At 48.8% G+C, this 57,671-nt stretch carries 47 protein-coding genes (2 of these 47 running past the window's edge); 18 read left to right on the forward strand and 29 right to left on the reverse strand.

All coding sequences use genetic code 11. From position 1 onward, the window contains the following. Positions 1-3,170 carry the 5' portion of a PAS domain S-box protein gene (locus DXT99_RS07665; RefSeq protein ID WP_115564938.1) on the reverse strand. The gene continues 2,074 nt to the left of window position 1, outside the view, so the window shows 3,170 of its 5,244 coding nt (coding positions 1-3,170); its start codon is at positions 3,168-3,170; its stop codon lies beyond the left edge, outside the window. Between the two features lie 333 nt (positions 3,171-3,503). On the opposite strand from DXT99_RS07665, the gene miaA reads away from it, so the two are divergent. Further along, positions 3,504-4,418: a tRNA (adenosine(37)-N6)-dimethylallyltransferase MiaA gene (gene miaA / locus DXT99_RS07670; protein ID WP_115565036.1), complete on the forward strand. Its 915-nt coding sequence runs from the start codon at positions 3,504-3,506 to the stop codon at positions 4,416-4,418. A 117-nt stretch (positions 4,419-4,535) separates the two neighbouring features. Here miaA and tamL read toward each other — a convergent pair whose 3' ends face one another. The 3 genes from tamL to pfkA all read right to left on the reverse strand — a co-directional run bounded on the left by tamL (position 4,536) and on the right by pfkA (position 13,208). Then, the gene (gene tamL / locus DXT99_RS07675) at positions 4,536-6,893 is read right to left on the reverse strand and encodes a translocation and assembly module lipoprotein TamL (RefSeq protein WP_246000524.1); all 2,358 of its coding nucleotides are present in this window, start codon (positions 6,891-6,893) and stop codon (positions 4,536-4,538) included. A 13-nt stretch (positions 6,894-6,906) separates the two neighbouring features. Next, complete coding sequence (locus DXT99_RS07680) at positions 6,907-12,030, reverse strand: translocation/assembly module TamB domain-containing protein (protein ID WP_317048132.1); 5,124 nt, start codon at positions 12,028-12,030, stop codon at positions 6,907-6,909. A 206-nt stretch (positions 12,031-12,236) separates the two neighbouring features. Beyond that, on the reverse strand, positions 12,237-13,208 hold the full coding sequence (pfkA, locus tag DXT99_RS07685) for a 6-phosphofructokinase (RefSeq protein ID WP_115564940.1): 972 nt from the start codon (positions 13,206-13,208) through the stop codon (positions 12,237-12,239). Positions 13,209-13,517: 309 nt separating this feature from the next. Here pfkA and DXT99_RS07690 point away from each other — a divergent pair, with 309 nt between their 5' ends. After that, a complete protein-coding gene (locus DXT99_RS07690) occupies positions 13,518-13,946 on the forward strand; it encodes a TerB family tellurite resistance protein (RefSeq protein WP_115564941.1) in 429 nt (142 codons plus the stop codon). A 156-nt stretch (positions 13,947-14,102) separates the two neighbouring features. Here DXT99_RS07690 and DXT99_RS07695 read toward each other — a convergent pair whose 3' ends face one another. The 6 genes from DXT99_RS07695 to DXT99_RS07720 all read right to left on the reverse strand — a co-directional run bounded on the left by DXT99_RS07695 (position 14,103) and on the right by DXT99_RS07720 (position 21,008). Continuing rightward, a complete protein-coding gene (locus tag DXT99_RS07695; protein WP_115564942.1) occupies positions 14,103-14,729 on the reverse strand; it encodes a hypothetical protein in 627 nt (208 codons plus the stop codon). A gap of 52 nt (positions 14,730-14,781) precedes the next feature. Then, a complete protein-coding gene (locus DXT99_RS07700) occupies positions 14,782-16,539 on the reverse strand; it encodes an SLC13 family permease (RefSeq protein WP_115564943.1) in 1,758 nt (585 codons plus the stop codon). Positions 16,540-16,758: 219 nt separating this feature from the next. Continuing rightward, positions 16,759-17,949 (reverse strand): aspartate aminotransferase family protein, encoded by a 1,191-nt coding sequence (locus DXT99_RS07705; protein ID WP_115565038.1) that lies wholly within the window; start codon positions 17,947-17,949, stop codon positions 16,759-16,761. A gap of 92 nt (positions 17,950-18,041) precedes the next feature. After that, positions 18,042-19,076 carry a tetratricopeptide repeat protein gene (locus tag DXT99_RS07710; RefSeq protein ID WP_115564944.1) on the reverse strand — a complete coding sequence of 345 codons (1,035 nt, stop codon included), beginning with the start codon at positions 19,074-19,076 and terminating at the stop codon, positions 18,042-18,044. 285 nt (positions 19,077-19,361) lie between these two features. After that, the gene (locus DXT99_RS07715; RefSeq protein ID WP_115564945.1) at positions 19,362-20,171 is read right to left on the reverse strand and encodes an SDR family NAD(P)-dependent oxidoreductase; all 810 of its coding nucleotides are present in this window, start codon (positions 20,169-20,171) and stop codon (positions 19,362-19,364) included. 108 nt (positions 20,172-20,279) lie between these two features. Continuing rightward, positions 20,280-21,008 (reverse strand): Dph6-related ATP pyrophosphatase, encoded by a 729-nt coding sequence (locus DXT99_RS07720; RefSeq protein WP_115564946.1) that lies wholly within the window; start codon positions 21,006-21,008, stop codon positions 20,280-20,282. Between the two features lie 328 nt (positions 21,009-21,336). Between DXT99_RS07720 and DXT99_RS07725 the strand changes: the two genes are divergently transcribed. Then, on the forward strand, positions 21,337-21,525 hold the full coding sequence (locus DXT99_RS07725; protein WP_115565039.1) for a hypothetical protein: 189 nt from the start codon (positions 21,337-21,339) through the stop codon (positions 21,523-21,525). A 60-nt stretch (positions 21,526-21,585) separates the two neighbouring features. Here DXT99_RS07725 and DXT99_RS07730 read toward each other — a convergent pair whose 3' ends face one another. Beyond that, a complete protein-coding gene (locus tag DXT99_RS07730) occupies positions 21,586-22,656 on the reverse strand; it encodes an MBL fold metallo-hydrolase (RefSeq protein ID WP_115565040.1) in 1,071 nt (356 codons plus the stop codon). Between the two features lie 288 nt (positions 22,657-22,944). Between DXT99_RS07730 and DXT99_RS07735 the strand changes: the two genes are divergently transcribed. The 4 genes from DXT99_RS07735 (at position 22,945) to DXT99_RS07750 (ending at position 26,427) form a co-directional block, all read left to right on the forward strand. Further along, positions 22,945-23,175, forward strand: coding sequence for a hypothetical protein (locus DXT99_RS07735; protein WP_237144756.1), 231 nt, complete (start codon positions 22,945-22,947; stop codon positions 23,173-23,175). A gap of 89 nt (positions 23,176-23,264) precedes the next feature. Beyond that, the gene (locus tag DXT99_RS07740; protein ID WP_115564948.1) at positions 23,265-23,525 is read left to right on the forward strand and encodes a hypothetical protein; all 261 of its coding nucleotides are present in this window, start codon (positions 23,265-23,267) and stop codon (positions 23,523-23,525) included. 112 nt (positions 23,526-23,637) lie between these two features. Further along, the gene (gene pepE / locus DXT99_RS07745) at positions 23,638-24,372 is read left to right on the forward strand and encodes a dipeptidase PepE (RefSeq protein ID WP_115564949.1); all 735 of its coding nucleotides are present in this window, start codon (positions 23,638-23,640) and stop codon (positions 24,370-24,372) included. Between the two features lie 243 nt (positions 24,373-24,615). Continuing rightward, positions 24,616-26,427 carry a DUF885 domain-containing protein gene (locus DXT99_RS07750; protein ID WP_115564950.1) on the forward strand — a complete coding sequence of 604 codons (1,812 nt, stop codon included), beginning with the start codon at positions 24,616-24,618 and terminating at the stop codon, positions 26,425-26,427. 71 nt (positions 26,428-26,498) lie between these two features. On the opposite strand, the gene DXT99_RS07755 is transcribed toward DXT99_RS07750, so the two are convergent. The 9 genes from DXT99_RS07755 to DXT99_RS07795 all read right to left on the reverse strand — a co-directional run bounded on the left by DXT99_RS07755 (position 26,499) and on the right by DXT99_RS07795 (position 34,705). Next, the gene (locus tag DXT99_RS07755; protein WP_115564951.1) at positions 26,499-26,951 is read right to left on the reverse strand and encodes a Spy/CpxP family protein refolding chaperone; all 453 of its coding nucleotides are present in this window, start codon (positions 26,949-26,951) and stop codon (positions 26,499-26,501) included. Positions 26,952-26,958: 7 nt separating this feature from the next. Continuing rightward, complete coding sequence (locus DXT99_RS07760; protein WP_246000525.1) at positions 26,959-27,384, reverse strand: hypothetical protein; 426 nt, start codon at positions 27,382-27,384, stop codon at positions 26,959-26,961. Between the two features lie 56 nt (positions 27,385-27,440). Continuing rightward, complete coding sequence (locus tag DXT99_RS07765) at positions 27,441-27,980, reverse strand: RNA polymerase sigma factor (protein WP_115564953.1); 540 nt, start codon at positions 27,978-27,980, stop codon at positions 27,441-27,443. A gap of 257 nt (positions 27,981-28,237) precedes the next feature. Then, the gene (locus DXT99_RS07770) at positions 28,238-29,197 is read right to left on the reverse strand and encodes a transketolase family protein (RefSeq protein WP_115564954.1); all 960 of its coding nucleotides are present in this window, start codon (positions 29,195-29,197) and stop codon (positions 28,238-28,240) included. After that, positions 29,198-30,550 carry a vWA domain-containing protein gene (locus DXT99_RS07775; protein ID WP_246000526.1) on the reverse strand — a complete coding sequence of 451 codons (1,353 nt, stop codon included), beginning with the start codon at positions 30,548-30,550 and terminating at the stop codon, positions 29,198-29,200. A gap of 108 nt (positions 30,551-30,658) precedes the next feature. After that, a complete protein-coding gene (locus DXT99_RS07780) occupies positions 30,659-31,516 on the reverse strand; it encodes a transketolase (RefSeq protein ID WP_115565041.1) in 858 nt (285 codons plus the stop codon). 228 nt (positions 31,517-31,744) lie between these two features. Beyond that, entirely contained in the window at positions 31,745-32,197 is a 453-nt protein-coding gene (bcp, locus tag DXT99_RS07785) for a thioredoxin-dependent thiol peroxidase (RefSeq protein WP_115564956.1), read from the reverse strand. A gap of 8 nt (positions 32,198-32,205) precedes the next feature. Further along, the gene (locus DXT99_RS07790) at positions 32,206-34,134 is read right to left on the reverse strand and encodes a M23 family metallopeptidase (protein ID WP_246000528.1); all 1,929 of its coding nucleotides are present in this window, start codon (positions 34,132-34,134) and stop codon (positions 32,206-32,208) included. Then, positions 34,094-34,705, reverse strand: coding sequence for a fumarylacetoacetate hydrolase family protein (locus tag DXT99_RS07795; RefSeq protein ID WP_115564957.1), 612 nt, complete (start codon positions 34,703-34,705; stop codon positions 34,094-34,096). The genes DXT99_RS07790 and DXT99_RS07795 overlap by 41 nt, the downstream gene beginning before the upstream one ends. Positions 34,706-35,074: 369 nt before the next feature. Here DXT99_RS07795 and DXT99_RS07800 point away from each other — a divergent pair, with 369 nt between their 5' ends. Both DXT99_RS07800 and DXT99_RS07805 read left to right on the forward strand, forming a co-directional pair. Beyond that, a complete protein-coding gene (locus DXT99_RS07800; protein WP_115564958.1) occupies positions 35,075-35,875 on the forward strand; it encodes a M48 family metallopeptidase in 801 nt (266 codons plus the stop codon). Positions 35,876-35,889: 14 nt separating this feature from the next. After that, positions 35,890-36,519, forward strand: a complete 630-nt coding sequence (locus tag DXT99_RS07805; RefSeq protein WP_115564959.1) for a hypothetical protein — start codon at positions 35,890-35,892, stop codon at positions 36,517-36,519. Between the two features lie 106 nt (positions 36,520-36,625). On the opposite strand, the gene DXT99_RS07810 is transcribed toward DXT99_RS07805, so the two are convergent. Together DXT99_RS07810 and DXT99_RS07815 are read right to left on the reverse strand one after the other, a co-directional pair. Then, the gene (locus DXT99_RS07810; RefSeq protein WP_115564960.1) at positions 36,626-37,432 is read right to left on the reverse strand and encodes a 3'-5' exonuclease; all 807 of its coding nucleotides are present in this window, start codon (positions 37,430-37,432) and stop codon (positions 36,626-36,628) included. Positions 37,433-37,448: 16 nt separating this feature from the next. Continuing rightward, positions 37,449-38,828: a UDP-N-acetylmuramate--L-alanine ligase gene (locus tag DXT99_RS07815; protein ID WP_115564961.1), complete on the reverse strand. Its 1,380-nt coding sequence runs from the start codon at positions 38,826-38,828 to the stop codon at positions 37,449-37,451. A 169-nt stretch (positions 38,829-38,997) separates the two neighbouring features. On the opposite strand from DXT99_RS07815, the gene dnaB reads away from it, so the two are divergent. From dnaB to DXT99_RS07840, 5 genes are all read left to right on the forward strand, one after another. Continuing rightward, a complete protein-coding gene (dnaB, locus tag DXT99_RS07820) occupies positions 38,998-40,566 on the forward strand; it encodes a replicative DNA helicase (RefSeq protein ID WP_394851322.1) in 1,569 nt (522 codons plus the stop codon). Between the two features lie 355 nt (positions 40,567-40,921). Next, positions 40,922-41,701, forward strand: a complete 780-nt coding sequence (locus DXT99_RS07825) for a hypothetical protein (protein WP_115564962.1) — start codon at positions 40,922-40,924, stop codon at positions 41,699-41,701. 182 nt (positions 41,702-41,883) lie between these two features. Further along, positions 41,884-42,684, forward strand: coding sequence for a transporter (locus tag DXT99_RS07830; RefSeq protein WP_115564963.1), 801 nt, complete (start codon positions 41,884-41,886; stop codon positions 42,682-42,684). A 53-nt stretch (positions 42,685-42,737) separates the two neighbouring features. After that, on the forward strand, positions 42,738-43,538 hold the full coding sequence (locus DXT99_RS07835) for a transporter (protein WP_115564964.1): 801 nt from the start codon (positions 42,738-42,740) through the stop codon (positions 43,536-43,538). Positions 43,539-43,759: 221 nt separating this feature from the next. Beyond that, a complete protein-coding gene (locus DXT99_RS07840) occupies positions 43,760-45,670 on the forward strand; it encodes a RecQ family ATP-dependent DNA helicase (protein WP_115564965.1) in 1,911 nt (636 codons plus the stop codon). Positions 45,671-45,701: 31 nt separating this feature from the next. Here DXT99_RS07840 and DXT99_RS07845 read toward each other — a convergent pair whose 3' ends face one another. Continuing rightward, positions 45,702-47,183, reverse strand: coding sequence for a DUF6056 family protein (locus tag DXT99_RS07845; RefSeq protein WP_115564966.1), 1,482 nt, complete (start codon positions 47,181-47,183; stop codon positions 45,702-45,704). A gap of 257 nt (positions 47,184-47,440) precedes the next feature. Here DXT99_RS07845 and DXT99_RS07850 point away from each other — a divergent pair, with 257 nt between their 5' ends. After that, positions 47,441-48,175, forward strand: a complete 735-nt coding sequence (locus DXT99_RS07850; RefSeq protein WP_115564967.1) for a head GIN domain-containing protein — start codon at positions 47,441-47,443, stop codon at positions 48,173-48,175. A gap of 190 nt (positions 48,176-48,365) precedes the next feature. Here the strand turns inward: DXT99_RS07850 and DXT99_RS07855 are convergent, their stop codons facing one another. Beyond that, entirely contained in the window at positions 48,366-49,418 is a 1,053-nt protein-coding gene (locus DXT99_RS07855; RefSeq protein ID WP_115564968.1) for a proline iminopeptidase-family hydrolase, read from the reverse strand. Between the two features lie 354 nt (positions 49,419-49,772). Here DXT99_RS07855 and DXT99_RS07860 point away from each other — a divergent pair, with 354 nt between their 5' ends. Beyond that, the gene (locus DXT99_RS07860) at positions 49,773-50,765 is read left to right on the forward strand and encodes a 2-hydroxyacid dehydrogenase (protein ID WP_115564969.1); all 993 of its coding nucleotides are present in this window, start codon (positions 49,773-49,775) and stop codon (positions 50,763-50,765) included. 64 nt (positions 50,766-50,829) lie between these two features. Continuing rightward, positions 50,830-52,284 carry an L-lactate permease gene (locus DXT99_RS07865; RefSeq protein WP_115564970.1) on the forward strand — a complete coding sequence of 485 codons (1,455 nt, stop codon included), beginning with the start codon at positions 50,830-50,832 and terminating at the stop codon, positions 52,282-52,284. Between the two features lie 7 nt (positions 52,285-52,291). Here the strand turns inward: DXT99_RS07865 and DXT99_RS07870 are convergent, their stop codons facing one another. The 5 genes from DXT99_RS07870 to DXT99_RS07895 form a co-directional block, all read right to left on the reverse strand. Further along, positions 52,292-53,245 (reverse strand): DUF2279 domain-containing protein, encoded by a 954-nt coding sequence (locus tag DXT99_RS07870; protein WP_246000530.1) that lies wholly within the window; start codon positions 53,243-53,245, stop codon positions 52,292-52,294. A gap of 174 nt (positions 53,246-53,419) precedes the next feature. Beyond that, positions 53,420-54,847, reverse strand: coding sequence for an amidohydrolase family protein (locus DXT99_RS07875; protein WP_115564971.1), 1,428 nt, complete (start codon positions 54,845-54,847; stop codon positions 53,420-53,422). 40 nt (positions 54,848-54,887) lie between these two features. Then, on the reverse strand, positions 54,888-55,370 hold the full coding sequence (locus DXT99_RS07880; RefSeq protein WP_181885065.1) for a GNAT family N-acetyltransferase: 483 nt from the start codon (positions 55,368-55,370) through the stop codon (positions 54,888-54,890). A 423-nt stretch (positions 55,371-55,793) separates the two neighbouring features. Continuing rightward, entirely contained in the window at positions 55,794-56,366 is a 573-nt protein-coding gene (locus DXT99_RS07890; RefSeq protein WP_115564974.1) for a pentapeptide repeat-containing protein, read from the reverse strand. A gap of 9 nt (positions 56,367-56,375) precedes the next feature. Then, positions 56,376-56,804 carry a nuclear transport factor 2 family protein gene (locus DXT99_RS07895; RefSeq protein ID WP_115564975.1) on the reverse strand — a complete coding sequence of 143 codons (429 nt, stop codon included), beginning with the start codon at positions 56,802-56,804 and terminating at the stop codon, positions 56,376-56,378. 232 nt (positions 56,805-57,036) lie between these two features. Between DXT99_RS07895 and DXT99_RS07900 the strand changes: the two genes are divergently transcribed. Beyond that, a protein-coding gene (locus DXT99_RS07900) for a DUF2975 domain-containing protein (protein ID WP_115564976.1) crosses the window boundary here: on the forward strand, positions 57,037-57,671 show its 5' portion. It continues 1 nt past the right edge of the window; the window shows 635 of its 636 coding nt (coding positions 1-635); its start codon is at positions 57,037-57,039; its stop codon straddles the right edge of the window (only 2 of its three bases are visible, at positions 57,670-57,671).

The following is a 57,671-nucleotide window of genomic DNA, read 5'->3' on the forward strand; positions in this document are numbered from 1 at the left end:
ACTTCGAAGTGCTGGGGATGCCCATTGAAGACCTGCTTATACTTTTCTTCCCAGAATTCATAGGTGCTCTCATGCACAGCTACAATAGAGTTATCGTCTATGCGCGTGTAAGGCTGCAGTACCTGGCCACTGCGGCTTTCGAAGCTATCCGCGAAGTTGCGGTTAAAGGATGTCAGCTCATAATGGCGGTTCATCGACCACATGTGGTGCGTGCCGCTTTCGAAGATGGCGTTTAACCTGGCATTCTGGTTGTTAATCTGCTCCTCGTTTCGTTTACGTTCGATTGCCAGGGCCACCTGGTTCGATATGAAGTGCAGAATCTCTATATCTGTCGGCACATACGCATCCGCATTCTGGTAATCCTGGAGCATAATTACCCCGATAATGCGGTCGCCGATGGCCAGCGGCGAGCAGAGAATTACTTCAGGGGTAGCACCGAACAGCGTCAGGTTTTCCCGCACTTCCAGATCCAGCAGCGCCTGCTTCTGCATGTAAAGCGGTTTGCCTGTCTGGATGATGTATTCTGATAAGCCGGTGGAGAAAGGCCGCCCCAGGTGTGGCCTTGCAGCTTTATCAATGTACTGGTCTACGAGGTACACAAAGTTGAGGTACTTCTGCTCGTGTTCTACCAGCGCGATGCTGATGTTGCGTGTTTCTATGATCTTACTCAGTTCCCGGTGAATGGCCGAGTAAAGCGAGTTCAGGTCTTTGCTGCTGATGGCGAGGTTGGCAATACTGTAGTACACCTTCTGCAGCCGCTCCGCTTTAATACGGTCGGTAATATCGTGCAGGATGGCGCGCGTAGCCACGGGCCGCCCGTCCTGCCAGCTGCAGGTAATACTGCCGATGAGGTGAACGGGCTTTCCGGCCTTCGTCAGAAACACGGTTTCAATTTTATTGACATTCTCGCCTTTGTACAGGTTGCGCAGCTGGTAAATGAGCTTGGCCTTGTAGTAAGGGTGTACAATGTCGTTTAGCGTGAGCGACTCAATATCTTCATCGGTATAGCCGAGGCGGTCTTTCCAGGCTTTGTTTACAAAGATGAACTTGTTGTCAACAGAGATATTCTGGATAAGGTCATGCGCATTGTCAAACAGGTCCTGCAACCGGATTTTATTGTCCTTCAGGGCCTCCATTGCAATGCGCTTATCCGTCATGTCCTTCCCGACACTGGTCACGCCCGTTACTTTGCCCTCCTGGTTGTACTCGAACATGCTGTTCCAGCGCAACGTCTTCAGCTGCCCGGATTTAGTAATGATGTCGCGTTCGTAGTAAGAGTTCAGTTGCTTTGTTTCGAGCCTGTTGAAGTGGTCCTGTAGCCGTTGTGCTCTTTCATGCTCCGGTACCAGAATATCGAAAAAGTTTTTGCCTATAAGCTCCTCGTGTGAGTACTCTACATACTTCAGGAAATAGTTATTGGTAAAGGCAATGTTGCCGTTCTTATCGAGGCTGTAGTAGATGAGGTTAACTTTATCAAGGAAATTACGGAACTGGTCCATCGATTCCCGCAGCACCTCTTCCCGCCGCTTGGCCAGCTGCGTTTGTTTGCGCTGCGTGATGTCACGCTTGAAGGCCTGAAGATAATATTCTCCGTTTAAAAGAAGTCTGCTGACACTTATTTCCGCATCCAGCAGGGTGCCATCTTTGCGACGGTTTTTCCACTCAAATGTCATAGGTCTGCCAGTCGACAGTACCTCCTGCATCAGTCTTTCTGCTTTCTGAGTAGAGTTGGTGCCATCCGGCTGCAGTTCCGGCGAGAAAGCGGAGGGACCGTGCCCGATTAAATCTTCGCGGGTACAGCGGAAAAACTCAATAGCCTTTTCGTTGCATTCCACCACTACCCCGTTTTTAAACAGCAGAATGGCATCGTAAGAGGATTCAAATAAGAGCCTGTACTTATCTTCACTAAACGTAAGTTGCTCCTCTAACTGGTGGCGGGCAATGTATTGCCCGATGGCAGTACCTATAAAATCGAGCAGGGCCACGAAAGACGGTGTCATGCGGTGATCATCGCCTGTCCATACCAGTATAAGCGACAGTACTTCCTTTTCTGTTGTGATAGGAACAAGGGTAACCTGGCGGTGCATCGTTGCTACCAGGTGCTCCTGCAGGCTTGCCAGTGCTTTAGGTTTGTCTTTAGTCAGCAACTGGCTCATGAGCGTTTGCTCTACTGGCAGTTCATCGGGTAAGGGATGGCTGCCCGGTTCTCCGGCAGAATACGAGAGTATAAATTTGCCTGCATCAGGCACGCAGGTAAATACACAGCCGCCGGACGCATCACTTTTCTCTAAAAGCTCATTCAGCGTATTGTGAAGCACTTCATACTGGCTATCGGAGGAAGAAAGGTTTGTGATCAACTGGTTCACAAATTCCAGCTGATGGTTCCGGAAACGGATATCCTGTTCCGAGTGAATCACCTCGTTCAGATTTTTTACCGCACCATATAGTACCTCCTGGTTTTGAAACACACCTTTCTGAAGTGTTATCTCTACAGGAAGCAGGTTATTGTCGGTTTCATGAAGCCACCATTCAAACTTTTGTTTTGTTCCCTGCAGGGCCAGTTGTAACTGTTTCTTCAGGGCTACGCGTTCAAACAGGTTTAATTGAAAACTATTGGATACGGACTTGCCAATCAGGGCCTCTTTTTCCAGCTGTAAAAGGTTCAGTGCATTTTGGTTGATGTCGATAAAGCAACCCGCGCTGTCGAGGAGGAAAAGGGGCTCGGTGCTGCCATCAAATACATGGTGGTAACTATCATCCGAAACAAATTCAGCAGGTTGCGTTATCAAGGCCAGTTCCACACATACAAATGCTTCCTCCTGGTAATGCATCAGGCGTGCATTATAGGTAAAGGCAGGGTATGTTTGGGTAGGTATATTTAGTGTCTTTCCTGACAAAACGCGTTGCTGCATCAGGCTTTCCAGCATCATACTGCATTCTTCCTGCGTCAGGTGTAACAGCTCCTGCAGGTTATAAGCAGTACTGCCATTTCCGTTTAAGTTGTTAGATGTGAAGTTTTTGGCCTGCGCATTAACCGCCAACATGCAGCCATCGGGCTGTGCTATGGCCAAGCCGTGAGAGGGCTCGGTCAGCTGCTCCAATACCTGAAGCAAGGCATTTGCGTTTTGAGTAAGGGTGGCGCCTGTTTTCGGGTTGGGTAAGAAGGGCATGCTGTCTTAAACTAAAGATAAAATACGTAATATGATTGTTGCACCGGCAACCGCTTATTTGTACTATTTATGAAATAAGCGATAAATTAGCAAAAATTTGCTTCTAAGGCTATTGTTGGAGCATATAAACATTACACGGAAGCTTTATATGCCGTCTGTATCCAAATTTAAGGCATTTGTCTCGATAAAGAAGTACACTTTAATGTACCACCAACCCAATTGATGACGAGCGCATGCAGTGGAAGTATAGTGCAATAATACGTAAGCAGAACTGCGTAGAAGTGGCAGCAGGAGAAATAAAGGCTTTTGCATCTCAAGAGGAAAATGGCAATCATGAACAAGCAGAAAAATTTGGTAGTGGTGGTGGGGCCAACGGCTGTAGGTAAAACTGACCTTTGCGTACAGCTGGCAAAGCATTACCAGACTGAGATTATATCGGCTGATTCCCGCCAGTTTTTTCGGGAGATGCGCATCGGTACTGCCAAACCAACAGGAGAGGAGCAACAAGGGGTGCCGCACCACTTCGTGAATTCGCACAGTATAGCCGAAGAGTATAATGCCGGAGCCTTTGAGCAGGATGTGCTGGCGCTGCTGGAGAAACTTTTCCAACAGCACGATGTCGTTATCATGACCGGCGGCTCAGGCCTTTACGTGCGGGCGGTACTGGAAGGTATGGATGATATGCCGGATGCTGACTCAGCCGTGCGCGAGGCGCTAACTAGACAATATGAGGAGGAGGGGCTGCAGCCGCTGCTTGACAAACTGCAGGAACTGGATCCTATTTACTTTGCCCAGGTTGACAAGGCCAATCCGCAGCGGGTAATCCGGGCGGTAGAAGTATGCCTGACCAGCGGTTTCCCTTATTCCTCCTTCCGTAGAAGTGAGAGGCAGGAGCGCCCTTTTAACAGCATCAAAATAGGCTTAAACCGGGACCGCAGCGAACTGTATCAACGCATAAACCAGCGCATGGACCTGATGCTGCAGCAGGGTTTGCAGGAAGAGGCAAAAGCCTTATACCCTTACCGGGCGCACAACGCCCTGCAAACCGTAGGCTATAAAGAGATATTTGATTTCCTGGAGGATAAGTATGATTGGGAGGAAGCGGTGCGCCTGCTAAAGCGCAACAGCCGCCGCTATGCCAAGCGCCAGCTCACCTGGTTTACGAAGCATCCGGAGGAGTATGCCTGGTTTGAGCCGCAGCAATGGCAGGAGATTGTCGCTTACATTGATAGTGAAATGGATAAGTAATTTTGAGTACTGAATAACTGAGTTTCTGAAGAATAGCAACGAAGAAGTTTCTCTTTCCATAAAAAGTCATTCTCCCAATTTATTCAGAATTCAGTTATTCAGTCTTTCAAAATTAATTTAGAAAGGATATCCGATGGCGATGTTCAGCACCATGCTGTTTTCGCCGCTGAAACTGCCGTTAAATTCGTTGAGCACGAAGCGTTCTCCCGAATCACGGTACGGAACACGTACGGGTATACCTAAGTCGAGGCGGATAACAAAGAACTCTACATCCACACGTAAGCCGAATCCAGTACCGACTGCCAATTCATTGATAATATCGTTTGCCTCGAACTTGCCGCCCAGGCGGTCGGGGTCTTCACGAAGCAACCAGATATTACCTGCGTCCACAAATACAGCTCCTTTAAAGAAGCCGGCAATCGGGAACCGGTACTCCAGGTTAGCCTGCAGCCTGATGTCTCCTGTCTGGTCGAAGAAAGCGAAAGCGGCAGTATCAGGTATTTCGTAAGTACCCGGACCAACACTGCGCGCCCTGAATGCTCTTACGCTGTTAGGACCACCAATTGAAAACTGTTTCACATAAGGCAGGGTGGTAGAGTTGCCGTAAGAGTAACCAGCCCCTGTCACGAGGCGGGTCACTAACTGGCTTTCAGCGCCTATATTTAAATAGTACCGGAAATCATTGTCGAGTAAAACGTACTGCGAAAACCGGCTTCCTGCAATGGAACGTGGCTCCTCATCAGTTGGCGGCGGAGACCCTGTCAGAGACTGGACAGCATTCAGGGAATTACCGGACAAATCTAACGTGATGTTGTCGAAGAACTGGTGCGTACGCTCCAGCATTTGATTACTATAAGTAGCCTGGTAGATAGAGCCTATAATAAACTGGTTCTCAAAGCTGCGTTGTAAAAAAGGTCTTGCCTGTAACAGACTGTCGAAATACTCACTGCTGTTCACGCGTACATACTGCAGGTTAATGGGGGTGGCATCAAATGTCCAGAACTGGTTCGGACGCCAATTGTAGCCGTAGGTGGCATTATAGGAGTTCATCTGAAAGAACTCTACCCTGTTCAGGAAATTGAAGCCAAGACCGATGCGTGTTTGGGGTACAAACTCTGTGCGAAGGTTTCGCAAATTAAATGGCGACACAATACGCGGGATACTCAGAGAGGCCTGTGCACTCAGCTCATAGGAGGTAAGGTTGTCGTTTCCTACCTGCTCCACACCTTCGGGTGCTTCACCCGTACCTGTGCCGCCAGTGCGCGATTCAAAACTACCGGTCACCTCCAGAGTAAACAGCTCAGAGCCTTTGAAGGCATTCCGGTTACGGAACGAGACGGTAACGCCCGGCCCTGCGAAGTTATTGGACTTATTCACCATTCGGGCCTCTGCACGCAACGATTTTTTGAGGGCAGGGGTGAGGTAGAGGAATGCATCCAATTTGTCGCTTTGGGCTGTGTCCCGCTCATACTCCAGGTTTGCAAACTTATAGGCTGGCAAGCCACTCATGCGCCTGACAGTCAGTAACTGATTCTGCCGGGTATAGAGGCTGTCCTGCTCCAGGAAAACTCCTTTCAGCAGGTGGCGTGCCTTCACATAATCTTCATTGGGTATATAATGGTAGCCTCTAAAGCTCAAAGTATCATTGGTAGACAGGCTGTCGCCTACACTATAGTTAGCCATGATGAACACATCATCGATGGTATAAGGGCGCAGTGCCCGTGACTCTGCCGCTCTTTTTATCCGGAGCAGCACATCTACCTGCCTGTCGCCTACGGTTGTGTCCACGCTGAAAATGAGTAGCTCGGGGCTGAAGAAATAATAGCCTCTGTTCCGGAGCAGGCTGTCGATGCGGACACGTTCCTGCGTCATCCGTCCCAGGTCGTATGGCTCTCCTGGCTGTAACCGGGAATTCGTCTTTGTTTGTGCAATGGCCTGATGTACAGGTAAAGAGTCGTTTAAGGTATATTCAATTTTGCGTATGCGGTAGGGTTCCCCTACAGAAGCGGTCCATTCTATCGTAGCTTTTTTTTCCTCAATAGTGGTTTCACTTCCAACAGTATTATTAAAGTAACCCCGGTTGTGCAGGCGGTTGCTCATAACGGTACTAACGGCTCCGGTGTCTACTTCCGATAGCAGAACCGGTGGGTCTCCGAACTTATCCATAATCCAGTGCTTTACGCCGCTCTCTTTCTCGGTATAAAAGGCATTGTATATGCCAAGCCCCGGGCGCCAGCCAAGTATGGAGAAGTTCGGCTCCGGGCGTACAGTGGCAGCCAGTTCTGTTTCCATGTCTGCCTGCCGGTTGCTGCTGTCCTTTTCTCCCTTTACTCGTACATTGTATCCTGCAAACAAAGCATCGCCCTCCGGTACTGTTTTCGTCATGTTACAGCCTGACATTACCAGCGCAATGAACATGAGCGGCAAGAGGTAGCAGGGTAACCGGCGGTTACCGGGTGAGGTGGTTGATATCATAAAAATTTACTTTCTATTTAGTTGAATTCTGTTCGGCTTCTTCTTCTTCTCTGATGCGGTCTTCTTCCTGCTTTATGCGTTCTGCTTCATCTTCCTGGCGGCGCTGCGCTTCCCGTGCCCGTTCCTGCTCAAAGCTTCGGAAAAGGTCAGAAAAGTTGTTATAGTCACGTTGGTAGATAAGGGAAACACCGGTTGCCCGAATGTCGCCACCTTCCAACACGCCCTCGTACTGGTTGCGCTGAAAGCCCCGGACGCGTAAACGGCCATCTTCAGTAATAGAATACTCTACAGAAATATCCCCGCCAAAACCGCTCATGGTTTGGTTGTCCTGTCTCTGGCCCTCCAGACCAATATCACTGCCTACACGGACTGTGAGGCGGTCATCGAGGAACTGCTGGCGCAGCGCTACATTCAGGTCTGTACGGCCCTGGGCTGAGCCGGAGGAGTAGTCTTCGTAGGAGTTTACACCAAGTTCAAGCCCCAGGCCACCGGCATACTGGTCTGTTAGCTGGTTTAGCTGGTCTGTCATCACACCGCTTAAGCTGCCTCTGGCAGATGCCGCCAGGCCTCCTCCTGAGCTTTCTAATGGGTCCGGGGCCAGGAATCTACCTAAAACCAGCAGCGCGAAAACCTGCTTGTTCAGCTCTGACTCGTCCTGACGCAGGCTCTCCAGGCTGCTTACTACTTCTGTACCTGCCCGGCCCCGCTGGTCTTCCGGTAGCTGAATGTCAAAACTTAATTCTGGCGTCATAATCTCTCCCTCCACATTTACAAAGACCTGGAAAGGAAGCTGGTTGCGCAGGGCAGGATCATCGGCTACTGTCTGTGAGGCTACCAGTTCCCGTGGCGCTGTGCGGACATTGTAAATAGCGGTTATCTGCATGTTGGCCTGCATAGGGTCTCCTGTCCAGGCGATGTAACTGCCTTCTGCTATATCCAGCTCCCTAGAGGCCAGGTCGTAAAAGTCCATGCTGTACTGGCCATCGGTGATGGTATAGCGCCCTGTCATGTTTATTTGCCCGCTTGGTGCGATAGCCACATACAAGGGGTCTGCGGTGCCTCTCACTGTCAGGTTATCACCTGTTGTAGGGTCTATCACAATCGTGATAGTAGATGCATCTGTCACGCTTATCTGAGTTTCAATATCCGCCCCGACAAAGCCTGTGACCGCTGCCGTATCTTCCTCGGCCCCTTCTTCTCCTACAATGGCGGTCAGGGATTCATTTAAACTGACAAACTCTACTATGCCTTCTCTTTCCGCTGCGCCGGCTTCATCAGCGGGCACTACGGCTGTGAAGTCTGATTCGTCCAGCACGTTTACATCCACCCTTAGCACCGGCTCAGCCAGGTCGCCGCCAACTGTCGCATCCGCTGCAATCCAGACGGTGCCATAGAAGAGGTCGTTGTCTGCTGCAGTAGAGTTCAGTGCCAGAAAGCGGTCTGTGTTGGCGGTAAGGTCGAACTGGTAATCCGCATAATCCTGCGTCAGCACATTGCCGTTCACCGTTAAGTCGTTGCCCAGGGAATCTGTGAGTGTAAAGTCAGGGAAGTTGATGCCTTGCTCGTTAAATACCAGCCGTTCGTCCTGCAGTTGGTAAAGCGAGCCCAGCATGGTGATAGTAAACTGCGCCTGGTCAAAATTAAGCTGGCCAATGATATCAGGATCATCCAGGGTGCCGGATATACTCAGGTTACCGTTCGCCCGGCCACCCATGTTTTCCACCATACCCGCCGTAAAGCCCTCCAATGAGGCCATATTTAGGCTGGCGATGTTGGCATCCAGGTTGAGCAGCGTGGCGTTTGGCTGGGTTTCTACAAAGCCGTCTACTATCACCTGGTTCCCGTTGTCTGTTAGCTGCGCGTTAATATTAAAGCGGTCGTCGCCTGTGCTGCTGGCATCCAGGGCTATGTCGCCCACAGAAGTGCCCTCAAACATCAGGTCTGTTACAGTCAGGTCTGATGTAAAGCTCAGTGTGCCAGACATGATATCTTCCAAGGTGGCTTCGCCGTTAATAGTTCCGGCAATCAGGCTGTCCTGCGGGTCCTGAAAGGTGCCCATAATATAGCCGATGTCAACATTCTCAAAGCCTACATTAAGCGGTGCTCCAGGGCCGACAGGGCCTGTGCTGTTAAGGGCGATAGCCTGGTTGTTATGCTGCAGTACTATGTTATTGGCATAAAGCAGGTCAGTGCCAAACTGCAGGTAATTATCCTGTGGTACATCCCAGTCATCACCATTAATGACCAGTTGGTCCGGGTTAAAAGCGAATCGGTAGCCTTGCCCCTCGCTGTCGAGCGCGCCTCCGATAACGAAGCGTTCCTGCTCTGTTGTGTCACCGGCTATAGCCAGCCGTACAGTCAGCGCATCATCCTGAGCGGCACCTTCCAGTGTTATGTTTTCCATTTGTAGCGAAGGTGATATTAAACGCTGCAACTCGAGGTTATAACTTAGCGCATCCTGGTCTCCGCGCATTTGCAGGTCCAGGTCACGTAAGGTATAGTCGGTGTACACGATAGAATTTATATGCCCATCCACTGCCAGTTCCTGCGCCTGGGCATCATAAGCCCCTGTAATCACGGTGTCTATTTGCAGCTGCGTTAGCCCTGGAACAAAGGCGGTGATAAGGTTTGTCCGTTTGATGTCCAGTGTGAACCTGAAGTCCTCTAGATTGGTGTCTGCAGGGTAAGGAGGGTCTGGCTGCAAATCGAAGTAGTTCGAAAAGTACTTCTGCAGTGCCGTAGGCAAGGTTGCCAGTGAATTCTCGAAGTGTAATTCTGCGTCTGCTATGTCTGATTTTAGCTCCAGCTCCTCAATTTCTCCGGTCTGCTCCAGCCTGAGTTGCAGGGTGTCTATAGGGTAATCAGTCCCATCGTACTGCACCAGTAGTTCTTCTCCCTCTAAAGTACCGCTAATGGTGTTAATGTCAGCTCCTGTAAACTCGCCTTGCAGCTGGCCTTGTACAGCCAGTGGCTCTTCGTATAGGTTCAGGGCCTGCAGGTCTGCTTCACGCAAGTCAAGGTTAAAGGCATAAACCGCGTTTGCTGTGTCGCGCAGGTTAAAGTTGCCGGCCAGGTTAAAATCCAGGTTCTCATCCGTTGCCGCTGCCTGTACTTCATATACATTGCGGTTGATGTTGGCATTAATATCAACATCGTTATAGGTATAGCCATTGTAATCAAAGCGCTGTACATCGGCCTCTACTGTGGCTTGCATTGTTTCCGGATCAAGTCCGTTGCCACTGGCCCTGGCCTCCAGCGCTACCTGCCCCAGCCCCAGGCTGTCAGTCATCAGCTGGCCCAGGTCGAAGCCCCCGGAGCGGACAGTGGCGGTAAAGTTCTCATTGGCATCCATGTCTACGACGGCAGTCACGTTGCCGTATGAGGTCTGGACATCAGCATTGGCATCAAAAGCAGTCAGCGTGCCTGTGTAATTCCCCGTCATGCTAACCTGTGCCGGAATCCGGAAGTCAGGGGGTAAGGTGCCAGGCGGTGACAGTGCCTGTATGTCGGTGCGGGTGGTGGCAAAGCGGTTTATGTTCAGGTCCATGTACAGGTTATCCGGATCCATGGCGTTGCGTACCGTGCCACTAATATCCACATTGGTCCCCTGCAGGCCAACCAGTTGCAGCTCCTGTATCTGTAGGTTGTCCATCTGGCCTTCGGCCTGTGCCGTTACCTGGATAGTGGAGTTGGCTATGCTTCTGAATGAAGGGTCTGCTGTCAGGTCTGGTGCAAAGTACTGCACATCCTGCATGCCAATGTAACTGTTGTTGATGTCGAGGTCCAGCGCTACCTGCTCCGGGTTTTCCGTGATAGCATCCAGTGAGGGGTAGGTCATGGCCATGCCATTTTGCAGATGGCTGTTACCTGTGCGCAGGTCGAGGTTCTGTAAGCTGGTGGTGGTAGAATCGAAGACAATGTCAGCCTGGAAATTCTCTACCCTAAAGCCACTTTGCTCCTGGAGTGTCAGTTGGTTTAAATCTAAACGGGTGCGGTTCAGGCTGTACATGACATCCTCCGCATCTATTTTTATATCTGTAAAGTGGAGGTGGTCGTAGTCCATGCCGCGTGGCTGCTCGGGCGCGTTAAAATTGTCGAACTTAACATTAAGGTCTTCAATGTCGAGTTCACCCAGCGTCATAACCCAGCTCATAGGCTCTGCATTTGCCTCATCCACCGATCTGTCCAGTTCCCGCGCCGTCCTGGCCGGGTTCACTGCCAGCGAGTCGGTAGACTTATACTTTTCCTGGGCATACACCACCGAGGTATTATGCAGCATAAAGCTCTCCAGTTCAACCCGGGCGTCTTTCAGGTTAATGTTATCTGACACTACCTCCGACTCTCCCAGCCTGAGTTCAATGCGTTGTTCGGCCACCCTGCTCAGGTATGTTAAGGCGATATTCTCCAGCTCGACCCTGTTCAGGCCAAAGTCCATTTCCAGTGGACCTGTTTCTGTGGTGTCTTCGGGTATTTTTGTCTGTTCGTAGGTAAAGGCGGTGTTTCGCAGCTCCACTTCATCCACCAGATATCTTTCGGCATCGAGGTCGAGTTCTTCCATCGTTGTTTCCAATTCCCCGATGCGGCCCTGAATAAAATTACCGCCTGCCTCGTCTCTGAACACCAGGTACACATTGTCGAGGATAACGGTGCCGAGATCAATCTGCATGGCAGCCGCAGTGGTGTCTTCAGGTTGTGCTGCTGCCTGCGCTGCAGTAGTATCGGTGGCGAAAGCCTCCGTGATAAAATCGAAATTGGTAGTGCTGTCTTCGCGGATATGTATTTTAGCTGTGGCATTCTGTAGGTTCACCTCGCCGATATTCAGCTCGCCTGATAGCAGCGAGAAAATACGCATGTCCACGCCCAGCCTTTCGCTGTACCACAGTGTGTCCTGTTGCTGGTCCTCTACATACACCTCCGTCAGCACCAGCGTATTACGCCAGTCGGTGGTGAAGCCACCAATTTCCACGCGGGTGTCGAGGGTGTCAGCGAGATAGTTGGCACCTTTGTCAGCAACCCAGTTCTGTACCTGCGGAAACTGCAGCGCAATAACAATAAGAATGAGAAGTCCTACAACAAAGGCGAGAGGCCAGAGTATGATCTTCAGGATGATACGTCCGATATGTTTGGCAGAAGCGATAGCAGTGTCATGTTGGTTAGTGCTCTGCTTTTACGGAATTATATCAATATGGATAGATTTAAAGGAGTATTTGAAAATAAATCCTTTATGAACAAGGATTTATGTTATTATTCAGAACTCACAAAAGGAGGGGAATTATTTTATACTCCTGGGCGCGCTGGCCACAGAAGTATAAAACAGTAAGATGCAGTGAGCTTTGGGAAAAGCTATACAGAAAGGATGTTCACCATGTTGATAAACTCCGGATTGATGGGCTTATCTTTTGTAATGGTGTCGATGAATGGGGTATAAGTCAGCTTGCCGTCAATGATGCCGGCCATCTCGTTCTGGCGTCCGGATATCAGGCCTTCCACACAGGCAATGCCCAGCTGGCTAGCCAGCATGCGGTCGGCGGCGGTAGGGGATCCCCCACGCTGCACGTGGCCCAATATAGTTACGCGGGCATCCATATGCGGCAGTGCCTCCTGTACCTTGTTGGCCACTTCAGTGGCGCTGCCTTCTGCGTCTCCCTCGGCTACTATTACAATGAAGGATGTTTTAGAGCGGCTCCAGCCGGTACGCAGGGTGTCCACCACATAATCTATGCTGGTGTCTGTCTCCGGGATCATCACAATCTCGGCACCGCCACCTATGGCACATGGTATGGCAATGTAGCCTGAGTCGCGGCCCATCACTTCTATAAAGAACACGCGGTCGTGGCTGTCAGCGGTATCCCTGATTTTGTCAATGGCATCTAAGGCTGTGTTCACAGCGGTATCGTAGCCTATGGTATAGTCTGTGCCGTACAGGTCGTTGTCTATGGTGCCGGGGGCACCTATGGTTGGCAAGCCGTATTCCTCAAAAAAGATGTTGGCTCCCGTAAAGGTACCGTCTCCGCCAATTGCTACGAGCCCTTCGATGCCTAATTTCTGGAGCTGCTCATATGCTGTTTTACGACCTTCTTTGGTCATGAAATCCTTACTGCGGGCAGATCGTAGGATCGTGCCTCCCTTTTGAATAATATTACTCACAGAGTAAGACTCTAATTTAGAGATCTCGCCCTTGATCATGCCATTATATCCGCGACGAATTCCGTATACTTCTATACCATGATATACAGCAGTTCTTACGATTGCTCTAATGCAGGCATTCATGCCAGGAGCATCACCGCCTGAAGTAAATACGCCAATTTTTTTCATGGAAGAGTGATGTGTTTAGTTTAAATATTTATCCTTGATTATCAAGTGAGTAATGTCTAAATTACGCTAAGTGAGGGGAGGCAATTTTCGTGTCGTTAGCTGTTTTCGCCTGTATTTTAAAAAAAGGCACAAAAGCACGACTAAAAATATAGAAAATCGTATGCATTATCGAAATACCTGGTCCTGAAACCTGAGGTGTTTTCTGCATGACATCCTTACACGGTGCGCGTAAGACTGCAAATTTAGCAGAAAGTAAAGTTTTAGCACAATAACAAAGCAATTAAATAATTATTAATTTAAAGGCAGTATATGTTCGGTTTTTTTGAGAGCGAAGAAACAAAGAGAGTAAAGAGCCATATCACTAACCTGAGTGCGTTGGCTAAGATTGATGGGCACCTGGATCCGACAGAAATGAACTTTATCGTTTCTATCGGTAAAAAGCATGGTATGAAAGCCGAAGAGGTACGCAACCTTGTTTCGAACGCTGCCAGTGTGGAGGCACAGTTCCCTGAAAATGACTCTGAACGTTTCGACCAGATTTACGACCTGGTGGAGATGATGCTGGCTGACGGCATTGTGGATGAAAGTGAAATGGACTTCTGCATTAACATGGCTGGCAGACTGGGGTTCAAGAAAACGATTGTGGGGGTGCTGGTACGTAAGATATCAATGGGAGTGAAGGATGGCCTGGGGCGTGATAACATCAAACGTGATGCACAGTCTTTTCTCAACTACTAAACATGCTTATTTGAAATTTGCCTGTTAGGTGCAGGTCTAATTAAAGTGCCCGCTGCTTTCCGGCATCAGGCGCGTTCCGCCATAATTCCGCCATAATAAAGAGAGGCTGAGTATATACTCAGCCTCTCTTTATTATAAGGACGGTACAGGCTGCAGTTACTCTTCGATTGTATATTCCTCAAATTCTCCATCCTGAAACAGGTAAACGCTAGTGTCTCCTGTAACGCCTACCGCTATAGCGTCGTAGGGAGCTTCTATGTCTTCGTTTGTTGCATCGTTATGCAGTTCTTCGCCCTGGTCAATATTATACAGGTAGTAGAGGCTCTTGAATGTGCCCCGATCATTAAATAAGATATCCCGTTTCAGTTCGTAAAGTTCATAATTCTCTTCATCTTCCTGTATGGCCGCTACAATCACAACATTGTTCCCCTGCCTTAGCTGTAAGGCTAAGTCCTGGTAAGTATCGCCATTAAAGTCGCCGCGCACAATCATCGGGCCCTGCGTATAATTCTCTGCCTGTGCAGAAGCTTCTTCTGCCAGGGTAGGCTTCTCCCAACCTTCATACTGTTCTGTGAGTAGCTGCATCACGGGCTGGGGCATGGGCAAAGTAGGGTCCGTTTCGTTTTCGTCTGTTTGCACAGCGTCTTTTCTTGTGCTGGTGATAGTGTCGAGCGCCTCCGGAATGGGAGCTACCTTCACATGCTCTTCCTGCACTTCTTCATTTTCTGGTGAGCAGGCAAGAGCAGCCAGCGATAAAGCCAATAGGTACAGCGTCTTTTTCATAGTCCAATGTTAATCACATGTATGTATGCTTACTGTTGCAGGCCCAATGCTGTTACATTGGCCAGAAAACCGGGACCAGCAAAAGGATAACGACCACCAGCAGCAGCGTAAGCGGCGAACCAATGCGAATAAAGTCCCAGAACCGGTATTTACCGGGGCTGTAGACTAAGATACAGGCCGGTTCGAAAGGCGTAACCAGCGACACGGAAGCTGCCAGCATAATGGCGATGGCAAAGGCCCTGGGATCTGCTCCCATCTCTACAGCAGCCCGCAAGGCAACCGGCACAACCACCAGCGCCGCCGCCGCATTCGACATGGGTTGCGTGAGCAGCACGGTCAGTAGGACGAACCCTGACAGCACGGCCATTTTGCCCAGCGGCCCCAACAACCCTACGATGCCCTCTGCCAGGAAATCGGCTGCGCCCGAATTCTCCATGGCTGTACCAAAGGCTGTCATACCGCCAATCAGGATAAGCAAGCGAAAGTCAATGGCGGCGTAGGCTTTTTCTGTACTGATACAGCGGAAGAGAATGCTGCAGATGGCTGCCAGCAGAAAGGCGATAGAAAGCGGAAGGATCTGAAGAGTGCCCAGTAGTATAGCTACGGCGAAGCAGGAAATAGCGATAATGCCTTTTCGTTTCCTGAACAGAACAGCCTCGAACTCACCGAGCAAGGCCACATTGTTGGAGGTGCGCAGTTGCTTCAGTCGTTCGGAGGAGCCTTGTACCAGCAACAGGTCGCCGAGCTGCAGCTGAATACTGCCGATCTTGGTGCGCAGCGTTTCGCCGTGGCGTGAGACAGCTATCACTACCAGGCCATAGCGCTGCAGGAAATTAACTTCTTTTACGGTATTCCCGATGAGGTTCGACTGGCGGACCACCAGCAGCTCCGCCAGCCGGATGGCTTCTGTCTGCAGGTCTTCCGCCAGAATAACATCCGCCATAATTTTGATCCCTTTGGTTTCCTTCACCTTTATCAGGTTATCGAGATCTCCTTCTACTAATAGTATATCGCTTTCCTGTATGCGTGTGCGGAAGTCAGGGAGAAAGTTATCTTTGCCCCGGATGATGTTCAGAATCCGGAAGTTCAGGGAGGTGAGGTCGGAGGCAAACACCAACTGGCCAACTAAGGGCGAATCGGGCAGCACCACAATTTCAGACAGGTACTTCTGGAGCTTGTACTCCTCCGTTAGTTCCTGATCGCCCCTGTCGGGCAGCATGCGTTGCCCGATTGTCATCATGTAGATCATACCCACTATAAAAATAGCAAAGCCGATCCCGGATATTTCAAAAAGCCCGATGGGAGGGAGCCCGGTCTTCGCAATGTAGCCGCTCACGGCCACATTGGTAGAGGTGCCAATGAGTGTGCAGGTGCCTCCCAGGATGGCGGCAAATGCCAGGGGCATCAGTAACTTGGACGTGCTCAGGTTAATGCGCCTCGACATGCCTACAAGAGGTGTTACAAACATGGCTGTAACAGTGGTATTGTTCATGAAGGCGGAAACGACACCGGTTACCACCATCACAATCAGCAGCATCAGGTTAGTGCTTTTGTGGGCGAGGCGTACGAGCCTCACCACGGCAAAGTCAAGAATACCTGTCTCCTGTAAGGCGGCACTGAGTATAAAGATAGAGGCAATGATGATGATGAAGTCGCTGCTTAAGCCTGCAAACGCCTCTTCCGGGGTAATGATGCGGGCACTCGCCAGAATGATGAGCATGATCAGCGTCACGATCTCAATGGAGAGTTTTTCAGTAGCAAAGAGCACTACTGCAATGGCCAGTAGTGTTAGCACAAGGGCTATTTCCATAAAATCCTGATTGAGCAAACCTTTGGCTTAAGGTGTGGCTTCGGCTTTTACGTGCAAGTGCTACCGGAGGTGGTGATTTGGGCTGAAAATTTGACGATTGACAGCTATCATACTGTCAGTGGACTATATAGCAGGTAGGGAAGCGCTGTGCCGCTTATCACCTTTGCTACTCAAAATGCTGTGAAGCCAGTTCTCGCATCAAGACGGCTGGCTTGACCACTAAGCTCCTACAGCCTCATCAATTGAACGCAGGATTACCTCACATGCTTCTCTTATCTGCTCCTCGGAGATAACGAGGGGAGGTGCAATGCGCATGGAGTTGTCGCAGAAAAGGAACCAGTCGGTGAGCACACCATTGAGGATAGCACGGTCAATCACTGCCTTTAACACTTCGAAAGACTCGAACTCTGCCGCCATCAATAAACCGCAATTACGGATTTCTTTGATGCGGGGGTGCACCAGCAATTGCCGGAACAGCTCTGCCTTTTGCTGCACGTCTGTTGTTAGTTTTTCTTCCTGTATCACCTGCAGCGTGGCCAGCGATGCTGCGCAGCTGACCGGGTGGCCCCCAAAGGTAGTGCAGTGGCCCAGAATAGGATCCGTTTTAAAGGCAGCCATGATTTCCTGAGGTGCTATGAAAGCACCAATTGGCATGCCGCCGCCCATTCCTTTGGCGCAAACCAAAATATCCGGCTCAATGCCGAATTGTTCGAAGCCCCAGAAAGTGCCGGTGCGGCCAAAGCCACACTGTATCTCATCCAGTATCAGTAAGGTGCCGGTTTGGTTACAGCGCTCCCGCAGGCGCTGCAGGTAATCGTTCTCGGGCACGCGCACACCGGCTTCGCCCTGCACCGTTTCGATGAGCACTGCGGCCGTGCGTTCTGTAATTTGCTCCAGGTCTTCGATGGCGTTATAGCGGATATGGCGTACATCGGGTAGCAGGGGCCGGAAGGCATTCTTGAAGCTTTCACTGCCATTCATGGAAAGTGCTCCCTGCGTGGAGCCGTGGTAGGCGTTGTAGCAGGATATGAGTTCGGTGCGGCCGGTATAGCGTTTCGCCAGTTTAAGGGCTCCTTCTACTGCCTCTGTTCCGGAGTTAAGGAAATAAGTGTTGTTGAGTTGCTTCGGCAGTGTGGTGTGGAGGGCGTGTGCCAGCTGTGCCTGCGGTGCCTGCACAAACTCACCGTACACCATCAGGTGCATGTATTTGTCCAGTTGGTCGTGTATGGCCTGCAGCACACGCGGGTGGCGGTGCCCCACGTTGCTCACGCCGATACCAGAAATCAGGTCGAGGTAACGCTGGCCTTCCTGGCCGTACATGTACACTCCCTCTGCCTTCTCTATCTCAATCATCAACGGGAAATCCGAAGTCTGTGCTACGTGCTGTAGAAACAATTGCCTCTGTGAAATCATACAGCAAAGGTAATAATAATGGCCGAAAGAGACAGAAACCTGTTTTGCTTCTGTTTCTCCCGGCCATGCCAGACGTTGTTTGCTCGCGCTTACCGCTTGTAGTTCCTGTACCAGGAAGTCAGTTGCTCTACTTTCTCCGGGTGCTCCTGAAGCCAGCTTAGGGACGCCGTGCTTTTGCTTTGGCTGATGTAGTAGCTGAATGCCTCTACATTTTTATCCAGTGCCATCTCATGGAAGAACTCCACATAGTAGCTCCACCAGAAGTCGTCCTTCTCTTCCCTTAGCTCCCCCAGTACCTTAAAGAAAGACGCTGTGTTTTCATAAAACAGTTCCCCGGGCGTTTTACCTTCCCGCGCTTCTATGGAGTTAGAGGCCTGCGACATCGAGACCATCAGTTCGGCTGCTGAAAACGGGTTGTCGTCCAGTTTATCTGCGCTAACGGTAATGTTGATGGCATTCCCATTGCCCGTCGAAACACCCTCCTGTTGCATTTGCTGCAGAAGCTCATATGCAGCCGGGGCTCTTTCTGAGGTTGGTTCCAGCAGCAGGAAGTTGTAAAGTGCCAGCAGGCTTTGTACCCGCTGCTTCTGCGCCTGTTTAATGTAAGCCAGCAACAAATGGCTGCTGCCGTGCCCCTGGTTCAGTCGGAGGGCCCTCGTCAGGCTTTGCTCCGCCTCCTTGTAATTCTTCTGGTTGTAATGCGTGAGGCCAAGGTTGTAATAAGCCAGGTGATGCCTGGGAGCAAGTTTAATGGCTCTGTTGTATTCTTTTATAGCTTTATCCTGCTTACCTGACACATCAAGTGCACTGCCTTTGTTCACGTGGGCCTGCGCTCTTAATTCAGGTTCTGCTACTCGGTGTTTTATAACCGCGTTGCTGTAAGCGATGGCATTGGGCATGTCCTTTAAAGCAAAATAAGTAAGCGCCAGTTCATAGTTTGCCTCCGGGTTTTTTGCATCTAATTTCAGCGCCTCTTTATACTGCGCTATGGCTGCTTCGTAATTGCCTTTTTCATACAAACGAATGCCTTCTTCAATGATGTCTACAACGTCAGTTGAGGATTGTGCCTGACTTGTGACAGCTATAGCGAAACAGAACAGGAGGGAACACAAGAGCTTTTTCATATAGGAATTTAGTTTGAGAGTTTAGTAAACCGTTCTCACTAGAAATATATTTAAACAAATATATTGATTCCTATATTTAATTTAACAGCTTTAAGTGAAATAAATTTTTGAAATAGTTATGATGTGGGGCAAAATTTGTATTTGGTCTTTAGTCGAATCTAATTTTGATAAATGGCTTATCAACTAAAACAGAGAATAGTACATTGATTCAGGTCCTGAAATTATAGACGCTTGTCTACAGGAAGAGACTAGAGGAAGCAGAAGAAACACCTTAAATAAAAGGTATTACCGTACCATTGCACTCATACCTCCATCTACAATTAAGGTATGGCCGGTAACATAACTGGAACTTTCGGAGCAAAGCCAGGCAATGGCGGCAGCGGCTTCAGAAGGTGCTGCAATGCGTTTTTGGGGTATAAAAGAAAGGTACATTTGCTTTATCTGCTCCAGTTTCTGCGGGTCGTTTCCGGCCTGGCCTTCCATTACCCCTTGCAGCATAGGCGTCTGGTGCGCTCCCGGTGCCAGCACATTTACCCGGATGTTAGCCATGGCTAACTCTTGTGCCGCAGATTTAGTCAAAGCGATAACGCCCGCTTTTGCAGCAGAATATAGCGCTCCGCCTGGCGCGCCTCCCAGGCCGTTGATGCTGGACACATTGACAATGGCGCCGCCCGATGGCTGCTGCGCCAGCATTATCCTGATTTCCTGCTGCATGCAAAGCCATACCCCCTGCAGGTTGGCACTCATCGCCATTGAAAACTCGTCGGGTTCAAATTCATGCAGCAGCTTGCCTACTCCTGTTTCGTTTGCCGCATTGTTTACAGCCATATCTAACCTGCCATATTCGGCCTTTATTTTCTGGAAAAGAGCCAGGATTGATTCTGGTTCGCTGTTGTCGGTTTGAATGAAGCGCGGCTCCTTAACGAAAGCCCCTAAAGATGAAATGGCGGCCTCGCCTTTTGCAGCATCTCTGCCTGTGATGATCACTTTCGCATTTGCTTCTGCAAAAAGCTGTGCTGTCGCTAGACCAATGCCGGAGGAGCCACCCGTAATCAGTACGGTTTTACCGCTGAAATCATACTTTACCTGTTCCATGGACTTATGCTTTGATTTAGGTGTATACTACATTTCAATCAATTTGTATGCATCAGTTTGGGTGCACGGGCTGTCAAATCTGGGAGAGACTGACAGTATACAGGCTAGCTATGCCGGGAGCAGATCCCGGAACCAGAAGGCGTTGTCAAAAACGGGATTTTCTTCCTGCTTAAAACACTCGTCGTCGGGGGCAGCAGCTGGAGCGTAGGTTTTGCGCACAGTTTCACCTAGTATGTAGGGAATAGGTTGATGGAAGATTGGCCCGTCAAAAACAAAGGTGTGAAATTCGCCGTTCTCGCCGGCAGGGTCTACATTGGCCGGTAAATCCTGCAGAAAGGTATCATCCAGAAGCCTGCCTGCAAAGGAAGCATCGAGCAGGCGCTCGTTCACACAAACCACTACGGCTTTAAAACCCAACTGTAGAAACTCCTGTACCAGTTCTTTCGTGGGTCTGTTCCATAGCGGGAAGACAGCCTGAAGATTCACCTTTTCCAGTTGCTTCTCTCTGTAAGCTCGCAGGTCTTCTAAGTTTATGTCCCCGAAAATAGCATGCGAGATGCCTTGCTGCTGTTGCTCCCGCATGCTGCTTTCCATTATATCATCGTAAGCGCTCATGCTGGCATGCTCCGGCAGAAAAATCTGCTGCAATGGCAGGCCTATGCTATGCGCCTGTTGCTGCAGTAACTCCTGCCGCACCCCGTGCATGCTCACGCGCTGGGTAGGGCCACTCAGGGTGGTAAGCAGTTTTTCTACTTTATACTTTTTGCCTTGCAGCTCATGGTGCAGGCACAGTGACGAATCTTTGCCGCCACTCCAGTTAAATATGCTTGGTATCAATTGACTATTTTGTTTGATGAACAATAACCTTTCCTATATGTAAGGCCGGTATAAAAATACAAATTTACACAAAACCGCCCTTGTTGCCTCTTATGATAAGCAGCTGCCGGGACGCAACAGCGGGTGGCGTAGTCCTTTACAGCCTTAAGTTGTTTGAAATTTGCATACGATTTTATAGTCCTAAAAAGCGAGCCAGGGCTGCAGTATATTATAAACCTTCTTGTGCAGGATTTAGCCTGCTTTTACCATCCTGTTAGGTTCTCTCGTAAAAAGAGCAGGAACCTATAGTTCCGGAATGATATGTTTCAATAAACAGAAGGAGGACAAGATGGCACAAGGAGATAAGTCTGCTTATACAGATAAGCAAAAGCGGAAAGCACAACATATAGAAGAAAGTTACGAGGAGAGAGGCGTCAGCCACGAAGAAGCTGAAAAGAGAGCCTGGGCCACCGTAAACAAGCAAGATGGCGGCGGTAATAAAAGCGGCTCCGGAAGAAAGAACAGCAAGAGCAAGTAGTTTACCAGATTAGAGTACAAAGAAACGGCCAGAAGAGATTACTTCTGGCCGTTCTGCTTTTTATGGATAATTATTAGTGTGCGCGGTCGGGTCGTCATAGTCTGGGTCCACGGTAGGAGGAAGCCCTGACGCTACGCGGTTATGGGGTAAAGGCCTGTCCTGCTTTAGATGGCTGTTTTGCTTGCTGCGCCTGTTAATGGCGGAGTAGGCAAACCCCGCCAGGGTGAGAGCACCTGCTATCGCCATTAATTTTGGCACTGAGCTGCCCACCTGTGGCGGCACTGATATCACGCCGCGCTCATCGGCTACAGCGGGCTCATGTACATAGCGCCCTTTGGTTGGCACCGCTATTACCCAAAAGTTCTTCACCAGGTTTTCTAATCCTCTGCTTAGTTCCTCGCCCCTCATAGGCATACCGTGGCCTGATGCAGCTATTTCTGGATTAAGGCTGGCCAGTGCATCCACAGAGCGATGGGCAGCGGCCCAGTCAGGGGTGAAATAAGCCGGAGGGCCATGCACTTCCCGCTTCTCCGTCATCACCGCTATCGCCGATTCAGCATCACGCGTCGTAAAAGCATCTCCTACAATCAAAACACGGTCTTCTTCCCGAAACAAGGACACATGACCCGGGGTGTGACCAGGGGTGTGAATCCAGTGCCAGCCCGTGAGGCCGGGCACAGCGCCATCCGGAGAAAGGAGCTCTACATGATTTGTGATGTTGATGGGTTTTTTTGGATAGGCAAAGGCCATGTATGCCATGCCGCCGCCGCCCACGCTGGAATCTGGTGGTGGATAGCTGGACCGCCCGGTCAGGTAAGGCAACTCCAGCGGATGGGCGTATACTGGCACATCCCATTCGTCTGCCAGCTCTTTCACGCCGCCTATGTGGTCAAAATGACCGTGGGTGAGCACGATAGCCTTTGGTCTGGCACCCTCGCCAAATAATTCTTCTGCCGCTTTTTTTATTTTGTGGGTACAGCCTGGCACACCAGCATCCACCAGCACCCAGGTGCCATCCGGTTCAGCGATAAAAAATAAATTAACGAAGATAGTTTTGAGGCCCCACACCTGGGGCGCTACCGCGAAAGTTTGCCTGTTTCCAGAAAAATAACTGCTCTTAGATGCCTCCATACGCAATGATAATTTAAGGTCGAAATATAGTATTGGCTATAACGTACGAAGCATAAGGGAAATAAGCTGTCATTAATGGAATAACACTGTCACTTTGCCTGTCTTTTTTTAGTTAATGTTTAGCATAACTCATGTTTTTTGTTTTTATTTAAACAAGGCATGTCTTTTGCCTCTATACCAATAGCCTTGAAAATTTTTAATTACGCTCGGTTTCCTGGTTAACAGGAATTTTTTATCTTAATAGAAAGTTATTCTACTATGGTTAATTTATTTGTACCCCCAAGCTATATGGCTGTTTATGCAAAATGCGTAGACGCGTCCATGCCTGCCTTTGAACCGGAAGAGTGGATAGAGGAAGGAAAGGTGTATCCTGTGAAGCATTTTACGGAGCCCCTGAACCAGGGCGAAGGGTTTGCTGTCACGATTATGGATGAGGATGGCATAGAAATTCACCCTTCGCCGTCGCATTGGAGCTTTGCCTCCGGTCGCTTTGAGATGTATACCCTTCACCTGAATTAGACCAAACCCAGAAATTTATCGTTAACTCTATAAGGCTGCCGTGCGCAGCCTTTTTTACTATATTTTGTAGCAAAAGAGTAGAATGAAGAATGATAAGTGCTGAAGAATTCAACGAACTCCCGCCACACCTGCAAGCTGAGCTCGTGCTGGACCAGGGCCACTACCTGCACCACCGCATACAGGGCTGGTGCAAAATAGATCTCTATTGGCTGCACGATTATTATGTGGAGATTTGGTTTCTCTATGACCTGAAGAGCATTGGCCTTGTCCGGGCGCTCACCAGCTATACCCATCTCGAGCCTTACCTGGAAACTATTAAGCTCAAGCTGTCTCTTATTAAGAAAGAGTAACTTATAGAAGAAATAAAATTCTTGATCTATAAATTCTGAATGAAGCTATCGGGTAAAACAGGATAGAATTATTCGCTCATCCACTCATTTATTTTTTTTTCTAACTTTGGGCATGAGCAAAAATCAAGTTTCTAAAAACCTACTTTTAATAAGCACTTCTACCACCTATGGCACCGGCTATCTGGAGCATGCCGAAGAAGAAGTGAAAGCCCTTTTAGCCGGCAAATCAAGCTTGCTTTTCATCCCTTACGCCCGCCCGGGCGGCATATCTCATAAAGACTACACAGCCAAGGCGCGGGAGGCTTTTGAGAAATGGGGCATCAGCGTAACAGGCGTGCATGAATATGACGATGCGGTAAAGGCGGTAAATGAGGCAGAGGCTGTCTTTATCGGCGGCGGTAACACCTTTGTGTTGCTTCGTAACCTGTATGCGAACCAGTTAGTGAAGCCCCTGCAGGAGCGGGTACAAAAAGGTATGCCATACATGGGTACCAGTGCGGGCACAAACGTAGCCGGTAAATCCATCGGGACTACCAACGATATGCCGATTGTGCATGTAAAGACATTTGATGCGCTGCAACTGGTGCCTTTCAACATCAACCCGCATTACCAGGACCCGGTGGAGGGTTCGCAGCATATGGGCGAAACGCGTGAAACACGTATTGCTGAATTCCACCAGCATAACCGCCAGCCTGTAGTAGGCCTGCGCGAAGGAAGCATGCTGCGCATCACCGGAGATAAAATCGCTTTAAAGGGTCTTCTTTCAGCACGTGTGTTTTTGCAGGGCGAGAAACCAATGGAGTTCGGGCCTGGTGATGATATTCAGTTTCTGCTGGAAGCTTATTAGCTTCAATTATGAATCAGAAGCTATACTTCGGTTTCTGCTTCTGGTATATACAAGGCAGAAGCAGTCTATCTAAATACTATCAGAGGAGGTGAGGCAAAAAGCTTCACCTTTTTTACTTTAGGATAAAGTATAAATGGCGCTAAGAAGATCTGCTTACCTGCAGCAGACTTATAATTCAGCAGTCAAAATTCATAATTCAAAGGCAAAGCTTTATCTTGAAATATAAACTCAAAACGCTGACTGATGATGAAACACAAACTCACTTTATGTGCGGCTTTGGCCGTGGCGACGCTAGGCACTGTAGGCTGTACCCGCACCACGGAGCAGGAGCAGCGTACGGAAGCTGTGCAGGCTGACCAAAACCTGGGCCAGCTGTTTGAAAATTACTATGAGGAACGGTTGAAGCTGTTCCCGCTGGAGGCTACTGCCATCGCCGATAACCGCTACAACGACCAACTTCCCAACGACCTAAGCCAGGAGTATGTAGCGCAGGTGCGCCAGTTATATCAAGGCTACCTTGATAAAATTAACCAGATAGACCGCAGCAAACTGGATGCACAGGAGCAGGTCAGCTATGATATCTTTAAGTATGAGATGCAGATGTCGTTGGAGGGGCTGGAGCAGCCGGCAGAATTGCTGCTGCCGGTAAACCAATTCTGGGGACTTCCGATTACTATAGCGCAGCTTGGTTCCGGCTCCAGTAACCAACCTTTTAATACGCCTGAAGATTACGAGGATTTCCTGGGCCGCATCAGAGGGTTTACTGTTTGGGGAGATACGGCTATTGCCAACATGCGCAGAGGGATGCGTGCGGGCATTGTTTTGCCGCGGGCACTGACACAAAAGGTACTGCCACAGCTGCAGGCCATGGTGGTGGACGACCCGACAAAAACTATTTTCTGGGCACCTGTAGAAAACTTACCCGATACGTTTACCGCTGCACAGAAAGATAGCATCAGGCAAGCCTATACCAGGGCTATAAGTGAAGAGGTAATTCCAACTTATAAAAGACTGTACGACTTTATACAGCAGGAGTATTTACCGGCGAGCCGTACAAGCACTGGCATTAGTGGCATAACGGGAGGCGAAGACTTATATAAGTACCTGGTGCGCTACTGGACTACCACTGAAATGACGCCTGATCAGATATTTGATATCGGGCAGCAGGAGGTGGCGCGTATCCGAAGCGAAATGGAGAAGGTAAAGGAGCAGGTAGGCTTTGAAGGTAGCCTGAATGAGTTTTTCAGGTACGTAAACGATGACCCTAAGTTCACCCCGTTTAATACACCTGAGGAGGTGCTCGGGGCTTACCGCCAGGTGGAGCAGCGCATGCAGCCACAGCTGGATAAGCTATTCGGTATGACTCCCGAGTCTGAGTTTGAGGTGCGGCAGACGGAGGCATTCAGAGCGGCATCTGCGAGTGCGGAGTATAACCCGCCGGCACCGGATGGCTCCCGCCCAGGCATTTTTTATGTGCCAATTCTGGATGCAAGCACTTATAATGTAGTAGGGATGGAGTCTTTGTTCCTGCATGAAGCTATTCCGGGGCACCACTACCAGATTTCAATACAGCAGGAGCAGGAGGGGCTACCCCGGTTCAGGCAATACGCCTGGTACGGTGCATTTGGCGAAGGCTGGGCCTTATACTCCGAGAGCCTTGGCAGAGAGCTCGGCCTGTATACGGACCCATACCAGTATTTTGGCCGCCTGAGTGATGAAATGCACCGGGCTATTCGCCTGGTGGTGGATGTGGGCATGCACGCCAAAGGCTGGACGCGTGAGCAGGCCATACAGTACTCGCTGGACAATGAACTGACGAGCCGGGAAGCAGCCGTAGCCGAAATAGAGCGTTACATGGCTATACCGGGACAGGCGTTGAGCTACAAAATTGGAGAGTTGAAAATGAAGGAATTGCGCCAGCGGGCAGAGCAGGAGCTAGGAGATAAATTCAGCATCAGAGCCTTTCACGACGAAATTCTTAAAGGTGGTGTAATGCCACTGGCGGTGCTGGAGAAAAAAATAGAGGAGTGGATTGCGGAACAGAAGAGTACCTGAAGCAAACATGAAAGGCAAAAAAGAAGGCGCAACTTGATAGTCGCGCCTTCTTTTTTTGATAAAGAGCTTTTTTACTGATTCTGATGTTTATGGTCCAGGCGTTTGAGGAGAAGCTTGGTGAACTCCCGTTCACCACGATATAGCTTTACAAGCTGCTTTGCAGAAATCACCTTCTGGTATTTACCTGCATACTCCTTGTCCAGCGCCAGCTCTTTCTCTTTCAGGTCGAAAATCTTATTTATCCGGGCCTGCACCTCCTGGTCAGGGAGTACGTCAACATCCTGCCTGAAATCGATGCGGTAACCTTTTACCAGTTCGCGTCGCTTTTTTTCATGCTCATTGTAAATAGGCCAGAATTTCTGCGACTGCTCCGCCGAAAGTCCCATCTTGTCAGTCAGGAAAGCGATTTTTGCAGCCTCTACGTTTTCTCTTCGTTCGTGCCGGCTTTTGTCCTGCGCAAAGGCAGTTGTGCCGCTAAGGGTAAAAGCACAAAACAAAAGTACTAGTACGGTATAATGCTTCATGGATGGATTAGTAGTCTAGGTCGTTGATCTTATAGTATTCCAGCTCTTCTTCAGCTGTAGTGGAGCTCACATTTAAAAATTCTACCGCAAGATCCTGGTCTGCAAGAGAATGTTCTTCAAAGTCTGCGGTTTCTACCTGCGCATAGGTGTCCAGGTAAACCATAATTTCTTCATCAGACAGCGAGGCAACTGTAGTAACCATTTCCTGCTGCTGGTTTTGCTGTATGTTAAAAAAGTAAATGCCCACAAACATAAGCAGCAGGATAAGCGGAGCCATAGCGTGCCGTACAGGGCGCCACAATGATGCATACCATGCAGTAGCAGTCACCTGCTCACGTCTAGCGGTGCGTTCCATAATTTGCATGGGCAGGCGGTCGAAATATCCTTCCGGTACCTGGTGCACATTTCGCTTCGGAATGTCATTTAATTTCATATCCTTCCTCATGTTCCTCGTCTTCTTTTGGTTAGATAGAAAACGCGGGTTATAGTTTAATCCTGTTTCAGATATTCTTCAATTTTTTTAACGGCAATGTGGTACGATGCCTTTAAGGCACCTACGGATGTTCCCAGTATCTCGGACATTTCCTCGTATTTCATATCATCAAAATACTTCATATTGAACACGAGGCGCTGTTTATCGGGCAGCTTTAGTATCGCTTTCTGCAGCTTTAACTGTACCTCGTCACCGGCAATATCGGGGGATGATTCTATCTTCTCCATCAGCTCAGCAGTGACGTCATTTATAGGCAGGAAAAACTTCCTTTTTTTGCTGGACAGGAACGAGAGGCACTCGTTGGTGGCAATGCGGTAAATCCACGTGTAGAGTTGGGCGTCTTTGCGGAAGTTCTCCAGGTTCTTCCATATCTTGACAAAAACCTCCTGCGTAAGGTCATCGGTATCGTCATGGTCGATCACCATCTTGCGGATGTGCCAGTATACTTTCTGCTGGTACTTCCGGACAAGCTGGTTAAAAGCCATGTTGCGGCTCTCGGGGTTAGCGAATTTTTCTAGTAGCTCTTTGTCTTCCACTTTACAAAATCACGGAGCAGTAGGCAGATGTAAGATCGATTAAGAGCATATTAAAGCTGCTGTTAGAGGCAAAAAATGCGCATGCCTTTTAATAAGGGACATTTTGTGGTGCTGTGGTATCAAACCATAAAATGTCAAACGCCAGAGTTCAGAAAAACTTCTTGATTGCCTAACCAATATTTTTAAAACACCCTCTAAAGATAAAGAGGCTGTACTACATCAGCACAGCCTCTTTAAAAATTTGTTTCTGATTATGCTTACGCTTGCTTTCTGCTGATGGCACGCTGCGCGGCATCCACAATATCGTTCTCTGACAATCCGTACTTCTCCATCAGTTCTTCCGGAGTTCCGGACTCACCAAAGGAGTCATTTACGGCTACATATTCCATTGGCAGCGGTGTGTTCTTCACCAGCACCTGGGCAATGCTATCACCAAGTCCTCCCAAACGATTATGCTCTTCGGCGCTTACCACGCATTTTGTTTTAGCCACTGATTTCAGGATAGCCTCTTCGTCCAGTGGCTTGATGGTGTGGATGTTGATAATTTCGGCAGAGATACCTTTTTCGGCTAATATATGACCAGCTAAAATCGCTTTCCAAACCATGTGGCCTGTAGCAAAAATGCTCACGTCAGTACCTTCGTTCACCATCCAGGCTTTACCTATTTCAAACTTCTGGTTCGGGTCTGTAAAAATAGGTATCACCGGGCGGCCGAAGCGCAGGTAAACCGGTCCTTCGTAATCAGCAATAGCGATGGTGGCCGCTTTTGTCTGGTTATAGTCGCAGGGGTTGATAACTGTCATGTGCGGCAGCATTTTCATCATGCCGATGTCCTCCAGAATCTGGTGCGTGGCACCGTCTTCACCCAGCGTTAAGCCTGCATGGGAGGCGCATATTTTTACGTTTTTGCCAGAGTAAGCGATAGACTGTCGGATCTGGTCGTACACGCGGCCAGTAGAGAAATTGGCAAACGTACCGGTAAACGGAATCTTACCGCCAATAGTCAGACCGGCGGCGATGCCCATCATGTTGGCTTCAGCTATACCAATCTGGAAGAAACGCTCCGGGTTCTCCTTGATAAAATCACCCATTTTAAGTGAGCCCACTAAGTCGGCACAAAGGGCTACAACATTGGGGTTTGTGCGGCCAAGCTCAAGCAAACCAGCTCCAAAACCGGAGCGTGTGTCTTTTTTCTCTGTATACTTGTATTCTTTCATCTATCTGTTGAAAATTTTTACGGTTGTAGTTGCGCCCGACCTGATAGTAAAATCTTTTACATCAGTGAATTTACTCGCCTGGGCTGTTTTCATGCGGTAAACCAATCTATAATTTCCCGGCTGCAAGGCCATCGTTACTTTACTGTTTTCTTCCGGCAGATTACAAAGCCAGCGCTGCACGCCATTTTCCTCCATCAGGTATACGCTGCCATAGCCTTTTATCTGGGAAGGTATGGCTAACTGCCCCGGCGGCGGTATGGTAATCAATTTTGTCTGCCCCTGCTTCAGATCTATCCCCTTCATGTAAATGCGTGGCATAGTCAGAATCTCCAGGTCATACGTTCCTGTCAGGTACTTGTGCTGCTCCCCGAACTGCTGCACGTGGAGCGTCTGCTCCTTACCATGCGGCCTTACAATGGCAGGCAATTGCCCATAAGGGGAGGGGCCATCCTGCTTCAGGTTTAGTATACCCTGCGGCGACTTTACTTTGATTACATTGTGCTTTCCGGGCCTGATGCTGATGTTGCGTTCCACAACAGCAGGTGTGGTGTTCACCACCAGATCATAAGGTAGCAGCGCATCTATGTCCAGCATATCGGCCTTTCCCTCTCCGCTCTGGTAGTGCACGTAGTTGTACTCCGGTTGCCCGGTCAGGGAGTTGAGGAACGTCATGTTCACGTTACTCTCCACTGCCTGTCCCTGCTCATTGAGTAGTTCCACGCTCACCGTTGTCTGGCTTAGCGTCTGCGTCACAATTTCGGTCAGCACCGTTTCAAAGGTCTGCACGTCAGCAGCGTTAAAGTATTGGCCAATGCAGCTGAGTTGTTTCTCATACTCCGGGTCAATGCCAATGCCTATCACAAAAGGGCGCAGGAAAATACGCTTCTTCTGCAGGGCCAGCGACATAGCGCAGGGGTCTCCGCCACAAGACTCCAGTCCATCTGTAATCAGGATGATGACGTTGCGCGCCTTATCTTCCGGGAAATCTCCAGCCGACTGCTGAAGTGAATATGTTATCGGCGTATTGCCGCGCGGTATAATTTCTGTCAACTTCTTCTGGATGGCCGCCGTGCTGTTTCCAGAAAACGGTACTTCCAGTCTCGTATCTTTGCAATCGTTGCGCTCACGGCCAAACTGATGCCCATACACCCGCAGCGCCACCTCTACATTGTCGTAGCGCTCCAGCGAGTCTACGAGGTGGGCGAGCAGGTTTTTGGCAACCGTCATGCGGTCGCTGCTTTCCCATTTAGCCAGCATACTTCCTGAAGCGTCCAGCAGGAACAGAATCCTTGTTGTAGGCTGCTCCTGCTTCTCCTGGCCTAACACGTTACCGCTTACTGAAAATATCAGCAATAAGGTGAATGCTGCGAAAATATTACGCCAAAGGGCCATGTAAGGGGTACTAAAGCAAGTCGGGTATCAGAAAGAGACAGCACAAAGTCCGGTATTGCTTTGTGTTGTTTAGTAGTCAGCGGCCTCGTTTACAGCTAATTGCTGTAAGGCAATTTCCAGCTGCTCATCGTTTGGTGCTACGCCATGCCATTTATGCGAGCCCATCATAAAGTCAACGCCATACCCCATCTCTGTGTCCATCAGGATCATCACAGGCTTTCCTTTACCTGTAGCGGCTTTTGCTTGGTCTAAAGCGGGTAGAAGTGTTTCGAAGCTGTTTCCGTTTGCCTCCATTACATGCCATCCGAAAGCCTCAAACTTAGCACGCAGGTCACCCAGCGGCATTACTTCTTTTGTGGAACCGTCTATTTGCTGGCCGTTTCTGTCTATGGTGGCAATCAGGTTATCTACTTTTTTTCCGCCGGCATACATCGTTGCCTCCCATACCTGTCCTTCCTGCAGTTCACCGTCACCCATCAATACATATACAAGGCTGTTATCCTTGTTTAGTTTCTTTGCCTGGGCGGCACCAATGGCAACCGACAGACCCTGACCTAAGGAGCCCGAAGCTACGCGGATACCTGGCAGACCTTCTTCTGTGGCAGGGTGGCCCTGTAACCGGGAGTTTAACTTGCGGAAAGTGGCCAGTTCTTTTGGATCAAAGAAGCCTGCGCGGGCCAGGGTGCTGTAAAAAACAGGCGAAATATGGCCGTTTGACAGGAAGAACAGGTCTTCGCCTTCGCCATTCATCTTAAAATCAGTGCTATAGTTCATTACCTTGAAGTACAGCGATACAAAGTAATCGGTGCAGCCCAGGGAACCGCCCGGGTGGCCGGAGTTAACGGCGTGTACCATGCGCACGATATCACGGCGCACTTGTGCTGCAACTTCCTTCAGCTCATCAATGCTCTTGTTGTGTGGATTCACTTTCAATAGAATTATTAGTTAATGATTGGGAATATTAAACAAATATGTAGTGTGATACAAGTAATACTACGATAATCACAGCTTTTCAAGGCTTTTTTTAGGAATTTCAGAGGATTCCCGTGTGGTTGCCAGATTGTAGGACCAGCCTTTTGCCAGCGTATTGCTGTAGTTTTTTATAAATACGAAAAACGCAGCTGCCCGGTCGGGCAGCTGCGTTTTTCTATCTGCTTACTTTGCCAGTATCTGGCCAGTATGTTCTTTTGTTTTTACTTTCCGGATAATGTCCTCGATTACCCCGTTCTCATCAATTACGAACGTAAAGCGCATGGTGCCCATATACTTACGCCCATACATCGACTTTTCCTGCCACACTCCGTACTGCTCCACAATCTGCTTGTCGGTGTCGGCTATCAGCGTGAACGGAAGCTCAAATTTGCTGATGAAATTCTGGTGCGATTTCTCATCGTCGGTACTTACCCCGATCACTTCGTAGCCTTCCTGCTGCAGATCGCTGTAATGGTCGCGGAGGTTGCAAGCCTGGGCTGTGCAGCCGGGGGTGTTATCCTTTGGGTAAAAATACAGGATTACTTTTTTGCCACGGTAGTCGCTAAGCTTTACGGTTTTACCGTTCTGGTCTTTGCCCTCAAATTCAGGGGCTTTGTCTCCGATGTTCAGTTCCATTAGTTTTATCAGATGGTGGTAGTATAGGTGGCTTCGTTGCCGGCATTGTCCTTCACCTTCAAGACAACTTCACCGGACAAAGGTATGTTTTTATCTAATTTTTCAGACCAGATGGTAGCAGTTTTATGCTCATACTTCATCAGCAGCCACTGTCCGTTCACGTAAGCGTTATAGGAATTAAGTCCTGACAAGTCATCTGAGATCTTGAATCGAACCTGGTTTCGGTTCTTGCTCACCAGCCTGATATAAGGCTTTTTTGTGTCTTCCAGCACCTTGAATTTACCCATGCTTTTGGTGGTAAACGTGATGGTGTTGTTCTCATTCCAGGTGCCTCCTACATAGCCTTTGCTGCGCCCGGTGCCTAAGAAGTATACGGCTGCTTTAGACTTGTCTTTCACGTCAGTTGTATCAGGCTTTATCGTCACCGTCATGGCCTGGTGCAGTGGCGTGAAGAAGTCTCCAATCGTATATACACCGCGGTCCAGCTGTGTCTGCAGGTATAAGGTATCGTACAAAGACTGCTTCTTGAAGTCTACTTTCAGGTAGTTGTTTAAGAATGCCACATCCTGCCCGGGTGGTATCAACTTCTGGAAATGGAACGGCACGGTAACGCCACAGAAACGCATCGAGTCTGGCAGGCCGGCGCGCAAGTCAAACAGACCTACGGAGTGATTATCCTTCATGTAACTTGGCACCAGCAGGAGTGACTTTCCGCCTTTCAGCAGCTCAATGTTCTGGGCAGTGCTGCTGGTGTCGCCAGCGCTAATTTTCAGCACATTACCGATGAGCTCATAGTCGAGCGAAGGCTTTTTGACTGCCTTGGATAAGGTCTTTGTAAATGACGGCTGCTGCCCCTTTACCACAAAGCTGAGGGTGGAGGCATTGTCATATGAGTCGCGGGCCACCAGTTGTACCTGGTACGTCGAGTCCGGGTGCACACTCAGTCTGCCCTGGCGCCCGTTGGCCTTGTACAGTGGCAGGTTGTTGCCATAGTCTATAAAGGCTTTCTGGAACGTGCGGCCCTGGCGCTTATACAGGTTGTAGTTAATATGCTGCGATACCTGGCGCGACAGCTCAAACGGCACCTGGTCAATGTAATGGGTGTAGATCTGCTTTCCGTTTACGTACAGCGTTACCTCCTGCGTGCCGTTCTTGTTATCGGCCCCGTCCAGCCGGTCTATTGTCTGCAGCTCCAGCCCAAGCAGCCCGTTGGCGAAAACAGTGTCGGCTATGGTAAAGTTATTGTCTTTCTCTTTCGTGCGATACTCCACACGGCTAAACTCATTGTTGATGCGGGCATGGATGTTCAGGGGCGTAATACCCAGGCTATAGATTTCGGGTGGAGTCGTATCCAGCACCTCCTGAAACCTATACTTCAGCGGGTTATACAGGCGGTCTTCTGTGTCGCGAATCTCGAAGTGCAGGTGCGGGCCTCCTGAGCCACCGGTGTTACCAGACAAGCCAATCACGTCGCCTTGCATTACCGGAAACTGGTTGGGTTCCGGGAAAAGCTCCAGGTCAAAGGCCTTCTTCTCATACTGCTTCTGCAACATAAAGGTAGCCAGTGGCTCACTGTAAGCAGAAAGGTGGGCGTAGGTCGTGACAAGGCCATTCGGGTGCGTCACGTAAATAATGTTGCCATACCCGTAGGTGGACTGCTTTACACGTGAAATATACCCATCCGCAGCAGCATGCACCGGAAGCCCGATACGCTGTTCGGTTTTAATATCAAGCCCGCCATGAAAGTGGTTAGAGCGTATCTCACCCATTGTACCTGAGAGGTAATTGCGCTCTCCTGGTTTTATCGGGAACAAAAAGTATCCTGGCTGTGGTGCTATCTGTGCCGCCGCACCGAATGTGGTAATAAAGGAAAGTAGTGCGAGCGAGAGCCGCTTCTTATTTAACTTCGAAATCAAGTAATTTTTTATCTTCAACATACCCTTCTAATCTGTCTCCTATCTGCACAGGTCCTACACCCGCAGGTGTGCCTGTAAAAATAATGTCTCCTGTTTTTAGTGTTATAAAGCGTGAAATGTAGGCGATGATGTCATCAAACGTGTGCAGCATCATTTTTGAATTTCCCTGCTGCTTTGTCTCGCCGTTTACCTCCAGCTTAAAGTTGATGTTCTGCAGGTCGGGGAACTGGTCTAAAGGCAAAAAATCCGAGATAGGAGCGGAGCCGTTAAAACCTTTCGCCAAAGCCCAGGGCAATCCCTTCGCCTTTGCTTTTGACTGCAAGTCGCGTGCCGTGAAGTCTATTCCAAGGCCGATGGAGTCATAATATTTGTATGCAAATTTTTTGTCGATGTTCTTACCTTCCCGGCTGATGCGCAGAATCAGCTCTGCCTCATAGTGCACATCGTTGGTATATTCCGGGTAGTAAAACGGTTCATTGTTACGAAGTACTGCCGTGTCAGGCTTAAAGAAGATAACAGGTTCTTCCGGCACTTCATTATTTAATTCGGCTATATGTTCTGCGTAGTTTCTGCCAATGGCTAATATTTTCATAAAGGGTGTAGGTCGATGTTCTGTTCTTCAAAAATAGGGTTTCTAATGTTGCTGGACAGTAATTTTGATAAAATAATTCACCATTTTTTCTTTGGTGCATCCCGCATATACTGTGCCTTTATATTTAGGTTTTACCCGCTGGCCTTCCCGTTATTGTTGTCATTAGCCATTAATAACATTTTATAGCGTAGCAGACGTATAAACGGTGCAATTGTGAGCGTTAGTTTTTAGGCTGATTTGAGAGTTATTTGTATGATGTGCCTGCTCGAAAATATAGCGTTCCACAAATTTTAAATGTATTATATTTGAGTCTGATTGAAAATGGTTCAAAATTTGAAATCATTCTCACATCACTAAAAATCTATGACAATGTATAAGAAAATAGTTGCTTTTGCTGTAGCTGCGGTTATGATGGTTGCCTGTACGACAGTACCCATCACAGGACGCCGACAGCTTAGTTTAGTGTCTGATGCAGAAATGCAGCAGCAAAGTTATGCCGCTTACCGGCAGTTCCTGAGTGAACACCAGCTTTCAAGAGACGCACAGGCTACCGCCATGGTGAAGCGGGTAGGCAAGCGCATACAGCAAGCTGTGGAGCAGTATATGGCAGCCAATAACATGCAGGATGAACTGGCAGGCTTTGACTGGGAGTTTAATCTGGTACAGGACGACCAGATAAATGCTTTTGCTATGGCTGGCGGTAAAACCGTGGTTTATTCTGGTCTTTTGCCAGTGGCACAAAATGAAACAGGCCTTGCTGTGGTAATGGGCCACGAAATAGCCCATGCCATTGCCAAACACGGTAACGAGCGTATGAGCCAGGCGCTGGCACAGCAGTTCGGTGGGCAGACACTCTCTGCACTTGCAGGGTCACAACCAGGGGTTACTTCTAACCTGATTATGTCTGTATACGGTGTAGGTTCACAGTTGGGCCTGCTAAAGTATGGGCGTAACCAGGAGTCTGAAGCTGATAAATTAGGCCTTGTGTTTATGGCTATGGCCGGCTATGATCCGCGGGAGGCTATTCCGTTCTGGCAGCGCATGGAACAAGCAAGTGGCGGTCAGCAGGGTCCACCCGAGTTCCTGTCGACCCACCCAAGCGCCGGAACGCGCCAAAGCACCCTGCGCGACTACATGCCCGAGGCGCTTAAATATTATAAAGGAAACTAAACCTGTTATAAAATATGGTTAAAAACAATTTTGCCCGCTTCCGTTCTGCCCTGTTAAGCCAGACTACTCTTTTGTTTATGCTACTTTTATTTGTTGTGGCAACCTCTGCCTGCTCCAGGCGTGAGGCGATACGGGAGGAAAGTGAATTAGGTGAGGAAGGAGAAGGAGAGGTGCCGGTGGCGCCTTATGATGGCAGGTTGCTGGGTCAGGTTGTTTTTGATACGGTAGAATATATTGTGTCCCGTGAGGAGTTGCTGCAGCCTTTTATCCGGGAGTTCGGGGATGGTACTGTAGTGGACCAGGTGATGATACGGAAGGTGCAGGAGACAAAAACTGACACGCCAGCTTATTATCTAGTAGGCTTAGGCATGCGCAGCGGTGCCTTCCGGTCGATGGCGCTGGAGTTGGATGTGGCCGCAGATAAAAGCCTGTACCTGAGTAGCAGTGGCTCCAAGCATATGTGCCAGTCTGGTGCTGGCTGTGGTTTCTGCTACTTCACCTTCTCAGGCAACAAAATCACCGGTTGTGAGTGCGAGTCGCGTGCGCCTGGTAATAACTGCACGCATAAATTCTCCGAAAGAAACAGCCTGCTGAAGGATGTTTCTTTGAGAAGCGAGCGACGACGTTCTGATAGTAATAAGTAACACAATACTGTAAAACAGAAGCGGCTGCTAACATGATGTTAGCAGCCGCGTCTGTTTTTCAGTACTATATTTGTTAGTGAATTGTCTTTCTGCTTTTCAGCAGTACCTACGACAGTTGCACTTTTCGTAAGCGGATGCGGGTGAGCACCTTTTTAGTCTGGAGTGGGAATTCGCTTTTCATCATCCAGTCGTAGTAACCCGGCTCTTTCTGCAGTACTTCTTCTACCGGCACATTTTTATGCTTGCCGAAGTTAAATACCTCTTGCCCGGCGTTATTGTACACGATGCGGCCAGATAAATCAGCGGTTTTCTGTACCGTGAACTTATGCAGCAGTTCCATGTCGTTCTGGATAGGGAACTCTTCCACGCCTTCGGCCACCTCTACAGGAGTGTGCTGGTAACGGTCCAGTTGTGCCATTAGAATGTGGTATGTAGCTACTGTGTCGGCCTCGGCGCTGTGGGCGTTCTCCAGCTTTTTATCGCAGTAATACATGTAAGCGGCAGATAAGGTGCGCTGCTCCATCTGATGGAAAATACGGCAGGCGTCGATGACGTTCCGGCTGTCAATATCAAAGTCGATATCGCAGCGCAGGAACTCCTCCGCCAGCAAAGGGATATCGAAACGCAGCAGGTTATACCCTCCCAGGTCGCAGCCTTTCAGAAACTGATCCATATCCCTGGCAATCTGCTTAAAGGTTTTGCAGTCCTGCACATCGGCATCATAAATCTTATGGATGAGGCTCGACTCCAGCGGGATGGGAATAGTAGGATTCACACGGCGGGTTTTGAGGATTTCCTCGCCATCCGGCATTACTTTCAGTACACTTATCTCCACAATTCTGTCTTTGCAGATGTCGGTGCCGGTTGTTTCAAGGTCAAAGAAGACGATGGGGCGCTTTAAGTTTAACTTCATAGCAATAATTTTTTATTTAAAGAACCGCCTTCGTTAGCGCCTCCATTTTCATGTTGTTATAGTTTCCGGAGCTCATGAGCAGCAGGTTGGCATTTTGCCAGTTCCGGCTCGTCAAGTGCTTTTGCAAAGCTTCTGCATCGTTGAACACGTGCAGACGCTCGTTTTCAAAAGCGATTTTCAGTTCGTCTTCTGTGAGCATCTCCATCCGCTTGTGCTCTATTGTTTTCGGGCTGAAATACACGATAGGAGCATCCGCTTTATCCAGTGCACCGGCATACTGTGGCAGGAAACTTTTGTTCAGGCTGCTGAAAGTGTGCAGTTCCAGCACGGCCACCAGTTCACGCTCCGGGAATTGTGCTTTCACAGCCTCGGTGGTTGCTTTTACTTTGGAAGGGGCATGGGCAAAGTCCCGGAATATAATGCTGTTGCCTTTTTCGCCGATTTTCTCCAATCGCTTGGCAGCACCCTTAAAGCTTTTGAGTGCTTCGTAAAAATCATGCGCTTTCACACCTATTTTCTTACACACTTCCTTGGCTGCGCTGATGTTGCGCAGGTTGTGCTCTCCGAACAGCGGTATCTCCACATCACCCTCTTTTTTAGTATGCAGAATAGTTTTGCCGTTCCGGATGCTGTGTTCATGCACACCATAACCGATGTACACGATATCGGCCGGGTTGCGGGGCACCGCCACTAACTGCACCTGCTCATCATCCTGGTTATAGATGAGCGTACCAGCTTTTGGAGTCATCTCAGCAAAAATGCGGAACTGCTCGCGGTACATTTCCGGGTCCGGGAATACGTTAATATGGTCCCAGCTGATACCGGTAATAACCGCAATATGGTGATGGTACAGGTGGAACTTAGGAACGCGTTTAATAGGGTCGGAGAGGTATTCATCACCTTCTATAATAATGACAGGAGCATCTTCTGAAAGCTTCACCATGCGGTTGAAGCCCTCCAATTGTGCACCAACAGCATAATCGAACTTGCGGCCAAGGTGCTGCAGCACGTGCATAATAATGGAGGTGGTGGATGTTTTGCCATGGCTACCGCCAATGACAATGCGCTGCTTATCTCTGCTCTGCTCATAGATGAACTCAGGAAAAGAGTAAATCGGAATGTTCAGCTCCTGCGCACGCTTCAGTTCCGGGTTGTCGGGGCGGGCGTGCATACCCAGTATAACGGCGTCTGGCCGGGCATCAATTTTCTCAGGGAACCAACCTTCCTTTTCAGGAAGCAACCCGGCTTCTGCCAGTCTGCTTTTGGCAGGCTCATAAATCTCGTCGTCCGAACCGCTTATCTTCAGGCCTTTGTCATGTAGCGCGAGGGCAAGGTTGTGCATGATGCTCCCACCCATGGCAATGAGGTGTATATACTGTAATTCCTTCTTCTCCATATCTAAGCAATATGTTTGCAAGCAGGCAAAGTTAGAAGTCCTTCCCTAAATTAAAATAGCAGAACCCTATTATGTTGATATCTTGTATATGATTGTGGATTACTCGGAGGGGTGTGTGGATTACTTGCCTGGCATGTTTTTTAAATTTGTACCTATGGAGGAGATGAAAATGAATGTGCGGCAGGCGGGCAACCGTAACAGTTGGCAAAAGAAAGCGCCTGCTGTTTCGGAATTGGGCAAAAAGCCACCGCAGGCACTTGACCTGGAGGAGGCTGTGTTAGGCGCTCTGATGCTGGAAAAAGATGCCCTAACCTCAGTGATCGACATTTTACGGCCACAGAGTTTTTATAAAGAGGCACACCAGCGCATTTTTAAAGCTATTATTGGCCTGTTCGATAAGTCGGAGCCGATAGATATCCTGACCGTGACGCACGAATTGCGCGAGAACGGAGAACTGGAATTGGCAGGCGGAGCTTATTATGTCACGCAACTGACCACACGCGTAAACTCGGCCGCTAACATTGAGTACCATGCCCGTATTATCACGGAAAACTCAATTAAGCGGGACTTAATCTCTATTTCCTCAGAGGTCCTCTCCAGTGCCTTTGAAGATACCACCGACGTATTTGAACTGCTGGATAAAACGGAGGCCCGTCTCTACGAAGTATCGGAATCCAACATCCGCAAGAACTTCGACGACATGCGCTCGCTCATGCATGCCGCTATCAAAGAACTGGAGGAGAAGCGTAAGCAGGAGGATGGTCTGACGGGTGTGCCAAGTGGCCTTGCCGCCCTGGACCGCGTGACCTCCGGTTGGCAGAAGTCTGACCTTGTGATTCTGGCAGCCCGCCCTGCGATGGGTAAAACGGCCTTCGTACTTTCCTGTATGCGCAACGCCGCTGTTGACTTCAAAAAGGGAGTGGCTATCTTCTCGCTCGAGATGTCGTCGCTGCAGCTGGTGAATCGTCTGATTTCATCTGAGGCAGAGCTGGATTCAGAGAAAATCAAGAAAGGTAACCTCGTGGACCACGAGTGGGCACAGCTTAACCATAAAATCTCCAGGTTAACAGAGGCACCTATTTTTATTGATGATACCCCTGGCCTTTCAATCCGCGAGCTGCGCACCAAGTGCCGCCGTCTGAAAGCCCAGTTCGATATACAGATGATTATTATTGACTACCTGCAGCTGATGAGCGGTAACTCAGACGGCAAGGGTGGTGGTAACCGCGAACAGGAAATTGCCTCTATCTCACGGGCGCTGAAGATGCTGGCCAAGGAGCTGAGCGTGCCGGTTATCGCCCTGTCGCAGCTCAGCCGTGCCGTGGAAACCCGTGGTGGCGACAAGCGCCCGCAGCTGTCTGACCTTCGTGAATCCGGTTCCATTGAGCAGGATGCGGACATGGTGCTTTTCCTTTACCGGCCGGAGTACTACGGCATCACCGAAGACGAAATGGGTAACCCGACAGCCGGCGTAGGAGAAGTGATTATTGCCAAGCACCGTAACGGCTCGCTGGAAAACGTGCAGTTGAAATTTATTGGTAAGTATACTAAATTTACAAACCTGGACAATGATTTCGGGGGAGGGGATGCTATGGGAGGCTTCAATGCCTTGCCTAACTCAACCTTCGATACTGAAACACCAGGTGCCATCCGCTTAGGCAGCCGCATGAACGACGGTGGCAGCGGTGGTGGTGGTGGTTTCCCAACATCAAACTTCGATGAGGAGCCGCCGTTTTAAGTAGCACACAACAACCAAGATAAGCCAAAGGAGATTAGCCGCTGCGCACTTGATGCCAGTGGCTTTTCTTTTTTCTGTTAATTTCATCGCTGCTAAACTGATAGTGTGACTGCCTTCTCTCCAAACTTTGCCCTTCCCACATCTTTAACCCTGAAAATTTCGTATCAATACTCCACCCTTTTTCTCAACTTTTAGCCAAAAGACGCCCGCAGTGCAGTAGGTGAAAAATAAATTAAAAATAATTTTTAAGTCGCTGAGAATCAGACTTATATAATGCATTGTTTTTCTTGTTTTTTGCACTATTTGTTTATCTGCTCTGTTTAATTAATGTACAAAGATAAAAGGCTAAATGAGTATGAATCAAGAGAATAAAGAGACAAAGGTGCAGAAAAAACCTAAGGTCGAAAGTTATGATATATCCAAGTCTGATGAGACGCTTCACTTAGCGATTGACCTGGCAAAGTTTATTAAAGAGAACCGTCTCTATCAGAATATACAAGGCAAAGAATACGTGAATGTGGAAGGCTGGCAATATGCCGGTTCCCGCCTCGGGATTCTGCCAGTGGTAGAGCATGTGGTGAATATCAGCACCGACGATGAGATAAAGTACCAGGCAAAGGTGAATTTGCTTGACTTGCGCAGCCAGCAGGTGGTAGGAGCAGGTTTTGCTATCTGCTCTAACCGTGAGCAAGGTAAAAAGTACTACCAGGAGTTCGCTATAGCCTCTATGGCGCAGACACGCGCCATAGGTAAAGCTTACCGTAATATCCTGGCCTGGATTATCCGCGCTGCTGGTTACGAGCCAACGCCTGCGGAGGAAATGGATTACAGCGGCAACGATCAGGCGGCCAAGCCAGCTGTGCCAACCGAGAAGAAGGCAACAATGAAGTCTTCTTCCAACAACACACCGGTGGTGGCTGAAGAAGAGCAACAGAGTGCCAGCGTTCGTTATGCATCGGCAAAGCAGAAAGAGGAAATCATCAGCCTGCTGAACAACCCGACTATTACGCGCCAGGAGAAAACTAAAATGCTGCTCAACATCAACCGCTTTGATGAAGAACGCGCTGCGCAAGCTATCGAGAAACTGAAAAAAGTAATCGAAGACCGTGAAGACGGTCAGTCCGCGGCGGCGTAATCATAAAATTTTACACTTCTGAGACCTGCTCCTGTTAAGGGGCAGGTCTTTTCTTTTTCTGTCTTGCACACAGCCACATAGTTTCCTTTACTCTAATTTTAATTCTTAATACCAAGCTTTGTGCAGCAGGCGCCGTATAAAATCACTTTAACAGCAAGTGATAAGACAGCAAGTGATAAGAAATGGATAGAATTTATACTCAACTTACTTCACAGTTCAGGTGGCTGCTTGTAGTGGTGGCGCTGCTTGCTTTCGTGCAGCCAGCACATTGTCAGGATGAAGAGGTGCCGGAGTTTGAAACAGACAGGCCGGACCAGGCAGAGGCGGCCTCGCTGGTACCCCGCGGTACCTTACAGCTGGAAACAGGTTTTTTCCTTCAGGAGGATACAGAAATGGGGGTGGAGCAGAAGATAAGAGCCTATCCTACTGCGCTGGTTCGCCTGGGTGTGCTGAACTGGCTGGAGCTTCGGGTGCAGTCTGCGCTGCGGGACTCTGTGATGGAGAGGCGCACCCGCTTCCGGACAAGTGGTTTTGCGCCTTTAACCTTGGGTGCCAAGGTAAAGCTCTGGGATGAACAGGGCCTGAGGCCACAGGCTGCACTCATGACTATGGTTACCTTACCTATAGGCAGCCGGGCCTTCCGACCAGAAAATCCCGATCCGAATTTTAGGGCATTGTTTAAAAACTCGCTGACAGATAACCTGGCCCTGAGCTATAACCTGGTCTATGGCTGGGTGGGTGGCGACCCGGTGAAAGGCTATGCCGTTAGCCTGGGATATGATATTACAGATAAACTGACTGCGTTTGGAGAGGTGTACGGTGATAAACAGAAAGGCGAAGAGGCAGAACATGCAGTAGATGGTGGCCTTATGTATATGCTGCTGCCAAACCTGCAGCTGGATGTGGCAGCCGGCAGAGCGCTAAACGATGCGGCACCGGATTACTATTTCACAGCTGGATTCAGCTGGAGAATACCACGATAACAGACGCTTTGCCACCTGCACCAGATAAGTAGCTATCCTGATATGACACCTGCATGAACATAAAGCCAACCATACAAAAGGCGTTTCTCCTGATAACGGCTCTTCTCTTTATTCTGGTGAAGCAGGGGAATGCGCAGGAACAGGAGGAGGACTTAGGGCGAATTTCTACAGGCAGGCCAGACCAGACGCAGGGTACAACTGTGGTTCCTAAAAGCACACTACAGATAGAGTCGGGTTTCCTGTATCAGAAGAATACTGCGGAGGAACAGGAGACCAAGACACACGCTTATCCCACTGTATCGCTCCGCTATGGTTTACTTGAAAGGCTTGAACTGCGGGTGGATGGGGCTTTTCAGGACTCTGTGATTCGGGAGTATAACAGCTACCGGAAAGTAAATGGTATAGGGCCGCTTGGGGCTGGTTTCAGGCTTTACATGTGGAAGGGAGCCGGTGTGTTACCGCAAGCCGCTTTAACGGCAACCGTTTCGTTACCTGTCGGCAATAGTAACATGGTCTCAAATTATACCGACACTGAACTCAGACTCGGGTTCACCAATACCATCACACCTGATTTATCTCTTACCTATACCCTCGGCTACGGTTGGGTGGAGGAAGGGACCGAAACGAAATATGCCTTTAAGGTGAGCGGTGATTTGAGCTATAGGGTGGCGGTATATGCAGAGGTATTCGGAACAAATGCCGAAGGTTCACGTGCAGCGCATCAGGCTGACGCAGGGGTGCTTTTTATTGTGCGGCAAAATATGCAGCTGGATGTAGCGGCAGGGATTGGATTGAGCCGGGCAGCTCCAGACTTATTCATAACTACCGGCTATTCTGTAAGGCTGCCCCGGTAGTGTAGTCAATAAATGACAACAGCAGGTTGTTGAAGGAACATCTTGTTTAATTTTAGTGGCTATTGTCGCTTTCACAAAGATTATGTCATTTTTGCTTTGAGACCTTTCTTCAAAATACTGTGAATGAATGCGCTACGCTACAAGAAGTATTGTGTCTGCTCTTTTTATTCTTGTGTCTGATTTCTTATGTCCTATCTTCGCTTCTTAAATAGAACAGATTCTTGCAGGACATCCACCACATCTTAAAAACCTACTGGGGCTATGCACACTTCAGGCCACTGCAGGAAGACATTATCCGCTCGGTGCTGGCAGGGGAGGATACCCTGGCGCTGCTCCCGACCGGTGGTGGCAAGTCTGTCTGCTTCCAGGTGCCTGCTTTGGCGATGGAGGGGCTGTGCCTCGTTATCACGCCGCTGATAGCCCTGATGAAGGACCAGGTAGAGCAGCTGAATAAAAGAGGCATCAGTGCCCTGGCTGTCTACTCGGGAATGAATCGCCGGGAGATTGATATTGCCTTAGACAACTGCGTGTATGGCGATGTGAAATTTCTGTACCTCTCGCCGGAGCGCCTCCTCACAGAACTGTTTCAGGAACGGGTAAAGCGCATGAGGGTGAACCTGATTGCTGTGGATGAGGCGCATTGTATATCGCAGTGGGGTTACGATTTCCGCCCGCCCTATCTGCAACTGGCCGAGCTACGGGAGGTACTGCCCAAAGTACCCGTTATCGCCTTAACAGCCACCGCCACCGCGCAGGTGAAGCAGGATATACAGGAGAAACTCGCTTTCCCGAAGCCAAATGTTTTCCAAAAAAGCTTTGCACGGGCAAATCTTTCTTACTCCTGCCTGGACACCGAGGATAAAGCAAACCGCCTGCTGGAGATACTACAGCGCATGCCGGGCCAGAGCATTGTGTATGTGCGCAGCCGCCGCCAAACCGTGGAGGTTGCCAAATTCCTGCAGAGCCGCCGTATTTCAGCCGCCGCCTACCATGCGGGCCTTAAGTTTGAGATGCGCAATGCGGCGCAGCAAAGCTGGATAGACGATAAGGTGCGGGTAATAGTAGCCACCAACGCCTTTGGTATGGGCATTGATAAGCCGGATGTGCGACTGGTCGTGCACCTCGATCTGCCGGAGAGCCTGGAGGCCTATTATCAGGAGGCAGGCCGTGCCGGGCGTGACGAGAAGTATGCCTATGCGGTGATACTGAATGGTCCGAATGATGTAGCGGAACTGCAGCGGAAGGTGCAGGAGGCGCATCCGTCTATCGAATATATCAGGAGGGTATACCAGTGCCTCGCTAATTATTATCAGTTGGCGGTAGGCAGTGGCCTGATGAGCAGCTTCGACTTTGACCTGGCCGACTTCGCAAAAAACTACAAACTGCAGCCGCTGGAGGTGCACCACACTATCAAACGGCTGGAGACAGAAGGATACCTGCAACTGAATGAGGGATACTATATGCCGTCGCGGCTCATGCTGCTGCTCGATAACCTGGCGCTATATGAGTTCCAACTGGCCAATCCGGATCATGACCAATTCATCCGGATAATCCTGCGCATATACGGTGGCGAAGCATTTACCAATTATGTTAAGCTGTCGGAGCGGAGGCTGGCGAAGCAACTGAACATGCCGGAACAGGAGGTACGGCGTAAACTGGAGTATCTTCACAAACTGCAGGTAATTGCATATGAGCCGCAGCACGATTCGCCCCAGCTTGTGTTCACTAAGCCCCGCGAAGATGCGAACGGCCTGCCCCTGGACACAAAGCAGCTGGCTGCCTTGCGTGAGCGGGCACTGCTGCAAGCCAAAGAGATGGGGCGTTATGTTACCACCTCCAACCGCTGCCGTACGCAATTGCTTCTGGAATATTTCGGAGAGGTTACAGATGACCGCTGCCGCATCTGCGATTACTGTCTTGCCGAACGCAAAAAAGAGCGGGAGGGGGCGGAGCAGGAAACGCTTCGGGTAAAGGTGCTCACACTGGTGAAAGCGCAGGCCTGCTTACCCAAAGAGCTGGTACAGCAGTTTGAACCGAAACACGCGGAAACGGTGACATCGCTTGTGCGGGAACTGGTAGATGTAGGGCGTTTAAAGTACAAGGAAAGTGGAAAGCTGGAGGCGGCAGAGTAGGAGAGATCTCAGGCTGCCGAAATGATAGAAATTAGTTTCCAATCAGTTCCTTGCCTGCCTCTCGCAGTGTCGTCACGTTGTCTTTTATCTCAGGATTAGGTGCCGTCAAATACACAGCCGATTTGCTCCAGTAGTCGGCATAGTCTATGTTCACCCAAAAGCTGCTGTTTTCTTCTCCTTCTACCACATCCATAAAATAGAGCGTTTTCGGTATGGCAGGAAGCGGAGCAAGGCTGCAGGTGTCACAATCGGACTCTTTCAGATAAGCATATCTTTGATTCAACGCGCTGTTATAGGCAGTGGCTTTGCCTGAAAGCAAATCAGTATATGCCGTTGCAATGTTGCCGTCTATAGCAAATACCTGCAGGATGAAGAGGAACATAACGGCAAGCGGTAAAATGGGTGATAGCCTGCGTTCAGCCTGCAGCAAGTGCGCATACTTGGTAAGAGCTACCTGCACATTATAAAACCAGCCAAACACAAAGAAGAAGTAAATCACATTCTCAACCCTTGGTGTTGGCCGTTCCCCAACAGCCCAGGTAAAAGCAAACTGCATCAGAAAAAGCGTGACAATGTAGTGGCATAACGAGAGCCGGAGGTTTACTTCAAAGAAGCTGGAGGCTTTAGTTTTGTCTGCTAAAGGCAACCCCCAGTAAATGACATAAAGTACTGATGCTACAAGAATGGGAGCAAGCCACCTGTAAAAACTTAATACTGTCAGGAAGGCGGCATAGATAGTTGCCCACAGCGGCTTCGAGGCGTTGGGGTGTTCTTCCATGCGGGCATAGTTCCCAGGGGCAAGCACTGCAGCTAAAATGGCGACAACGCAAAGGATGAACAGGCAAAGCAGGTAAAGTCTGTTTTGCCTGTCATTCCGGTTATGATAAAGTATAAACAGGATAGTAGTAAAAGCCATCACGATGGACATTTCGTTAGAGCCCACTACTGCGACACAAAGCAAAGCAGCAAACGCAACATAAAGCACCTTATAGTTGCTGCTACCTGTCCTGAAGAAGCTGATGAGAAGGGCCAGTAACAGCAGCAGCATGATATTCGGTAACTGGTAAGTCAGATATCCCGGCAGCCAAAACATGCCTTCTGACACACTTGGTAGTTGCATCAGGTAAAGGCATAAGAGCAGCGCTGCTAACGCCAGCGTTTTTAAAACATTAAAATGCCTTTGAAGAAGTTTGTGGAGGAAAAGGCAGGTGGATACAACTAACAGCAGGATGAGGAGAAGGGAGTATACCTTATACCTGTCAAAATTTCCATAGATGACGGGATTAATCTGAAAGGCCGTTGTCGTGCTAAAGTACCTTCCAGTCCAGTTCATGTAATAATTTACCTGTGTTTCCCAAAAGCCATACGTCATGTCCCTGACAGCAAAGCCAAAGTCATCAGCCTGCGGGTGGTTGTACAGTGTTAGGAACAGGAAGGGGAGCAGCACCAATAGCCCGATGCACAGGAACATAATGTAGTTTATTTTATGTCTTTCTCCGGTAGAATGCGGCATAGCAGGTTATAAGGCATTGAGGCTTCAAATATAGACAAATCTGCTATTTAAGTTGAAGGGATAGTTTGCCCTGGAGGTTGGCAAATGCCTATTTCGTCTGAACCCGTACTTCGCCTCTGTTACGGTCATTCTCACCCCTCATATTCCCGCCTTCCCAATATTAAACTGCTCTTAAGGGCTATTCAAAGGGTTGCCATGCAACGCCAGTGGTTTTTTCTGACTCTTCTCTTTAATCAACGACTAAATCAAAGTAAAACATGAAAAAGTACTTTTCTTTAAGTTTGGGAAAAGCAGTTCAGTGGCCACTTGTACTGTGTAGCTTCCTATTACTGAGTGCCTGCGATGATGTGAATTGTATAAAAGGGGATGGCAATGTGGAGCAACGCACCTTAACCTTGCAGCCCTTTAGCGAAGTGGAAGCCAATGGCGATTTCAAAGTATACATTACCCAAGGCGAACCACAGCGGGTGGAGGTGAAAGGGGAGTCCAACATTTTAAGTAATCTGAACACCCGGGTGCGAAACGGAAAGTGGGAAATTGAACATGAAAGCTGCGTGCGCAGGAGTGAGCTTGTGGAGGTGTACATTACCATGCCCGAGGTGGAGGCCCTGTACCTGAACGGCTCCGGCCGGATTTACAGCGAAAATAAACTGGTAGTAGATGAGTTGCCCGTGCAGGTCAATGGCTCTGGCAAAGTTGATCTGGAGGTAGAGGCATCTAAAGTAATCATGCGGGTGACTGGCTCGGGAGAGGCATTGCTTAGCGGTACAACAGATATTCAAACCATCAACATGTCTGGTTCAGGAACCGCAGCAACATCTAACCTGGCAGCCGAAGATGTAACGGTAAACCTGTCCGGTTCTGGCGAAGCAGAGGTTAGGGCCAGCAAATCACTCACTGTTGATCTTTCAGGAAGTGGAAAGGTATACTACTACGGCAACCCTACTGTAAACTCCAACATCAGTGGCTCCGGCAAATTGGTGAAGCGGTAACTGGTAGACAACAGTATCAGGACAAAGGAGAAAAAACGATAGATATTCGCACTATCAGAAGCAGCAAACTGAGCTGCAGCATGTATTTTCCTTCTTTTGATACTCACAAAGTAAACCAGAAAAGCCCGGACATGTGTAGCGTCACTGTCCGGGTTTTTCTGGTTATAAGATGATTAACAGGAAAGTGGGCTTACATAGCGGTTTTGCTTTTTGCCTGGGCAGCATCCACGTCTTTAATAAATTTAATGACGCCATCCATAAATACCTGCTGATCGTCCCACATTGCCAGGTGGCTGCCATTCGGGCAGTAAAGGTACTGGCCGTTCTGCACCAGCTGGCTCATTTCCTTCATTTCCTCCGGGTTCATGGTGTCATATTTGGCGCCCACAGTAAGTGTAGGCACAGTCAGCTGCTTCAGGTCGTCCCAGCGGTCCCAGTTTTGCAGGATGCCACCCGGCACAAATTCGCTTGGGCCTTGCATGTATTCATACACTTTCTGGTTCACATGCTTAAAGCTGCGATTCACCGGATCTGGCCAATCCTCTAGCCGGCACAGGTGTTTCTTATAGTAGTTTTCGTACACCAGCGCCTGGTACTCCGGGTTCATAAAGTCACTCCGTTGCTCATATACCTCCAGCGAATCGATGAGGGAGGGGCGCATTTCGCTCCGTAGTTTCGCGTTGTAAACAGCATACTTTGGAAAGCTGGCGGTCATGTTGCTAATGATGAGTCCCTTGAGCTTGTCCTGGTGTTTTAAGGCATATTCCATGGCCAGCATACCACCCCAGGAGTTGCCCAGAATGTAAAAGTTGCTCTCATCCAGACCCAGGTGCTGCCGCACCTGCTCTACTTCTTCCACAAAGCGGTCGATGTTGTAAAGCGACATATCCTCCGGCTGGTCAGAGTAGTAGGAACCGAGTTGGTCGTATTCGTAAAACTCGATGTTGGCCTCCGGGAAAAAGCTTTCGAAAGCTTCCATATACTCGTGCGTCATGGCGGGGCCGCCGTGGAGAAGAAGCACTTTCATGGTAGGGCTATTGCCGAAGCGCTTCGTCCATACCTTATAACCTTCCTTTAGCGGAATCATCTGTATGCCGCCTGTCTGTACCTCGCCGGGCGTTTTATAATTCAGGTAACTGTTGGCTGTTGTTTCTGTGGTTGTCGTTTCTTCCACACGCTGGCAGCTGGTGCAAAGCGCAGAAATGACAACGCAGGAAAATAGTAGCTTAGAAAGCTTTTTCATGTTTATCAAGAGAGCTTAAAGTACAAATGTGGTTAGAAGCTAAGTAATTTGTTTTTGCCCACAAAAGTTTAAGAACATTTATTTAGCGGATAGGCTAAGCCAATGATTTAAAAATCTTTCAAGTGGTTAATCATTAGTAAGATATGAGTGTCGCGTCGGCTTAGAACATGCTTGTACATGGGCAAATACATTTGATTAGCATACTAGAAAAAGCTAAAAGTCAGTTTCAGACAAGGCATCTGTCATATACTTAAAAGCAGCTATCGCGTAACTTGTATTTTAGAATTACAGAATTATAAATTACGATTAGCCTTATCACTATAGCGCAATTGTTTAACCTTTTAATCTGCTCCCATGAAAGTAGCCTTCTTCAGCACCAGAAAATACGATAAGCAGTTTTTCACAAAAAATAATGCAGCCTACAACTATGAACTGGAGTTTCTGGAGGTGCCGCTTAACAGGCACACGGTACCGCTGGCTAAAGGCCATGATGCTGTCTGTATTTTTGTGAATGACCAGGCTGATAGCCAAGTGCTGGAAGAGTTGGCGCAGCAGGGAGTGAAGCTTGTCGCGTTGCGCTGTGCGGGCTTCAACAACGTAGACCTCAAAGCTGCCGCAGCCTTAGGTATAAAAGTGGTGCGGGTGCCGGCCTATTCGCCTTACTCGGTGGCGGAGCATACCCTGGCGCTCATACTTACCCTGAACCGGAAAACACACCGCGCCTACAATCGTGTGAAAGAAGGAAACTTTGCCTTGAACGGATTGATGGGTTTCGACCTTCATGGCAGGACTGTTGGACTAATAGGCTTAGGGAAAATCGGGCTGGTAACGGCTGCTATCCTGAAAGGCTTTGGGTGCAAAGTGCTGGGCTACGACATTGCCCAACCGGCAGAGGCAAATGAAATAGGAGTAGAGCTTGTTGACCTGGATACCCTCTATGCCCAGTCTGATATCATCTCGCTTCACTGCCCGCTCACACCGCAAACCCACCATATCATCAATTCGGAATCATTAAATAAGATGAAGAAAGGAGTAATGCTGATTAACACCAGCCGGGGTGCGCTGATAGATACAAAGGCAGTGATTAAAGCCTTGAAATCTGAAAAGATTAGTTACCTGGGGCTGGACGTGTATGAGGAGGAGGCAGACCTGTTCTTTGAAGATAAGTCAGAGTACGTGATTCAGGATGATGTATTCATGCGTTTGCTCTCATTTAATAACGTGCTGATAACGGGGCATCAGGCTTTTTTTACCAGCGATGCCATGCAAGGGATTGTCTCCGTAACATTGCAGAATATATCGGATTTTGAAGAAGGTAAAGCGTTGAAAAATGAGGTGCTGCCATAGGTTTTGATACTTATAGCTGCTCTGGAAAACAAGTGAAACCCTTCTTGATAACTGGTATATAAGCATGATCTATATCCTCTCCCTGTTGCCTATCCTGATTCTGGTGGTGCTCTCACTGGCAAGGGGCGTGAAGGTGGCGGTGATGGTGGGTTGGGCCGCTACTACGGTTTTGTTTTTCTACTGGGGAGCAGGGGGTAGCCAATACTTGGCTGCGTTGGGCGTTTCGTTGCTCACTACCCTCAACATACTCCTGATTGTGCTGGGGGCGGTTTTCCTCTACAATATCATGGCGCAAACAGAAATGATCACCCAGATCAGCCATTCGCTCGACGGGCTGCATCCCTCCAAAGAGATACGTTTTTTCCTGCTGGCACTGGGACTTTCTGCTTTCTTTGAGGGAGTAGCGGGTTTTGGTACACCGGGCGCCATTGTGCCGCTCATACTCATGGCCATTGGCTTCAGCGCCGTGCTCTCGGTGTCGGTGGTGTTGCTGTTTGATGGGATGGTGGCTCTTTTTGGTGCGGTGGGCACACCCATTCTTATTGGTTTGCAGGTGCCGCTGGGGCTGTCTGCTGAAGAAGTGAATGCTATTGGCATCATAGCCGCCCTGATGATTGCACTGGCAGGTGTACCGATGCTGCTGCTCGTTTTCCGGATGGTGGCCAAAGAACATGGGCCGCTGGAGCATAAAAAGAAGGTGCTGGTGCTATACGCCTTTTTTGCCATACCTTTTTGCGTATTTGCCTGGCTGGTACCGGAGTTGGCTACTATACTGGGAGCCTTAACCATGCTGGGGCTTTCGGTGCTCTACCTGGGGCGGGGCAAAAGCAAGATTGACCTCAAGCCCTGGCTGCCCTATGGAGTGCTGGCGCTCTTGCTGTTGCTGCCTAAACTGTGGGAACCGCTACGTATGTGGATTGGATGGGAACTGGTTTTTCCGGAGATGTTCGGTACTGCTATTCGTGGGGCTATCAGACCGCTGGGCTCGCCTTTCCTGCCGTTTGTGGTAGTGGGACTGGGGGTGGCCTACTTTAAAAAAAGCAAGTCCCTGTACCTGAGCGGGCCGCTAAAGAAAATGGGTGATGTGTTTGTGGTACTTTTTCCCTCTGTTGCCATTGCCCAGCTCATGATTTATTCCGGCGAAACGCAACCCTCCATGGTGCGCTACATCGCCGAGATGATGAGTGCCATGGGGCAGGCATATGTGGTGGTCGCACCGTTTGTAGGGGTGATGGGTACCTTTATTACTGGTAGCACGACTATCTCGAACGTAGTATTCGGTGCCTCGCAATCAGAGACAGCCATGTCGCTTAACATTGCCCCGACTACCATTCTTGCCCTGCAATTAACAGGGGCTTCTATTGGCAATGCCATCTGCCTGTTCAACATCATTGCCGCAGCCTCCGTCGCCAATATCAAAGACTACCGTACCATACTCTCCAACAACATGCTGCCCACGCTGCTGGCTGCTTTGCTGGTGGGGCTGTTAGGTATGGGGTGGTTGGTACTTGGAAATTAGGCAAGCCTTAGTAATACATAGGATGGAAGACGAGGCCTTGCTTGCTGTTAAACTCCAGGGCGGGAGCTGGTAAATGGAGAATACTCAACACATAGAACACCTTTTTTAAAAAGTTGCTGCGGGTGTTAATGTTCATTAGGTTTAAGTCGAGCGAGAGGTAGTATTGGCGGTATGATTTGTAGCCCATCTTTGTATTTTCAGAGGGACTACCTGCCACCATATCCTCGGCTCCGTACCCCACCGCCATATTCAGCCACTTCGGGTAACGGCTCTCAGGAGGCAGAAAGGCAGAAATATCAACAGAAAGCCAGTAGGTTTGCCCGTTATAGTCTTTCAGCATTTGTTCAAAATAGTTCTCGCCTAGCATTTCCAGGCGCTGAAGTTCAATAGGGGTTTTATGGAAGGAGAACTTGGGCATAATGCGTATTTCTTTCCATAGGTGCTGCTGTGCCATTACCGCCACAGAGCCAAGAGTATTAGCTCCCATGTCGCTTAGGGAAGCCCCATATGTTTCACCATAGCCATCGAAAACCTCAATAGGTGTCTGAAGTAGAAGGCCAACCATACTGCCGTAAAGAATCGCTTTTTTTTCTGATACACCAGCCCAACCCAGCATGTCTACACCTGCACGACTTTGGTGGAAGGCGGTCCAGAAATGCCCTGCTTTATCAACCTGGTTCCAGTAATGCAAGTCATTATGAAAATGAAATTTAGAAGGGGGATCGTGCTTATACCAGGCCTGGTGCAGGAGTATGAGGCTTGTTCCGTAACCTGCCGCAAAGCCTGTCGCTACTCCTGCCTGACGGATATTCTTTTGATCTGCCGTTAAGGTGTCTGCCGGAATAGTGTTGGCAAATCCAGTTGATGAGAAGAGCTGAGCAAGTAGTATAAAAGCAGTAAAGTGGGATAACTTGTATTTCCTCCAGCGAGAAAAAAAGGTGAAGTAACTGCCTGCTTCCAAGTTGCTTAAGTTGAGGATAAGTTAAAAATTAGTTGTAATTATTTACTACTATAGACATAGTAATTAATTACTAACGTAAAAAAATGTTTTGTGTAAATAAAAATTAAAGCCCTCTGCCCCAAAAAAGTGGCAAAGGGCTTTATTAGAATAGTTTTATAGGGGTACAGCGTATTTTTAATTAACCTGAAGAAGCCCTTGCAGGGCCTCGTTGGTATAAGTTTTTCCTCCGAAAATAACAGTATGTATGCTTTGGGTATGGCTTATGTCCTCAAGCGGGTTTTTCTCCAAGAGAACAAGATCCGCCACTTTCCCTTTTTCTACAGTGCCATATTGTGCTGATTTCCCCATGAACTGAGCGCCGTTAATAGTAGCCGTGCGGAGCGCCTGGGCAGGAGTGAGGCCGGCTTCTACCATTTGCTCCAGCTCTTCGTGCAGCGAAATGCCAGGATACACATAAGAGTTATAAGCGCCGGCATCGGAGCCTGCCAGTATGGTGACGCCTGCAGCCTGCATGGCGGGCACAAGGGTATGAAACCTGCTGTTCAGGTTGTTCATAAATTGTATCGATTCCGCTGAACGGCGTTTGGCGCTGTTAATCCGGCGGGCGTATGTTTGTTCAATTCCTTCTCCAATGTATGCCAGATACTCGTCTGTGCTGTGGTCGTCCTGATGGAGGTTATCCAGCACCTCACTGATGTGTAAGGTAGGCACCACAGCAGCATTAGCAGCAGCCATGCGCTGGAAAAAGCTTTGCGCGGTGGCCGGATCATAAGAATCATAAAGCCAGTCGAGGGCCGTGTAGAAGCCAACAGGTTTTTCTGTTTCGTAACTGGCTTGTATAACGTTAGTGATGCTGTCTTCCTGTGGAGAACCTGACTTAAAAGCATAATATAGGTGCTCTGTTATATCAAGGCCACTGTCGATGGCCTCACCAAGGGAAACGGTGAAAGGCATATGTCCTGCCGTCATCATGCCTCTTGCCTCTGCTTCTTTTACAATAGCCAGGAAAACATCCCCCGAAATAGTGCTGTCATAAATCTTAACGAAGTCTACTCCCAATCGCTGCAGTGAGTCCAGGGCCGCGGGTACTTCCGCCACCGTGGCTACTTCAATAGAACCCTCCCAGACAGGGTTGGGCCCGTCCAGTTTAGGGCCTGCTGTAATAATTCGGGGTCCTACCAGTTCGCCCGCTGTTATCTGGTCCCGCCATTGCCGGATAGCCGGGTACAGGTCACCGCCGGCATCGCGCACGGTCGTAATGCCATTGGCAATAAAGAGCGGCAGCAGGTTCTTGTTTTCTTCTTCCAAAGCCTCACCGCCACGCAGGTGAATGTGGTTGTCCCAAAGGCCCGGTATAATGTATTTGCCCTGCGCATCTATGGTAGCAGTTGCATTGTATCTGTTTGCTGCCTCCGTGTCTGAAATTTCCTGAATAACGCCTTCATCTATTACAAGCGTTTTGCCAGTCAGCACTTCGCCTGCAGTTACATCCACTATGTTTGCGTTCGTAATGATAAGGTCGCGGTTAACTTGTTGGGTAGTGGCACATCCTGCCAGTAAAAGGCTACTAAGGAATACGGCAAGAAAAGAATGAATTTTCATGTCAGGAGGATAAGTAAAAAGGTACTACAGGTCTTCGAATTTAACTTTTTTTAGCCTTAGAAGAAAGATCCAGTATCATGTGCTGTGTGGAAGGGCTAAAACCTTGTGTCTCCCAGAAACGGATAGCGGCTTTATTTTTAACAGATACCTGCAGTTCAATGTGGTCGGCTCCATTGTCTGTCAGCCATTTTTTAGCTGCTTCTACCAATTCATTGCCAATGCCCGTGCCCCTGTACTGTTCCTGCACAACAGTCTCTGCTATGTAGCCTTTTTTTAAAAGTTTAAAGCCAGGTGCAGCCTGTTTTAAGGTTGCTATAATCATACCTCGCCAGTTGTCTTGCTGCACATATCCGAAAATGCGCGTGTCTTTGTCTTTCAGCCTTGCCAGCAGTTCTTTTTTCAGTACTTGTTCGCTGTTGGGTTTGTACCTGAAAACCGGGTGGTGGGGCTGGTGAAACTCCAGCAGCTCATGCCACAGTTCATACACTTCATCAATATCCTCGGGTTCGGCTTCTATAATCACTGGGCAGGTTTTTGAGTGATATACGCAATAACTACCCGCACTTGTTGTGGTCAGGCAGCATTTCAAAGCATTGTGAAGAAGCTACAAACCTACCTGCGGGAAGAGCTCGTGCGATTATTGTCTTTTCTGTGTTTCCGATAGCTTAAAATAACAGTGATCGCAATAATAACGGGGAGGTTTCGGGGCAGATTTATACTTTCCAAAACATCTTCTTTTGATACTGGAATCCCCATGATTGTTTTTTTGATCTCTACATATAGATCAAAGAACAGGAAAGAAAAAACCATTATCACGAACAGGAGGAGCGCATTTTTAACGAAGGCGATAAGTTCTTGCTTTGACATGTATGACACTTATGTTTCTATATATTAGAAAATACTAATATATAGAAACATAAGTGTATAGCAATGGAGATTAATTATACTACCCCACAACAATATCGTGTTTGTCTAACAAGCCTGGCAGCCCTGTCAGGGAAAACTTCGCTTTCTTAATCTTGTTCATGTCAGGGTCTATGGAAAAATTACTGGCCGACCGGAAGTCTACCTTTTCTAATATTGTTTGGTCAAAGACTGTTTGGCTCAGGTCACAATCGCTGAATGCGGAGCCGGTTAAATCAGATTGGGTAAAGTTAGCTTCTTTAATGCTACAGCCATCGAAGGTGGTTTTCCTGATTTTCCTTCTGAAGAAAGAAACAAAGTCGAGGATGCAGTTGCTGAAGCTGACAGAGAAAAGAAACTCATTACAGGCGCTGAAGTCAACGCCCATTACTTTGCAGTTATGGAATTCAACGGTTTTCAATCCGGTGTACTCCAGCCGCATCATACTCAGGTTGCAGTCTTCGAACCGGCAGTCAATAAAGTCGTTGCCGGAAAAGTTACTGCCCGAAAAGTCGCAGTTGGTAAAGGTACAGGCTTCAAACTCTCTCCCCGACACAACCTTGTTCGAGTAATTTATTTTATCAAAAGTCTTGTCACTGTGGTGTGTTTCCTTCATTCTGTGGTGCTATTGGGCTTTGTCGGGAGAGATAAAGGTCACCTCTACAATTTCATTGTTCTTCACTCTGTACACTGCAATGGCATCGAACCGGGGCTGATCTTTGCTGCGTCTTACCTTCTCGTGGTCAATGACCACGTTGCCTGCTATAATCCTGTTTACCACTTCACAATGTAAATCAGGCGTGTTTGCAAACATCTGGCCGTATCTTTTTCTCAGTTCCTCCCTGCCCTGATAGCTGAGCACCCCTGGCTGCCGGTACACTTTTACGGTATCGCTGAAGGCTTTTGCAAAAGTGTCGATGTCGCGGTTGTTATAGCCTTGCAACTGCAGCTTAACAGGGGCGAGAACAGATGCTTCATCCTGTTGTGCCTGTGCCTGCGCTGAGAAAGAAGTTACTGCCAGTAAGATGAAAATGAAAAAATACTTGAGATACATGCGCCTATAGGTTTTATAAAATGAAACTGATTAAAGAGAAATAGCGAAAATCCGCTCTTACTGTATCTGTTTTATCAGCAAGATACATTTTTAAAAGGTGACGTCAAGTGCCTGATAAAACTTTGTTGCCTCTTATCAGTAATTATTTATTGATTATCAATAAATAAATTATGATGTTCGATAAAAATTTATTTCCTTAGTGTAGTCATTCAATTGAAAGGAGGTAAATACGATGAGAACTTTAGGAAAATATTCACTGGCGTCCTTCATTAAGTTCATTATTACCGCAGCCTGGTATATTCAGATTTTCTTTCTTATACTATTAACAGTTGCCATTACCTTTAAATTTTTTAGCAATACTACTGCACCTACCCCTGAAACAGTGGAAGTAAGACTAACGGAAAGCCGGTCGATAGATGTGACGACTGCTTCCGTAGCTGAGAATATATCTGCTGCTAATCTGGAATTAGACACCGGAAAACTTACTTTCAGCCACCAAAGCAGTAAACAGATAATAGGGTTTAACCTGCTGTCGATGTGGATAGCCTTCTCTATTTCCCTAACCGTCACCTACCTGTTGCGCAAACTTTTTAAAAGCCTGACTCAGAACGACCCCTTTGTGGTTGAAAATGCACAGCGACTCCGCCTGATTGCCTTTCTGATCATGTTAGAGCCTGTTACTTCTTTTGCGCACGATGCCTTTGTGAACTGGTTTATACAACATAATTTTCTGCTCGACGGCTCCGGCATACGCGCACATTTGAGCATTGATCTAAAGACTTTATTTGTAGGCTTAATTGTGCTGGTTATTGCCGAAATATTCCGGATTGGAGCGCGCATGAAAGAAGAACAAGAGTTAACCGTTTA

The sequence above is a fragment of the Pontibacter diazotrophicus genome (assembly GCF_003367245.1).
GTDB lineage: Bacteria > Bacteroidota > Bacteroidia > Cytophagales > Hymenobacteraceae > Pontibacter > Pontibacter diazotrophicus.

Coding starts and splice junctions, on each gene's coding strand:
- miaA (WP_115565036.1), top strand. CDS start 3,504: ATGAACAAGCAGAAAAATTTGGTAGTGGTGGTGGGGCCAACGGCTGTA.
- tamL (WP_246000524.1), bottom strand. CDS start 6,893: ATGATATCAACCACCTCACCCGGTAACCGCCGGTTACCCTGCTACCTC.
- pfkA (WP_115564940.1), bottom strand. CDS start 13,208: ATGAAAAAAATTGGCGTATTTACTTCAGGCGGTGATGCTCCTGGCATG.
- DXT99_RS07690 (WP_115564941.1), top strand. CDS start 13,518: ATGTTCGGTTTTTTTGAGAGCGAAGAAACAAAGAGAGTAAAGAGCCAT.
- DXT99_RS07695 (WP_115564942.1), bottom strand. CDS start 14,729: ATGAAAAAGACGCTGTACCTATTGGCTTTATCGCTGGCTGCTCTTGCC.
- DXT99_RS07700 (WP_115564943.1), bottom strand. CDS start 16,539: ATGGAAATAGCCCTTGTGCTAACACTACTGGCCATTGCAGTAGTGCTC.
- DXT99_RS07710 (WP_115564944.1), bottom strand. CDS start 19,076: ATGAAAAAGCTCTTGTGTTCCCTCCTGTTCTGTTTCGCTATAGCTGTC.
- DXT99_RS07715 (WP_115564945.1), bottom strand. CDS start 20,171: ATGGAACAGGTAAAGTATGATTTCAGCGGTAAAACCGTACTGATTACG.
- DXT99_RS07725 (WP_115565039.1), top strand. CDS start 21,337: ATGGCACAAGGAGATAAGTCTGCTTATACAGATAAGCAAAAGCGGAAA.
- DXT99_RS07730 (WP_115565040.1), bottom strand. CDS start 22,656: ATGGAGGCATCTAAGAGCAGTTATTTTTCTGGAAACAGGCAAACTTTC.
- DXT99_RS07735 (WP_237144756.1), top strand. CDS start 22,945: ATGGCTGTTTATGCAAAATGCGTAGACGCGTCCATGCCTGCCTTTGAA.
- DXT99_RS07740 (WP_115564948.1), top strand. CDS start 23,265: ATGATAAGTGCTGAAGAATTCAACGAACTCCCGCCACACCTGCAAGCT.
- pepE (WP_115564949.1), top strand. CDS start 23,638: ATGAGCAAAAATCAAGTTTCTAAAAACCTACTTTTAATAAGCACTTCT.
- DXT99_RS07750 (WP_115564950.1), top strand. CDS start 24,616: ATGATGAAACACAAACTCACTTTATGTGCGGCTTTGGCCGTGGCGACG.
- DXT99_RS07755 (WP_115564951.1), bottom strand. CDS start 26,951: ATGAAGCATTATACCGTACTAGTACTTTTGTTTTGTGCTTTTACCCTT.
- DXT99_RS07760 (WP_246000525.1), bottom strand. CDS start 27,384: ATGAAATTAAATGACATTCCGAAGCGAAATGTGCACCAGGTACCGGAA.
- DXT99_RS07770 (WP_115564954.1), bottom strand. CDS start 29,197: ATGAAAGAATACAAGTATACAGAGAAAAAAGACACACGCTCCGGTTTT.
- bcp (WP_115564956.1), bottom strand. CDS start 32,197: ATGGAACTGAACATCGGAGACAAAGCCCCTGAATTTGAGGGCAAAGAC.
- DXT99_RS07790 (WP_246000528.1), bottom strand. CDS start 34,134: ATGTTGAAGATAAAAAATTACTTGATTTCGAAGTTAAATAAGAAGCGG.
- DXT99_RS07795 (WP_115564957.1), bottom strand. CDS start 34,705: ATGAAAATATTAGCCATTGGCAGAAACTACGCAGAACATATAGCCGAA.
- DXT99_RS07800 (WP_115564958.1), top strand. CDS start 35,075: ATGTATAAGAAAATAGTTGCTTTTGCTGTAGCTGCGGTTATGATGGTT.
- DXT99_RS07805 (WP_115564959.1), top strand. CDS start 35,890: ATGGTTAAAAACAATTTTGCCCGCTTCCGTTCTGCCCTGTTAAGCCAG.
- DXT99_RS07810 (WP_115564960.1), bottom strand. CDS start 37,432: ATGAAGTTAAACTTAAAGCGCCCCATCGTCTTCTTTGACCTTGAAACA.
- DXT99_RS07815 (WP_115564961.1), bottom strand. CDS start 38,828: ATGGAGAAGAAGGAATTACAGTATATACACCTCATTGCCATGGGTGGG.
- dnaB (WP_394851322.1), top strand. CDS start 38,998: ATGAATGTGCGGCAGGCGGGCAACCGTAACAGTTGGCAAAAGAAAGCG.
- DXT99_RS07825 (WP_115564962.1), top strand. CDS start 40,922: ATGAATCAAGAGAATAAAGAGACAAAGGTGCAGAAAAAACCTAAGGTC.
- DXT99_RS07830 (WP_115564963.1), top strand. CDS start 41,884: ATGGATAGAATTTATACTCAACTTACTTCACAGTTCAGGTGGCTGCTT.
- DXT99_RS07835 (WP_115564964.1), top strand. CDS start 42,738: ATGAACATAAAGCCAACCATACAAAAGGCGTTTCTCCTGATAACGGCT.
- DXT99_RS07845 (WP_115564966.1), bottom strand. CDS start 47,183: ATGCCGCATTCTACCGGAGAAAGACATAAAATAAACTACATTATGTTC.
- DXT99_RS07850 (WP_115564967.1), top strand. CDS start 47,441: ATGAAAAAGTACTTTTCTTTAAGTTTGGGAAAAGCAGTTCAGTGGCCA.
- DXT99_RS07855 (WP_115564968.1), bottom strand. CDS start 49,418: ATGAAAAAGCTTTCTAAGCTACTATTTTCCTGCGTTGTCATTTCTGCG.
- DXT99_RS07860 (WP_115564969.1), top strand. CDS start 49,773: ATGAAAGTAGCCTTCTTCAGCACCAGAAAATACGATAAGCAGTTTTTC.
- DXT99_RS07865 (WP_115564970.1), top strand. CDS start 50,830: ATGATCTATATCCTCTCCCTGTTGCCTATCCTGATTCTGGTGGTGCTC.
- DXT99_RS07875 (WP_115564971.1), bottom strand. CDS start 54,847: ATGAAAATTCATTCTTTTCTTGCCGTATTCCTTAGTAGCCTTTTACTG.
- DXT99_RS07890 (WP_115564974.1), bottom strand. CDS start 56,366: ATGAAGGAAACACACCACAGTGACAAGACTTTTGATAAAATAAATTAC.
- DXT99_RS07895 (WP_115564975.1), bottom strand. CDS start 56,804: ATGTATCTCAAGTATTTTTTCATTTTCATCTTACTGGCAGTAACTTCT.